The organism is Collinsella sp. AM44-11 (assembly GCF_003467145.1).
GTDB lineage: Bacteria > Actinomycetota > Coriobacteriia > Coriobacteriales > Coriobacteriaceae > Collinsella.
Genome location: NZ_QSFE01000001.1, coordinates 1 through 57,671, shown reverse-complemented (window position 1 = coordinate 57,671; position 57,671 = coordinate 1). Strand labels below are relative to the sequence as shown.

The 57,671-nt window shown below is 59.8% G+C and carries 54 protein-coding genes and 1 tRNA gene (1 of these 55 running past the window's edge); 6 read left to right on the top strand and 49 right to left on the bottom strand.

Translation table 11 applies throughout. The annotated features are described in order from the left end of the window. The 8 genes from DW943_RS00285 to DW943_RS00250 form a co-directional block, all read right to left on the bottom strand. On the bottom strand, positions 1 to 929 hold the 5' portion of the coding sequence (locus tag DW943_RS00285; RefSeq protein WP_117757230.1) for a lysylphosphatidylglycerol synthase transmembrane domain-containing protein. It extends 379 nt beyond the left edge of the window; 929 of the gene's 1,308 nt are visible here — the first part of the coding sequence; its start codon is at positions 927 to 929; its stop codon lies beyond the left edge, outside the window. A 150-nt stretch (positions 930 to 1,079) separates the two neighbouring features. Next, positions 1,080 to 1,156, bottom strand: a tRNA-Glu gene (locus DW943_RS00280). Between the two features lie 128 nt (positions 1,157 to 1,284). Continuing rightward, the gene (locus DW943_RS00275; RefSeq protein WP_117635163.1) at positions 1,285 to 2,679 is read right to left on the bottom strand and encodes a CCA tRNA nucleotidyltransferase; all 1,395 of its coding nucleotides are present in this window, start codon (positions 2,677 to 2,679) and stop codon (positions 1,285 to 1,287) included. A 164-nt stretch (positions 2,680 to 2,843) separates the two neighbouring features. Then, positions 2,844 to 3,776, bottom strand: a complete 933-nt coding sequence (locus DW943_RS00270) for a 1-phosphofructokinase family hexose kinase (protein WP_117861848.1) — start codon at positions 3,774 to 3,776, stop codon at positions 2,844 to 2,846. Between the two features lie 189 nt (positions 3,777 to 3,965). Further along, on the bottom strand, positions 3,966 to 4,898 hold the full coding sequence (locus tag DW943_RS00265; RefSeq protein ID WP_055250439.1) for a 1-phosphofructokinase family hexose kinase: 933 nt from the start codon (positions 4,896 to 4,898) through the stop codon (positions 3,966 to 3,968). A 74-nt stretch (positions 4,899 to 4,972) separates the two neighbouring features. After that, a complete protein-coding gene (gene ptsP / locus DW943_RS00260) occupies positions 4,973 to 6,676 on the bottom strand; it encodes a phosphoenolpyruvate--protein phosphotransferase (RefSeq protein ID WP_055250441.1) in 1,704 nt (567 codons plus the stop codon). Positions 6,677 to 6,809: 133 nt separating this feature from the next. Next, entirely contained in the window at positions 6,810 to 7,073 is a 264-nt protein-coding gene (locus tag DW943_RS00255; protein WP_022094575.1) for an HPr family phosphocarrier protein, read from the bottom strand. A gap of 506 nt (positions 7,074 to 7,579) precedes the next feature. Continuing rightward, on the bottom strand, positions 7,580 to 9,583 hold the full coding sequence (locus tag DW943_RS00250; protein ID WP_117861847.1) for a fructose-specific PTS transporter subunit EIIC: 2,004 nt from the start codon (positions 9,581 to 9,583) through the stop codon (positions 7,580 to 7,582). A 272-nt stretch (positions 9,584 to 9,855) separates the two neighbouring features. Here DW943_RS00250 and DW943_RS00245 point away from each other — a divergent pair, with 272 nt between their 5' ends. After that, complete coding sequence (locus DW943_RS00245) at positions 9,856 to 10,713, top strand: MurR/RpiR family transcriptional regulator (protein ID WP_233543528.1); 858 nt, start codon at positions 9,856 to 9,858, stop codon at positions 10,711 to 10,713. Between the two features lie 59 nt (positions 10,714 to 10,772). Here the strand turns inward: DW943_RS00245 and DW943_RS00240 are convergent, their stop codons facing one another. The 14 genes from DW943_RS00240 to alaS all read right to left on the bottom strand — a co-directional run bounded on the left by DW943_RS00240 (position 10,773) and on the right by alaS (position 23,892). Continuing rightward, entirely contained in the window at positions 10,773 to 12,401 is a 1,629-nt protein-coding gene (locus DW943_RS00240; protein WP_117861845.1) for a DNA repair protein RecN, read from the bottom strand. Beyond that, positions 12,391 to 13,251, bottom strand: coding sequence for an NAD(+)/NADH kinase (locus DW943_RS00235; RefSeq protein WP_117635157.1), 861 nt, complete (start codon positions 13,249 to 13,251; stop codon positions 12,391 to 12,393). The genes DW943_RS00240 and DW943_RS00235 overlap by 11 nt, the downstream gene beginning before the upstream one ends. Then, on the bottom strand, positions 13,248 to 14,051 hold the full coding sequence (locus tag DW943_RS00230; protein ID WP_117861844.1) for a TlyA family RNA methyltransferase: 804 nt from the start codon (positions 14,049 to 14,051) through the stop codon (positions 13,248 to 13,250). Before DW943_RS00230 ends, DW943_RS00235 begins: the two co-directional genes overlap by 4 nt. Positions 14,052 to 14,085: 34 nt before the next feature. Then, complete coding sequence (locus DW943_RS00225) at positions 14,086 to 14,325, bottom strand: exodeoxyribonuclease VII small subunit (protein ID WP_006233978.1); 240 nt, start codon at positions 14,323 to 14,325, stop codon at positions 14,086 to 14,088. A gap of 2 nt (positions 14,326 to 14,327) precedes the next feature. After that, the gene (nusB, locus tag DW943_RS00220) at positions 14,328 to 14,915 is read right to left on the bottom strand and encodes a transcription antitermination factor NusB (protein ID WP_117635156.1); all 588 of its coding nucleotides are present in this window, start codon (positions 14,913 to 14,915) and stop codon (positions 14,328 to 14,330) included. A gap of 3 nt (positions 14,916 to 14,918) precedes the next feature. Beyond that, positions 14,919 to 15,281 carry an Asp23/Gls24 family envelope stress response protein gene (locus DW943_RS00215; protein ID WP_117629319.1) on the bottom strand — a complete coding sequence of 121 codons (363 nt, stop codon included), beginning with the start codon at positions 15,279 to 15,281 and terminating at the stop codon, positions 14,919 to 14,921. A gap of 24 nt (positions 15,282 to 15,305) precedes the next feature. Beyond that, positions 15,306 to 15,869, bottom strand: coding sequence for an elongation factor P (efp, locus tag DW943_RS00210; protein ID WP_117635155.1), 564 nt, complete (start codon positions 15,867 to 15,869; stop codon positions 15,306 to 15,308). Between the two features lie 160 nt (positions 15,870 to 16,029). Then, positions 16,030 to 17,160, bottom strand: a complete 1,131-nt coding sequence (locus tag DW943_RS00205) for a Xaa-Pro peptidase family protein (protein ID WP_117861843.1) — start codon at positions 17,158 to 17,160, stop codon at positions 16,030 to 16,032. Positions 17,161 to 17,292: 132 nt separating this feature from the next. Further along, complete coding sequence (locus DW943_RS00200; RefSeq protein ID WP_117861842.1) at positions 17,293 to 18,402, bottom strand: hypothetical protein; 1,110 nt, start codon at positions 18,400 to 18,402, stop codon at positions 17,293 to 17,295. After that, positions 18,399 to 18,932 (bottom strand): shikimate kinase, encoded by a 534-nt coding sequence (locus DW943_RS00195; protein WP_117861841.1) that lies wholly within the window; start codon positions 18,930 to 18,932, stop codon positions 18,399 to 18,401. The genes DW943_RS00200 and DW943_RS00195 overlap by 4 nt, the downstream gene beginning before the upstream one ends. A gap of 8 nt (positions 18,933 to 18,940) precedes the next feature. Beyond that, positions 18,941 to 19,438 (bottom strand): YqeG family HAD IIIA-type phosphatase, encoded by a 498-nt coding sequence (locus DW943_RS00190; protein WP_117861840.1) that lies wholly within the window; start codon positions 19,436 to 19,438, stop codon positions 18,941 to 18,943. A 2-nt stretch (positions 19,439 to 19,440) separates the two neighbouring features. Next, positions 19,441 to 20,796 (bottom strand): endolytic transglycosylase MltG, encoded by a 1,356-nt coding sequence (gene mltG / locus DW943_RS00185; protein ID WP_233543526.1) that lies wholly within the window; start codon positions 20,794 to 20,796, stop codon positions 19,441 to 19,443. Further along, complete coding sequence (gene ruvX / locus DW943_RS00180; protein WP_089571740.1) at positions 20,789 to 21,217, bottom strand: Holliday junction resolvase RuvX; 429 nt, start codon at positions 21,215 to 21,217, stop codon at positions 20,789 to 20,791. Before ruvX ends, mltG begins: the two co-directional genes overlap by 8 nt. Positions 21,218 to 21,234: 17 nt before the next feature. Further along, complete coding sequence (gene alaS / locus DW943_RS00175; protein WP_117861838.1) at positions 21,235 to 23,892, bottom strand: alanine--tRNA ligase; 2,658 nt, start codon at positions 23,890 to 23,892, stop codon at positions 21,235 to 21,237. A 194-nt stretch (positions 23,893 to 24,086) separates the two neighbouring features. On the opposite strand from alaS, the gene DW943_RS00170 reads away from it, so the two are divergent. Beyond that, positions 24,087 to 24,326, top strand: a complete 240-nt coding sequence (locus tag DW943_RS00170; RefSeq protein ID WP_117861837.1) for a hypothetical protein — start codon at positions 24,087 to 24,089, stop codon at positions 24,324 to 24,326. A 6-nt stretch (positions 24,327 to 24,332) separates the two neighbouring features. Here the strand turns inward: DW943_RS00170 and DW943_RS00165 are convergent, their stop codons facing one another. The 11 genes from DW943_RS00165 to ileS all read right to left on the bottom strand — a co-directional run bounded on the left by DW943_RS00165 (position 24,333) and on the right by ileS (position 36,767). Continuing rightward, entirely contained in the window at positions 24,333 to 25,745 is a 1,413-nt protein-coding gene (locus DW943_RS00165; protein ID WP_117798322.1) for an AI-2E family transporter, read from the bottom strand. Next, positions 25,742 to 26,533, bottom strand: coding sequence for an RNA polymerase sigma factor SigF (locus tag DW943_RS00160; protein WP_117635146.1), 792 nt, complete (start codon positions 26,531 to 26,533; stop codon positions 25,742 to 25,744). The genes DW943_RS00165 and DW943_RS00160 overlap by 4 nt, the downstream gene beginning before the upstream one ends. A 1-nt stretch (position 26,534) precedes the next feature. Further along, on the bottom strand, positions 26,535 to 26,912 hold the full coding sequence (locus DW943_RS00155; RefSeq protein WP_089571730.1) for an ATP-binding protein: 378 nt from the start codon (positions 26,910 to 26,912) through the stop codon (positions 26,535 to 26,537). Further along, a complete protein-coding gene (locus DW943_RS00150; RefSeq protein WP_117861836.1) occupies positions 26,905 to 27,492 on the bottom strand; it encodes a DUF948 domain-containing protein in 588 nt (195 codons plus the stop codon). The genes DW943_RS00155 and DW943_RS00150 overlap by 8 nt, the downstream gene beginning before the upstream one ends. 95 nt (positions 27,493 to 27,587) lie before the next feature. Next, positions 27,588 to 28,937 (bottom strand): replication-associated recombination protein A, encoded by a 1,350-nt coding sequence (locus DW943_RS00145; protein WP_199572701.1) that lies wholly within the window; start codon positions 28,935 to 28,937, stop codon positions 27,588 to 27,590. 60 nt (positions 28,938 to 28,997) lie between these two features. Further along, on the bottom strand, positions 28,998 to 30,245 hold the full coding sequence (locus tag DW943_RS00140; RefSeq protein ID WP_117861834.1) for a deoxyguanosinetriphosphate triphosphohydrolase family protein: 1,248 nt from the start codon (positions 30,243 to 30,245) through the stop codon (positions 28,998 to 29,000). 31 nt (positions 30,246 to 30,276) lie between these two features. Next, positions 30,277 to 30,699, bottom strand: coding sequence for a prepilin peptidase (locus DW943_RS00135; protein WP_117736296.1), 423 nt, complete (start codon positions 30,697 to 30,699; stop codon positions 30,277 to 30,279). 79 nt (positions 30,700 to 30,778) lie between these two features. Continuing rightward, positions 30,779 to 32,074 carry a glycosyltransferase family 2 protein gene (locus DW943_RS00130; protein WP_117635141.1) on the bottom strand — a complete coding sequence of 432 codons (1,296 nt, stop codon included), beginning with the start codon at positions 32,072 to 32,074 and terminating at the stop codon, positions 30,779 to 30,781. A gap of 82 nt (positions 32,075 to 32,156) precedes the next feature. After that, positions 32,157 to 33,170, bottom strand: coding sequence for an RluA family pseudouridine synthase (locus DW943_RS00125; RefSeq protein WP_117757598.1), 1,014 nt, complete (start codon positions 33,168 to 33,170; stop codon positions 32,157 to 32,159). Then, positions 33,170 to 33,751 carry a signal peptidase II gene (lspA, locus tag DW943_RS00120; RefSeq protein ID WP_117861833.1) on the bottom strand — a complete coding sequence of 194 codons (582 nt, stop codon included), beginning with the start codon at positions 33,749 to 33,751 and terminating at the stop codon, positions 33,170 to 33,172. The genes DW943_RS00125 and lspA overlap by 1 nt, the downstream gene beginning before the upstream one ends. 238 nt (positions 33,752 to 33,989) lie before the next feature. Then, on the bottom strand, positions 33,990 to 36,767 hold the full coding sequence (ileS, locus tag DW943_RS00115) for an isoleucine--tRNA ligase (protein ID WP_370448064.1): 2,778 nt from the start codon (positions 36,765 to 36,767) through the stop codon (positions 33,990 to 33,992). 511 nt (positions 36,768 to 37,278) lie between these two features. On the opposite strand from ileS, the gene DW943_RS00110 reads away from it, so the two are divergent. Together DW943_RS00110 and DW943_RS00100 are read left to right on the top strand one after the other, a co-directional pair. Continuing rightward, entirely contained in the window at positions 37,279 to 38,361 is a 1,083-nt protein-coding gene (locus tag DW943_RS00110; protein WP_117861831.1) for an iron-containing alcohol dehydrogenase family protein, read from the top strand. Positions 38,362 to 38,875: 514 nt separating this feature from the next. Further along, positions 38,876 to 39,478, top strand: a complete 603-nt coding sequence (locus tag DW943_RS00100; protein WP_117861829.1) for a Type 1 glutamine amidotransferase-like domain-containing protein — start codon at positions 38,876 to 38,878, stop codon at positions 39,476 to 39,478. Between the two features lie 115 nt (positions 39,479 to 39,593). Here the strand turns inward: DW943_RS00100 and DW943_RS00095 are convergent, their stop codons facing one another. The 3 genes from DW943_RS00095 to ftsH all read right to left on the bottom strand — a co-directional run bounded on the left by DW943_RS00095 (position 39,594) and on the right by ftsH (position 42,459). Then, positions 39,594 to 39,821, bottom strand: a complete 228-nt coding sequence (locus tag DW943_RS00095) for an integrase core domain-containing protein (protein ID WP_255413152.1) — start codon at positions 39,819 to 39,821, stop codon at positions 39,594 to 39,596. 207 nt (positions 39,822 to 40,028) lie between these two features. Next, positions 40,029 to 40,490: a DUF523 domain-containing protein gene (locus DW943_RS00085; RefSeq protein WP_117564140.1), complete on the bottom strand. Its 462-nt coding sequence runs from the start codon at positions 40,488 to 40,490 to the stop codon at positions 40,029 to 40,031. 76 nt (positions 40,491 to 40,566) lie between these two features. After that, positions 40,567 to 42,459, bottom strand: a complete 1,893-nt coding sequence (gene ftsH, locus DW943_RS00080; RefSeq protein ID WP_199572699.1) for an ATP-dependent zinc metalloprotease FtsH — start codon at positions 42,457 to 42,459, stop codon at positions 40,567 to 40,569. Positions 42,460 to 42,551: 92 nt separating this feature from the next. Between ftsH and DW943_RS00075 the strand changes: the two genes are divergently transcribed. Next, positions 42,552 to 43,037 (top strand): cob(I)yrinic acid a,c-diamide adenosyltransferase, encoded by a 486-nt coding sequence (locus tag DW943_RS00075; protein WP_117564141.1) that lies wholly within the window; start codon positions 42,552 to 42,554, stop codon positions 43,035 to 43,037. Between the two features lie 85 nt (positions 43,038 to 43,122). Here the strand turns inward: DW943_RS00075 and DW943_RS00070 are convergent, their stop codons facing one another. The 4 genes from DW943_RS00070 to thyA form a co-directional block, all read right to left on the bottom strand. Further along, entirely contained in the window at positions 43,123 to 44,472 is a 1,350-nt protein-coding gene (locus DW943_RS00070; RefSeq protein ID WP_117861828.1) for an MATE family efflux transporter, read from the bottom strand. Positions 44,473 to 44,597: 125 nt separating this feature from the next. Beyond that, positions 44,598 to 45,512 (bottom strand): RNA methyltransferase, encoded by a 915-nt coding sequence (locus tag DW943_RS00065; protein WP_055286414.1) that lies wholly within the window; start codon positions 45,510 to 45,512, stop codon positions 44,598 to 44,600. A 109-nt stretch (positions 45,513 to 45,621) separates the two neighbouring features. Continuing rightward, positions 45,622 to 46,140 carry a dihydrofolate reductase gene (locus DW943_RS00060; RefSeq protein WP_117758159.1) on the bottom strand — a complete coding sequence of 173 codons (519 nt, stop codon included), beginning with the start codon at positions 46,138 to 46,140 and terminating at the stop codon, positions 45,622 to 45,624. Positions 46,141 to 46,149: 9 nt separating this feature from the next. Then, positions 46,150 to 46,998: a thymidylate synthase gene (thyA, locus tag DW943_RS00055; protein WP_117629294.1), complete on the bottom strand. Its 849-nt coding sequence runs from the start codon at positions 46,996 to 46,998 to the stop codon at positions 46,150 to 46,152. Between the two features lie 218 nt (positions 46,999 to 47,216). On the opposite strand from thyA, the gene DW943_RS00050 reads away from it, so the two are divergent. After that, on the top strand, positions 47,217 to 47,981 hold the full coding sequence (locus DW943_RS00050) for a DUF134 domain-containing protein (protein WP_117861827.1): 765 nt from the start codon (positions 47,217 to 47,219) through the stop codon (positions 47,979 to 47,981). A 120-nt stretch (positions 47,982 to 48,101) separates the two neighbouring features. Here DW943_RS00050 and ffh read toward each other — a convergent pair whose 3' ends face one another. The 9 genes from ffh to DW943_RS00005 form a co-directional block, all read right to left on the bottom strand. After that, the gene (gene ffh, locus DW943_RS00045) at positions 48,102 to 49,577 is read right to left on the bottom strand and encodes a signal recognition particle protein (RefSeq protein WP_117861826.1); all 1,476 of its coding nucleotides are present in this window, start codon (positions 49,575 to 49,577) and stop codon (positions 48,102 to 48,104) included. Between the two features lie 10 nt (positions 49,578 to 49,587). Then, positions 49,588 to 50,505 carry a signal recognition particle-docking protein FtsY gene (gene ftsY, locus DW943_RS00040; RefSeq protein ID WP_117647329.1) on the bottom strand — a complete coding sequence of 306 codons (918 nt, stop codon included), beginning with the start codon at positions 50,503 to 50,505 and terminating at the stop codon, positions 49,588 to 49,590. Beyond that, on the bottom strand, positions 50,505 to 54,041 hold the full coding sequence (gene smc / locus DW943_RS00035; protein ID WP_117861825.1) for a chromosome segregation protein SMC: 3,537 nt from the start codon (positions 54,039 to 54,041) through the stop codon (positions 50,505 to 50,507). The genes ftsY and smc overlap by 1 nt, the downstream gene beginning before the upstream one ends. A 10-nt stretch (positions 54,042 to 54,051) precedes the next feature. After that, positions 54,052 to 54,777 (bottom strand): ribonuclease III, encoded by a 726-nt coding sequence (gene rnc, locus DW943_RS00030; protein WP_089571704.1) that lies wholly within the window; start codon positions 54,775 to 54,777, stop codon positions 54,052 to 54,054. Between the two features lie 3 nt (positions 54,778 to 54,780). Beyond that, positions 54,781 to 55,023: an acyl carrier protein gene (locus tag DW943_RS00025; protein WP_055309519.1), complete on the bottom strand. Its 243-nt coding sequence runs from the start codon at positions 55,021 to 55,023 to the stop codon at positions 54,781 to 54,783. A gap of 124 nt (positions 55,024 to 55,147) precedes the next feature. Then, a complete protein-coding gene (plsX, locus tag DW943_RS00020; RefSeq protein WP_117861824.1) occupies positions 55,148 to 56,167 on the bottom strand; it encodes a phosphate acyltransferase PlsX in 1,020 nt (339 codons plus the stop codon). Positions 56,168 to 56,254: 87 nt separating this feature from the next. Further along, positions 56,255 to 56,434 carry a 50S ribosomal protein L32 gene (rpmF, locus tag DW943_RS00015; protein ID WP_022094017.1) on the bottom strand — a complete coding sequence of 60 codons (180 nt, stop codon included), beginning with the start codon at positions 56,432 to 56,434 and terminating at the stop codon, positions 56,255 to 56,257. Between the two features lie 64 nt (positions 56,435 to 56,498). Further along, the gene (locus DW943_RS00010; protein ID WP_055309521.1) at positions 56,499 to 57,053 is read right to left on the bottom strand and encodes a DUF177 domain-containing protein; all 555 of its coding nucleotides are present in this window, start codon (positions 57,051 to 57,053) and stop codon (positions 56,499 to 56,501) included. Further along, positions 57,053 to 57,550, bottom strand: coding sequence for an ATPase (locus tag DW943_RS00005; RefSeq protein WP_040358176.1), 498 nt, complete (start codon positions 57,548 to 57,550; stop codon positions 57,053 to 57,055). Before DW943_RS00005 ends, DW943_RS00010 begins: the two co-directional genes overlap by 1 nt. Positions 57,551 to 57,671 lie beyond the last annotated feature (121 nt).

Here is a 57,671-nt window from a genome sequence, read left to right as displayed (position 1 = left end):
GCGCCACCAGTTCCACCGGGCAAGGGGACCGCAGAGCTCAACAGCTGGACAAAGGCGCTCGCGGCCATGACCGAGAAAAAGTCGACCTCGTGGTGGCCAAAGGCAAGCATCAGGAAATACGGCACGAGGTAGAAAAACGCGAGCTGCATCATGGTGATGACCACCGTGAGCAGCATGGACGAAAAGTGGCCGGCTGAAAGCTTGAACTTCTCGGAGAAAGAGTAGATTTCGCCGTCGACAAACGTACGCCAGCCCTCAATCTTGGTGGCCGAGACGCCCATTCGCTCGAGCCAATTGATAATGCAGTGCGCGACGCGCGTGACGGTCTTAGGCATGAGCGCGACGGCAAAGATGCCAAGCAGAATGCAGCAGTGACCGCCAAAGCTAAAGACGCACAGCAGCGTCATGTCGCCATAGCGCTCGGCGAAAAACGGCATTCGGGCAAGCAGCAGAATGGCGCCCCAGGCAACGAGGCCAAACTGATACACGATAAAGCGCGTGAACTGCGTGGCACCGGCCTCGCCGACATTTTGGCCTGCCTTGGTCAGGCGGTAAATCTGGGCGGGCGTAGAGCCCATCATCATGGGCGTCAGGTTGCCAAAGAAGATACCGCTCGCCTCGACCGAGATCAGGTCGCGAATGCCGACGGGCGAATAAGGGTCGAGCCAAACGGCGATCGCATAGGCCACAATGCCAAAGAACAGATACATGAACATGCAAAGACACGCGATAACGAGCCATGGCGCCTGGACGCTCGACATAGCGGCCCAGAACTGCCCCATCTGCCCGGTTACCACCAGATAGACGATATAACCCACCAGCACGACGCCGATAAAGATGGCGCCGCGGCGTGCGCTCTTATTGTCATCTCCGCCCGAGGCCTCAACCTCGACCTGGGGCTTAGACGTATGCTGAGAGGACTCCGTCATGAGACTCCTTCTAACAGTCAAAATATCTTGGTTATTGTACCCGTAAGGGCCATAGGCAGAACGCAAAGCTCTGGTTCAAACGGGAATTGCAGACGGTTGTTTGAAAATAAAAAACCCGGCCTTCCATGGGAAGACCGGGTATCAGATGCGTGGTAGCCCGTACCAGATTCGAACTGGTGATCTCCGCCTTGAGAGGGCGGCGTCCTAAACCGCTAGACGAACGGGCCACATGACATCTGCACTGCCGTGCTGCGAGGACATATATTACGGGACAAAAAACATCAGCGCAAGAAGAAATTCCAAATTGCCGAAAAAATTGTCGGCAGGTTATGGAACGCGCAGGTAAACTGGGTAGCTAATTCAAGTTGAGATGGACCAAAAGAGCTTCGCGCTCGTTGGAAATGTTGTCTTCGATCACGGCGTCGAGGGCGGAGTTGAGTAGCTGGCCTAGCTCGGGCCCCGGCTTCACACCGGCGCGGATCAGGTCGCCGCCGTTAATGGCGAGCATCTTGAGCGTATAGGGCTCCCCCGCCTTCAGCAGCTCGTGCGCCATCGCGCGCATCTCCTCAATCGTCTCGACGTAATAGAAGCACGACGGGGCCTTACCAAGTGTGTCAGCACGCTTAAGATCCATGAGCTCGTCCATCAGACGCGGCGTGTCGACGCCCTCGCCCGAAAGCGCGCGCATCATATTGAGCAGGCAGGAGCGCTCGGGGCGCAGCGGCTTGTCATGGTATTTGATGAGCAGGCACACATCGCGCACCAAATCGTGCGAGAGCGCCAGGCGATCCATAATGACGCGCGCCTTCTTGGCGCCGAGCTCGGGATGACCGTAGAAGTGGCCGCTGCCGGCGTGATCGACCGTAAAGCAATCGGGCTTGGAGACGTCATGCAAAAACGCTGCCCACATTAAGCTCGGCGAAGGCGCCACGCCATCGCACAGCGCCAGCTCCCCTGCCACCGTCAGCACGCGGGCGATATGTTCGTAGACGTTAAACGCATGATAGACACTGCGCTGGTCAAACCCACGAGCCGGCGCAAGCTCGGGCACGGCGGCGCAGATGAGCTCGGGGTAGCGCAGCATCGCGTCTCCCCCGTGGCCGGTCGATAGAATGCCCTCGAGCTCAATACCCACGCGCTCGCGCGCCACGGCATCGAGCAGCGGCGCGCACTCGGCAAGGGCACACTTGGTCTCGGGCTCAATCACAAAGTCCAGGCGGCAGGCAAAACGCACCGCACGCAACATGCGCAGGGCATCCTCGTTAAAGCGGCGCTTGGGATCTCCGACGGCACGAATCAGCTTGCGGTCTAGGTCGCCCTGGCCATCGTAGCGGTCGACAAGGCCGCGCTCGGGATGCCACGCCATGGCATTGACGGTAAAGTCGCGGCGCGCCAGATCGTCCTCAAGCGAAGCGGCGCGCTCCACACTCTGAGGATGACGACCGTCGGTATAGAAGCCGTCCAGGCGATAGGTGGTGACCTCAATGCGCTCGCCATCGCAAATAGCCGTAATGCCGCCAAATTTAATGCCCGACTCAACTACCGCAATGCCGGCGGCCTCGAGTGCCGCCTTGGACTCCAGCCACAGGCCGCTGCAGCACATGTCGACATCGTGGCTGGGGCATCCCATCAGCGCATCACGTACCCAACCACCCACGTACCAAGCCTCAAGACCTGCTGCCTCAAGCGCACGCAGGACACGGATAGAGGCATCGGTCGGCTGCGTACCGTTGAGCGAAACATTGCACATGCCTATGGCCTCCTGCGACTATCAAATTGGCTATCGATTGCGTCTGCAAGAAGTCTAGCAAGAAACAGCCTCCACTGCACACGCAAGTCCGATAAACAAAAACGCATCCGTCCTGGTCTAAGACGGATGCGAAATAATTGAACTATTCAGGCAAGGTGCCGGAACTAGCAAACCTGACGGATTGCAATACCCTTCTGATACTCATCGACCTTGGCGAAGTCGCCCAGACCGGGGCACTCGACCACGTTAGCGCCGGTGGCCATCGAGAGACGCAGGGCGTCCTCGACGCGCTCCGGGGCGTCGTGCCACACGGACAGGAAGGCGGCCAGCGAAGAATCGCCGGCGCACACCGTCGACAGCAGCTTAACCTCAAAAGTACGGTTGGCAAACCAGATGTGCTCGCCGTTGGAGAAGTACGCGCCGTCGCCGCCGAGCGTCAGCAGTACATTCTTAGCGCCCTTGGCGTGCAGCTCGGCCATGGCGCCCTTGACGGACTCGTCGTCGCCACCGCTCACCTTAATGCCAAAGATGTCGAGCAGCTCGTCGTCGTTGGGCTTAATGAGCAACGGCTCCATAGCAATGAGGTCGGCCAGCTGATGGCTCGAGATATCGAGCACGAACTCGGCGCCCTTCGCCTTCACGCGACGCAGGACCTCTGCCAGGAAGCCCTCGGAGGTGTTGGGGGGCAGCGAGCCGCTGATAACCAGGCAGGTCATGTCATCGAGCGAATCGATAAGCTCAAACATCTCCTGCTCGTTGGCAGCGTTGATGGCGGCACCGGCATTGACCATGTTGTACTCGGTGTCGGGACCGGCGTTGAGGAACACGTTGACACGCGTGATGCCGTCAGTCCACACGGGCTTGACGGGCACGCCCAGGGCCTCGGCGCCCTTAACGATATACTCACCCGAGAAGCCGGCGAAGAAGCCCAGGATCGTGGTGTCGACGCCGTAGTGGTCGAGCGTAAACGAAACGTTGAGACCCTTGCCGTTGGGGGTGTAGACAGCGTTACGGGTGCGGGTAACGGTGTTGGCGGTCAGGCCATCGCAGGAGATGTTGTAGTCAATAGCGGGATTTGCAGTAAGCGTGTAAATCATGAATGTTCCTTTCACGAAGTAACGTGTTAATGAAAGTATATTCCACGCTTCGGCAAAAGGCTACAACAACTCGGTGAACGGTGTGGAAGCGATGAAGTACGGCAGGACACCTCTCCACCATGGCGGAACAAAAAAGGCGCCCCGGCCGAAACCGGAGCGCCGCATGCGCACGAATATGTCGCGTTTCGCTTACTTGCGATCGAGCTTGCGGACAGCAACGCGCTTGCTGTACTCGTCGACGTGACCAAAGTCGCCGATGCCGACGGACTCAGCAACGTTGGCGCCGGTGGCCATAGCGAGCTTCATGGCCTCCTCGACGTTGTCGCGATCCCTGTACCACTTGTGCAGGAACGCAGCGAGGGTGCAGTCGCCGGCGCAGACGGAAGAGACAAGCTTGATGTTGAACTCACGCTTGGCATACCAGATGTCCTCGCCGTTGGAGAAGTAAGCGTCACCGCGGCTACCACGGGTGAGCAGCACGTTCTGGACGCCGGCCTCGTGAGCCAGCTTCATGGCAACGCGGACCTCGTCGTCGGTGTCGACCGGCACGCCGAAGATAGCCTTCATCTCGTGATGGTTCGGCTTAATGAGCAGCGGCTTCTTGTGAGCGAGCTCCTTGAGCTTGTCGGAGGACAGGTCCAGGACGACGTCGGCGCCACGGGCCTGAGCGTGCTCCATGACCTGAGCCAGGAAGTCGGGCGTAGCTTTGGGAGGCACGGAGCCGGAGACGATCAGGCACTCAAGGTCGCCCGCGGTGTCCAGGATGTTGTAGAGCTCCTCCTGGTGCTGCGGCGTGATCGGAGCACCAGGGTTCAGGATGCCGTACTCGTGCTGGCCATCGTTGACGTAGGTGTTGATGCGCGTGATACCGTCGGTCCAGACCGGGCGGCAGAGGCAACCCAGGTTCATGACCTCCTCGACGATGAACTTGCCCGTGAAGCCGGCGAAGAAACCGAGCGCGACGGTGTCGACGCCCATCTTCTTAAAGGCGAAGGACACGTCGAGGCCCTTGCCGTTAGCCGTGTAGCTGGCCGAGCCGGTGCGGACGTTCTCGTCGGGCTCGAGCGGAGAGCTCGAAACCGTCATGTCGACAGCCGGGTTAGCGGTTAGCGTGTAGAACATTTACAGTACCCCCTGTATATGTGAGGGCCGCGTGGCCGGCCCATTCCAACCACGCGGTTACCTCTGATACCAAATTAGCGAGCTGCGGACTCGAGCAGTGCCTTGACCTCGGCAGCGGTGTTGCAGGCGAGCGCCTTCTCGGCGAGCTCGTCGCACTCGGCCTTGGTCCACTGGCTGATGGTCTTGCGGGCGCGCAGGATGGACGGAGCGCTCATCGAGAACTCCTCCAGGCCCCAGCTGATCAGCAGCGGCTCGAGCAACGGATCGGCAGCGGCCTCGCCGCACATACCGACCATGATGCCGGCCTTCACGCCGCTCTCGATGATGTTCTTGAGCGAGCGGAGCACGGCGGGATAGTAAACCTGGTACAGGTTGGAGATGGTGTCGTTGCCACGGTCGGCGCACATGGTGTAGCCGATCAGGTCGTTGGTGCCGATGGAGAAGAAGTCGGCGACCTCGGCCAGGCGGTCAGCGAGCAGCGAGGCTGCAGGCGTCTCGACCATGATGCCGACCTCGATGTTCTCGTTGAACTTGCGACCCTCTTCGGTCAGCTCGGTCTTGCACTGCTCGACGAGCTCCTTGACAGCCAAGACTTCCTCGACGCAGGTGACGAGCGGGATCATAATCTTGACGTCACCGAAGGCGCTGGCGCGCAGCAGGGCGCGGAGCTGGACCTTGTACTGGTCGGGGTTGGCCAGGCAGTAACGCACGGCGCGGAAGCCCATGAAGGGGTTCTCTTCCTTGACCATGTGCAGGTACGGAATCTCCTTGTCGCCACCCACATCGAGCGTGCGGATGATGACCGGAGCGCCCTTGAGCGCGCTGGCGACCTTACGGTAGGCGTTGAACTGCTCCTCCTCGGAAGGAAGCTCAGCAGAGTCCATGAACAGGAACTCGGAACGGAACAGGCCGATAGCCTCGGCATCGTGATCGAGCGCGTTGGGCACGTCATCGGGGTTGCCGATGTTGCAGGCAATGATCTTCTTGATGCCGTCGGCAGTCACGGACGGCTTGCCGCGGAAGGCCTCGAGAGCCGCCTTCTCGGCAGCGAAAGCCTCGGCCTTGGCAGTGTAAGCGGCGAGCGTCTCCTCATCGGGATCGGCCTCGACGATACCCTTGCCACCGTCGACGACAACGGTCATGCCGTTGCGCAGTGCGGTGCAGCTGTTGGAAACCGAAAGGACAGCCGGGATCTCGAGGGCGCGCGCAATGATTGCAGAGTGCGACGTGCGGCCACCGGTCTCGGTGACGATACCGGCAACGTGGGCCTTATCGATCGTGGCGGTCATGGACGGCGTGAGGTCGTGCACGACAACGACGGTGTTCTCGGGCAGGACGGAAAGGTCGACGACCTCCTTGCCCAGCAGCTCGGCCAGAATACCGGTGCGGATGTCGGCGATGTCGGCCGCGCGCAGACGGAACATCTCATCGTCCATGGACAGGAACATGTTCTCGAACATGGTCGAGGTGTCCATGAGCGCCTGCTCGGCGCAGGTGCCGCCGTCAATGGCGGCGTTGATGGCGTCGGTCATGCCCGGATCCTGAGCCAGGACAATGTGTCCGCTCATGATCTCGGCCTCGGCCTCGCCCACCGTCTCCTTCATGTGGTCGGCCTGAGCCTGGGTCTTCTCGCAGAAGACCGAAAGAGCGGTCTGATAGCGCTCCTTCTCTGCTGCCGAATCAGCAACCTCGTGCGGCTCAAACGTCAAGTCGGGATCGACGGCGACCATGACGGTGCCGATACCGATGCCCTCGGAAGCGTTGACTCCCTGATACATTCCCATTCCTCTCTCCGTGTCATGTGATAAAGCGTTTTGCCATATCCATGACAAAAGAGCGCAGCTACCTTAAGACAGGTCACTGCGCCCCCAAATATGAACTTAGTTGTTCAACATGCGACCCGTTTGAGTTCTACTCGCCAAGACCGCTCTTGATGAGCTCGATGGCAGCAGCCAGAGCCTCGGCCTCGTCGGCGCCGTCGCACTTGACCTCGACCTCGGTGCCGCAGGGGATACCAGCAGCCATGAGGGCCATCGGGGACTTGCCGTTGACCTCCTTCTCGGGGGTGACGACCGTCACGTCACAGGCGTACTTGCCCATGGTGGAGGCGAACAGACCAGCCGGACGCATGTGCAGACCCTGAGGATTAACGAGGGTAGCCTTCTCAGAAACCATAGTTGACTCCTTTTTTGTGTTTAACCCCTGTCATGCATGTGGCAGGAGTCAGATTCACGACGTTGTTTATATTAACTCACATCAAACTGTTTTTCATTGTGTTTCGCACGAATTGTTGGACAGTTGTCTGTCCTGTCCGCTCGCCTGCCGGGCGGGGCGGTTAAGTTTGCTGCTCTACAGTCCTGCGCAAGACGGAAAGCACATTAAGTGCTTTCCTTTGCGTGCGGAACTCGCGACAAACTTAACCGCCCCGTCCGGCAGGCGAGTTGCGGAAACTCGGATGGTCCAGAGCAATATCGTGCGAAAGGAATTCTGGCTGAATTATTGTTCGCGTGGGTGATTCAGTCGATGAGGGCTATTAATGCCCTGTTGGGGACTAAGGAGTGTCCCGGGGTGCCGGCAGGAAAAGGACGTCCCTAAGTGCCGGGTGGCATGAAAAAAGGCGAGGACCCGTAGGGAGTCCTCGCCTTTGTTACAGGGGGCGATGTTATTCGCGTACTGTTGAATTAGACCAGGCGGGCGTTGATCGTCTTGGCGATCTCGGCGGCGTCGGTGGAACCCTTGACGGTGGCACGGAAGTCCTCGTCCATGAGCGCCTCGGCGACCTTGGACAGGATCTTGAGGTGCGTGGTGCCGGCCTGTGCACCAGGGATGAGCAGAGCGATGGCCACGTTGACGGGAGCGCCGTCCATGGTATCCCAACCGGTCACGCCGTCATCGTCCTTAACGACGATGACGGCAGCCTCGGTAATGGCGTCGGACTTGGCATGCGGGATGGCGAAGCCCTCCATCATGCCCGTGGTGCCCTCGGCCTCGCGGGCCAGGAAGGCGTTCATCACGGCGTCGGCGTCGCTGGCGATACCGGCCTTGACAGCCTGGTTGGAAACGAAGCTCAGAGCCTCGTCGCGAGAAGCGAAGTCCTCGGCGACAAAGACATTCTCGACCTTCACGAAGTCGGCAGCATCGGCCTTAGGGGCCTCAACGGCAGCAGCCTTGGAAGCCTCAACCGGCTTGGCTACAGGAGCGGCCTTCTGATTCTTCTCGAAGTCGTACTTCTTGAAGGCCACGAACAGGATGCCACCGATCACAGCGCCGATGAGGATCGCGAGGACCCACAGCGGACCGTTCTCGACAACGGGCAGGACCAGGAAGCCACCGTGAGGCGCCGGATCGTGAACGTTGAACATGATGGTCAGGATCGAGGCGATGGAGGAACCGAGCATCATGATGGGCATGACGGGCCAGATGTTCTTGGTCATGAACGGAATGGCGCCCTCGGTGATGTGGGTGCAACCAAGAATGAGGTTGACGATACCGGCGTCATGATCCTCCTGGCTGAAGTACTTCTTGCCAACGACGACGGCGAAGGTGGTGATCAGCGGCGGAACGATGCAGGCGGCGGAGACGGCAGCCATGAAGTTGGTGCCGAAGTTGTAGGTATCGGTGCCAACGCCAGCAGCCAAGGCCTCGGTGAGCATAGCGGTACCGGTGACGTAAGCAGCCTTGTTGACCGGGCCGCCCATGTCAACGGCGCACATGCAGCCGATGGCAAGGCCCAGGACAATGGCGCCAGAGGCGGACAGACCCTTGAGGAAGTCCATCATGGCGGTGTTGATGGCAGCCATGGGGCCGGAGATGCCGAGCATGACCAGGCCGACGATGGCGGTCGAGAACAGCGGGTACAGGAAGATAGCCTTGAGGCCGTCCAGATTCTTGGGCAGCTTGGAGAAGACCTTCTCGAGCAGCAGGATGACATAGCCAGCGAGGAAGCCGCCGACGATGCCGCCCAGGAAGCCGAAGCCCACGCCGGCGCCGCCGGCGTCGATCATGCCGGTCTCGGCGTTAACGGGCAGGCCCTGGATGGCGATCATACCGGCAACGAAGCCGGGGACGAGCGCCGGGCGCTTGCCGATGGACTCGGCGATATAGGCGGAAAGCACGGGAACCATGAGGTTCATGGCGATACCGCCGATGATCTTAAGCATAGCGGCAAAGCTGTTGTAGTCAGACGCCGTCGAATCGAAGGACGTGATGCCCCACAGGAACGAAACGGCGGTCAGGACACCACCGGCGACGACGAAGACCAGCATGTGGCTGACGCCGTTCATGAGGTGCTTGTAGATGATGTGGCCGATAGATTCCTTCTCCTCGACCTCATCCTCGACATCGGCAGCAGCCGCAACCGAGTCGTCACCCTTGGCGGCGAGCGCGCGGTCGATCAGCTTACCGGCTGCCTCGACGGACAGGGCCTTGGAAACACCAACGGAAACCATGCGCTTGCCGGCGAAACGCTCCGCCTGGACATCCTTATCGGCTGCGACGACGACGGCCTTGGCACCGGCGATCTCACTCTTGGTGAGCTCGTTCTCGACACCGACCTGGCCATGGGTCTCGACCTTAATGGTCAGACCGCGCTCGGCAGCTGCCTTCTCCAGCGCCTCCTTCGCCATGAAGGTGTGCGCGATACCGGTCGGGCAACCGGTGGCGGCGATGATGTCAAACTTAGCCATGTGTCCCTCCTTTTTAAGTTTTGCGCCCGCAGGCGCTCCCCTACACGCGCGTCCTTGCGCGCTTTTCCACAACTGAAAGATACCAACCTACCGTCCGCGTGAGAAGAGACAAGGAGCAATTCTCCGGTGAAAGGTTCTTTCATAACCGTAAACGGTAGGTGAAAGTTTACCATCAACACTTGAAACGGCAAGGTGTATCTTGTAATTGAAAATCCCCCTATACTATGACAGTACAAAACGAGTCCGATTATCATGCCAACCAGGAGCCATCCATGACCGATAGTAGCAAGAGCGCACTTTCCCTCATTAGTACCCATCAGGGATACAGCGAATCCGAGCAGCGCATTGTCGACTATATATTGGAGCACCAGTCCGAGGCGCCACGCCTCACGGCGGCTCAGCTCTCGCGCGCCGCCGCCACGTCCGAGGCGACCGTTTCGCGCTTCTGCCGCAAGCTTGGCTTTGGCAGCTTCCGCAGCTTTCAGTTTTCGTTGGCGAGGGATTTGGAAAGCCAGCGCAACGAGGGCCTGACTGACGAAGTCTCGCTCGACAATATGGAGCAGAGCCTTAAGAACATCCTGGCTGCCAAGGTGAGCGAGCTTAATGCGACCATCGACGGGATCGACCACGATACGTTGGCGGCTGTTGTGCATGCCCTTAAGCATGCAGGGGTTATTGAGTTTGCGGCTGTGGGAAATACGAACGCGGTCGCGCTCGATGCGACGTTTAAGTTTTCGCAGCTGGGCCTGCGCTGCATGGCGAGCACCATTAGCGAGACATCAATCGGCTTTGCGCTCACGTTGCGCCCGGGTGACGTCATCGTGCTCATCTCAAACTCCGGCAAGTCGCGCCGACTGAATCGCATGGCAAAAGCGGCTCGCGACTGCGGTGCCACCGTAGTCGTCATCAGCAGCGACAGCAAGTCTCCACTCACGCGCCTGGCAGACTACACTTTTAATACCGTCAACCACGAGGCGCTGCTGACGACGGGTGACTTTGCGTTCTCCAAGATCAGCGCCACGATGATCATCGAAGTTATCTACAACTTCCTGCTGCCCGAGATTGAAGACGCTCGTGAACATATCAGCTACTACGAGGAGCTCATCCAGCCGGACAAGGTCGTTGAGTAAAACGCGTAGTGGGACAAAAATTTCAGTCTATTTTGTCCCACCAACACCGCTGATACGACCTAGCCTCGAACTTCTTCGAGCATCTGCTTTGCGTGGGCCAAGCTTGCCTCGGACTGATCGCCGCTGAGCATGCGGGCGATCTCGGCAGTACGCGCTTCGCCGGTTACCTCGTCCAAATGCGTCTGGGGAACATCGCCCGGCTCCTTGCTGACAACATAATGCTTGTCGGCCACGACGGCGACTTGCGCCAAGTGGGTTACGACAATCACTTGATGCGTAGCGGCGAGATCTGCCAGCACGCCCGCGAGCGCACGCGCCGTGGAGCCACCGACACCAGCATCGACCTCGTCAAACACCAGTGTATCAACACCGTCCGCGTTACCGAGGACCACCTTGCTCGCCAGCATGACGCGGCTGAGCTCGCCGCCCGAGGCAATGCGGCGCAGGGGACGCGGCGTCAAGCCGGCACCGCTGCGATACAAAAGCTCGTAGCTTGAAGGACCCGCCGGCGTCCACTCGGCGCGCGGAAGATCACGCGACTCCCAAACGAGCTCGGCGCCGCCCATCTCCAAGCGTGCCATCTGGCGGCCAACCTCGTGGCAGAAGCGCGGGGCCGCCGTATTGCGAGCGCGCTTAAGCGCCTTGGCGGCAGCGAACAGCTCGCGCTCGGCGCTCCCGAGTGCCTCACGCGCCTTTTTGATCTGCTCATCGCCATCATCGACCAGGGACAGCAGCTCTTGCGAGCGATCGCGCATGGCAAAAACATCGTCCATGGTGGGACCCCACTGACGCAACAGGCCCTTGAGGTCGGAATACCGCTCACGCATGCGAGCGAGCTCGCGCGGGTCGAAGGCGACGCCATCGCGATAGGCACGAAGCTCGTTCGCGCTATCCTCAAGGGAGATGCAGGCATCCGAAAGCGCATCGGCAATGTCGCCCAGTTTGCGATCGACGGTAGCCATACGGGAAAGCTCGGCCACGGCGCTGTTCACGGCATCGAGCGCTCCACCTTCGGCGGCAAGCGATGCATGGGCATCGTTAGCTGTGGCAACCAGTACCTCGGCATGTTCGGAGCGCGGCAGCAGTTCCTCGAGTTCCTCATACTCGCCCGGCTTGGGGTCGACCTCGCCGATGCGCTCGAGGGCAAAGCGAGCCTCCTCGACGCGACTCCCCTGCGCACGCGACGCCTCCTCTACGCGACGGACCTCCTTGGCAGCCGCACGCGACGCCCTAAAGCAGACACGGTACTTTTCCAGCGCCTCGAGCGCAGAGCGACCAGCCCAGGCATCGACCATGGCAACATGATGCGCCGGATCGAGGAGGCGCTGGTGCTCATGCTGGCCGCACAGATCCATCATCACGCCGACGCGCTCGGAAAGCTCGCGCACGCTGGCGATGCGGCCATCGATCCTGACGCGACTGCGGCCTTCGGCAGAAAGGCTGCGCTGCACGGTGAAACCCTCCGAGTCGTGCGGGCCATCGAACAAGCGCGCCTCGACGCTGGCAAGCTCCTCTCCCTCGCGCACCGTCGACGAATCTGCACGCTCGCCCAATATGAGCTTGAGCGCCGAAAGCAGAGCGGTCTTACCGGCACCAGTCTCGCCGGTTAGGACAGTCAGGCCAGCACTCGGAACCAACGTCGCCTCGCGAATGAGTGCAATGTTGGAAACCTGCAGCTCATCGATCATGACGCACTCCGTAGAACACGCGGCTCACCGAGTTATAGAAGCTCTCGGGGCCGTAATCCAGCAGCAGCACATCGCCGGGACCACGACGCACGGCCACGCTCTCGACCGTGCCATCGCAGGTAATAAACTGCCCGTCGATGGCAATCGCCGGCACGCTCGGGCGATCATCGGACATAAAGATCTCGACGACATCACTCGGCGAGGTCAAAAAAGCGCGAGCCTGAATGGTATGCGGAGCGATGGGCACACAGACCATACCCGTGTAATCGGGGCTGACAATGGGGCCGCCGGCGGAAAGCGCGTAGCCGGTGGAGCCGGTCGCCGTCGAAACAACGACACCGTCGCCGCGAAGGCGGTCGATATGATGGCCGGACACCGTGATGTCAAATTCGACCATATCGGACAGGGGGCCGCGCGTAAGTGCCATATCGTTGAGGGCAAACGTGCGCACGACATCCTTCGCGCCGTCTTCGCGCACGGACACGATATCCGCGGCGATGGTGGCGCGGCGGCTCACGTGGAGCTCGCCGGACAGAGCATCGCTCACAACCTGCAGAATGTCGCGCTCCTCGGGGCTCGCAGCAGTTAAAAAGCCCAGGTGACCATAGGAAAGACCAAGGATAGGAATCTCGCGATGGTTGAGGATGCGGGCAGCGCGCAGCAACGTGCCGTCGCCGCCGAGCGTAATGACCAGATCGGAGCCATCAATATCAGGCGTGCTTTGAATCTTCGATCGCTGGTCGGCAGCCCATGCGACCTCGTAGCCCTGGCGCGAAAGCCAAAGCTCGAGCATCAGGCCGCTCTCGACCGCCTCTTGCTTGTAGTAATTGGGGACCAGAAAGACCTTCATAGCGTTGCAGCTTTCTCGCTCAAAGCCGATACCTGGGATTGAAGCTCATCGTCGGCGCGCTCCCCGGGGACAGACCTTGTGCCGTACAGGAAAAACTCAACGTTGCCCTTGGCACCATGAATGGGTGACACGCACACATCGACCGGGAACAGGCCCTTGGCGGCAAAAAGCTCAATCGCCGCCACGAGTGTATCGCGGCGGACGGCGGAGTCGGTCACGATACCGCCGTCGCCCACCAGCGCAGCCGGCGCCTCAAACTGGGGCTTTACGAGCGTGCAGAACGAACCCGAAGGCTTCAGGCACGCCAGCACGGCGTCGATGATATTCGCGATGCTGGTAAACGAGACATCACATACAGCCAGGTCGATGGCACCGGCATAGCCAAGCTCAGGCAGCTGCGTCACGTTTGTGCGCTCATGCAGCGTCACGCGATCGTCCTGACGCAACGACCAATCAAACTGGGCGCGACCCACGTCCACCGAGACAACGGTCGCAGCTCCGCGCTTGAGCAGACAATCGGTAAAGCCGCCGGTAGAGCAGCCTACGTCCAGGCAGACAAGGCCCGTCGGGTCGATACAAAACGCATCGAGCGCACCCTCGAGCTTAAGGCCGCCGCGCCCAACGTACGGAATGCGCCCCTTCACGTGCAGAGGCAAGCCCGGGGTCACCTTAAGGCCCGGCGAAGTCAAGCGCTCGCCGCCACTCGAGACCAGGCCGGCCATAAGAGTGCGAAGGGCATCCGCGCGATCGGCGCAGATGCCCTGTGAAATCAGTTCGTCATCAAGACGCACGCGTTTCATGAATGCCATCAACCATTCGTATCCGGAGATGCGGCTAACTATCCTGGGATTCGTTTGCCGCATCCTCATCGTATTCCTGTTCGAGCTTATCGGCCTCACGCGGCGTCAGCTCAAACTTGTCGACCATATCGACCGCGCGGGAGCCCAGCTCAATCGCTTCGTCAAACAGATCGAGTGAACGCTCCAAGGACGTATCCTTGGAGCGAACGGTAGCGATGATCTGGTCCAGACGGTCCGAGATCTCGTCAAAGTTACGGACAGAACCCTCTGGCATGGCTACTCCTCGACGGAGTCGGCCTCGACGGCCTCAGCAGCGTCCATATCCTCGGCAAGTACACCGGCGGTAGCCTGAGCGGCAGCGACCTTGGCGGCAGCCTCAGCAGCCTGGGCCTCCTCGCGAGCGCGATCCTCGGCCAGCAGTTCCTGGTACAGGTCCTCACCCGGCAACTCCTCGCTGCGCGCGATCTTGCCCAGCACGCCGTTGACGAACGACGCGGACTGGTCGGTGCCATAGGCCTTGGCAAGTTCGACGGCCTCGTTGATCACGATAGCGTCCGAGACCTCTTCGTCGGTGAGGAAGCGCATCTCGTAGACGGCGATACGCAGCAGGTTGCGGTCGGCGCCGGGCATGCGCATAAGATCCCAGTTCTTGGCGACGGCGCGCAGGGCACAGTCGATGCGATCGATATGCTCGTAGGCACCGCGGCACAGCTCCAGCGCATAGGGGTCGAGGGGGCCCTTCGAGATCAGGAAATCGCCCTCGAGGACGCGCTCGAGCGGGCTGTCCGTGGCCTCGGCCTGGAACAGCAGCTGCAGCGCCTGACTGCGGGCAAGCGTACGCCCGCGATAAACCTTAAGGCTCAAAGGTTACTCCTTGGGGAAAACGAGGCCGTCGATGCAAACGTCAACGCGCTCGACCTCAACGCCCACCTGGGCATCGATGGCAGCGACCACGGCAGCGCGAACGGCCTCGGCGAGTTTCTTGAACGGATAGCCAAAGAACACCACAACGCGCACGGTGAGTGCGAGCTTGTCGCCGACGACCTCGGTCTCGACCGCCGGCTCGGAAGCCGGGGCCTTGGACGAGAGCATCATGGAGACAAGGTTGGTGGCAAGGTCCTTGACGCCAACGGAGGCGATGCCCTCGACATCCGACACGGCGCGCGAGACGATGGCGGTCAGAACATCGGGCGAAATGCCGATGCCGTCAATCTTGATTTCCTGGGGCATGAGTCCTCCTAGAAGAGTTGGTTGCTAGACGCGGGAGACGAACTTGCCGTCGCGGGTGTCAACCTTGATGACCTCGCCCTCGTTGAGGTACATGGGGACCTGGATGACAGCGCCGGTGTCAATCGTGGCCGGCTTGGTGGAACCCTGGACGGTGTCGCCCTTAAAGCCCGGGTCGGTCTGGACGATGGTGGTCTCGATGAACATCGGCGGGGTCACGCCCATGAGCTCATCGTCGGCGAAGAGCAGCTGGCAAATGTCGTTCTCGCGCAGCCACTTGGAGTTCTCGCCCACCATGTCGTCGGGAACGGGAACCTGCTCATAGGACTCGTTGTCCATGAAGATGTAGTCGGTGCCATCGTTGTAGAGGTACTGGAACTCACGGGTGGTGAGCATGACGCTCTCGAACTTGGTGCCGGCGTTGCAGGTGTTCTCGACGACGCGGCCGCTCTTGATGTCGCGGGTCTTGTAGCGCACAAACGCGCCGCCCTTGCCCGGCTTGACATGCTGGAACTCGACGATGGTGTAGACCTTGTCCTTAATGCGGAGACCGAGGCCGTTCTTGAAGTCGGCGGTAGAAATGGTAGGCATAGCGACCTTTCTTGTTATGGGCAGAACGCACAAGCGTCCAAATTACATACGAGCAAAATTATACACTTGCAGACGGCGCCTGCAGCGAGCGCATAAAAAGAGAACGCGGGGCGTCCGAATTGCTCCGGAGGCCCCGCCCCAAACTATCTACCGAAGTAGACTAGCAATCGATGACGTGAAGGTCATGCGGCGTCTTGGTGAAGGGCTCGTAGCCGTTCTCGGTGACCACGCCGTAGTCCTCCAGGCGCACGCCGCCCACGCCGGGCAGGTAGACGCCGGGCTCCATGGTGATAACCGAGCCGACCTCGATGATATTCTTGCTGCGGTTGAAGTTGGGCAGCTCGTGGATGTCGATACCGACGCCGTGGCCCAGACCATGGTTGTAGTAATCGCCATAGCCGGCATCGCCAATGATCTTCTTGGAAAGCTTGAAAATGTCGTTGCCCTCGACGCCCGGATGGATGGCGGCGACGCACTCCTCGTGCGCACGGCGCACGAGCGCGTACAAGTCGAGCTGTTCGGGCGTGGGCTCGCCCATCACGACGGTACGCGTCATATCGGAGCGATAGTCGCAGTAGCCCGCGCCATAATCCATGAGAACGAAGTCGCCCTTCTCGATCACGCGGTCGCTCGGGACGGCATGCGGGTTGGCGGTGTTGGGGCCGCTCGCCACGATGGAGCCGAAGGCCAGGCTGTCGGCGCCGTTGGCGAACATAAAGTTCTCGAGCTCGTTGCGAACCTGCTTCTCGGTCATACCGGGCTTAATATAACCGAGCATGTGCTGGAAGGCGGCGTCGGTGATCGACTGCGCATGGCGCATGAGCTCGATCTCCTCGGCGTCCTTGATGGCGCGCATCTTGCGAATGTCGTCATGTATCAGCGGCAGCATGCAGGCGACGGAACGATCCTCCAAGCCACGCTGGATACCCTGGTAGAAGTTGATCTGCATGTCGTCCTCGACAGCGCAGACGCGGCACTTGTTGGCCGCGATCTTGCCGGCGACCCAACCGGAGATGGTGCCCTCGTCCATGTCATAAACCCAGGGGCTGCCGGCGGGCGTGTTCTCCTCAAAGCTGTTGAGATAGCGCGAGTCGGTATGGAACAGGCACTGGTCGGCCGTAATAAACGCAGCATGCGGGAACTCGAAGGTGTAATCGAAGACGCCCTTGACGCCCGTAAGCCAACGAAGGTTGGCCTCGTCGCGCACCACGATAGCGTCGTAGCCACGATCAACCATCAGGGCACGGACACGCTCGATACGACCGGCGGGACCGGCAGCAAACTCTGACATGCAGATTCCTTTCTTGTTGTCTCTATAAAGACGGAACGGGTCTCAACCGAACGACGGAATCGCGCGCGATTCGCAACCGATTGGAAACCCGCCCCTCAACATGATACGAAAGACGATGTATGTCAATAAATCCTAGAGAAGTTCTTTGCGAGAAGCCAAGTATGCGCGAGCATGGCGGTCGAGAACCTCGTCCTCAACGCTCGTTAGACGAATGGCGCCGAGCGCCGCGGGCAGCGGCAACATGCTGCGGTTCGAGCGGACAAACTGCTGCCTGCGGAACTCCTCGATATATGAGGCAGGCTCCAGATCGAAGGCAAGCTCCTCGATACCAAAGTCCTCCAGGCAGTCATCGACCTCAAAGACGTAATCGATATCGAAGTCACAGGCATCATGTGCTAGGCGCGCCTCAAAGCGCATGCCCTCGGACAGCAGCTGGTAGACAGGGACCTGCGACGCGGCATCGACAAAGCAGGCGCGCAGGGTACGCTCCCCCGTCTTGCCAAAATCGAGCGCATGACGGGCGCTCGGGTTCGTGGCCATCAGTACGTCCTTACGTGCAGTCTGAGACCACTGAACGGCATTGACGAGCGCGACCTCCTCGCCCGCGAGAATCTCGGGGACGGTCTCGGTAAACTGATTCCAGCGGGACTTGCTGCTCGAAAGCATGGTGCCAACAAGTACCGCATAACCGAGCTTAAGGTCCTCGGGGTCCGCCGCGCGAACAAGGTCGAGGTCACACACGACCAAGCCCGGCTCGGGACGAAACGCGATAGCGGGAAGCGCATTCTCCGACGAGGCGACGAGCGGCTTCATGGTCGTCGCGACCGTGAGCATGGCGTCGAACGTCGTCGGCAGCAAGGCGCACTCGGTGCGACCGCACCACTGATTGGCACACCAGCAAACGACTGAGCAGGTCGCCGTGTCGCCGACAGCGACAACGAGATCGTCACAGGTAATGCCATTAGCCGACAGGGCGCCAAAGACGGTATCGGCATCGACCAGCGTAGCACCGGCAGGCGAAACCTCGAGGACGAGCAGCGACACGGCAAAACCGGCGTCGACCAGCGCATGCTCGACGACCTCGCCAAAACGCTCGGATGTGGCGTCGTTCCAAACCACCATCGCGCGCTTAGGCTTGCCCACAACCGAGGCAAACATGCGCGGCAGCTCATCGAACGCGCCCAATCCGACACGGACATCGACGCTGCGGTTTTGGAAATTGATCAGTTGACGGCGAATCATAGCAGTCCACGCTCCAAAAGCATCTCGGCACAAAGGTAGGAAACGTCCTCGAAGGACTTGTTGCGAATATCAAGGGTAATATCGGCGGCCTGGCGATACAGCGGACGGCGATGCTCAAACAGGCGCGCAGCATGCTCGGGCGAGCGGAAATCGGGCCGGGTATCAGAACGGCGAATCTGGCGCAACGAGTCCTCAAAGTCGCCTTCGAGGTACACGCATGTACCCATCTCGTGCATCAGTTCAATGTTCACCGGCGTCTCGACGATGCCACCCCCGCACGACACCAGCAGGCTGCGCTCGCTTTGAAGCGAACGGAGTGCCGAGGTCTCAAGCTCGCGAAAACGATCCTCGCCCTCGGTCTCAAATATCTCGGTCACCGACTTGCCACATCGACGCACAACCAAACGATCGGTATCGATAAAACGCCGCATGAACATAGTGCCGACGTTGCGCGCGAGCGTCGATTTGCCCGCGCCCAAAAAGCCGATAAAGAAAATATGGTCGCAGCCGTGTTTGATGTGCTGAGACATGGCGAAACCTATTCCTCGCAGGGAAGGTCGCGCAGGGCCCGGCGCTCAAAGATACGGAAGATCTGCGTGTACCACAGGTCCTGGGTTGCCTGCGGCTTGACCAGAATAGTGTCAACGCAGGCAAAATTACCGCTCCACACGTCCGTGTACAGCTGATCGCCGATCAGCACCGCCTCGTCTGCCGTGGCGCCGAGGCGCTTAAGACCCGCCTTCAAGGCAAACGGGGCGGGCTTCATGGCGTGGCTAATGGCCTCAAGTCCCAGCTCGCGTGCAGAGCTCATGACCTGGTCGCGATGCCAGTTGTTGGACACCATGCACAGCTTAAAGCCTTTGGCGCGGGCGGCGTCGAGCCAAGCGGAAACCGCAGTGGGAACCTGCTCGGTGTCGCGCGGCACCAGAGTGTTATCGCGATCGAGCAGAATGGCGCGTTTGCCGTCGGCCCACAGGGTATCAAGGTCGATGCGATCGACCGAGGCAACGTATCGTTTGGGGCTAAAAATCCTCATGATCAATTCCAAGACTGTTGGTGCTCTTCGTAGGTCTTCGAGAAATACTCCTCGTCCTGCGTAATGTAGAAATACAGGTCATCGGAGTCGGTCGGCTCAAGGGTGGCCTTGAGCGCCTCGAGCGACGGAGAGCAGATGGGCGTGGGCGGCAGGCCCTCGTGCTTATAGGTGTTATACGGACTATCGCTCTGCAGGTCGTCGGCGGTAACCTCTCCGCCGGTGACATACATCATGGTCGCATCGCTATTGAGGTAACGCAGGCCATCGAGCTTGCCCGCCAGACGGTTATAGAAAACCGATGCCACATGCGCGCGCTGATCGGCGTTGAGGCCCTCGCGCTCGACGATCGAGGCAAGGTTAACGATGTCGTAATCGGACATCTCCACGCCATAGCGCTCCTTGATCATGGCCTCGCAGCTCGCAAAGTCAAGCGACTTGTACTCGGTGTTGAACTGGTCAAGCATGGCGCGAATCACATCATCGGCAGAAGGGTCCTTACCCAACGAATAGGTCTTGGGGAATAGGAAGCCCTCGAGTGAATCGTTTGCAGCGTCTTTAAGGAAAGCGTAATCATTCACATAATTGCTCGCCTTGGCCTGGTTAAGGAAATCTTCCTTAGAAATGCTGTCGTATGCCGCGGCCACACGATCGGCGACCTGGTCGACCGTCAGGCCCTCAGGGATAGTCAGTGCATCGGAGCCCGCATTGGGGCCTTCCATGAGCTGCTGAACAACCTTGGTCGCGTCCATGAGCGTGGTAAACGAGTAGGTGCCAGGCTTAAGCGACATATCGGCATTGAGCTTTTTGACCGCCGCGTAATAATCCTTGGGGTCTTCGACGATATGGTTCTCGGAGAGAATCGAAGCGATGGCATCACCCGAGGCGCCATCGGGAATCGTAATAGTAACTTGCTGGCCAGCAGCGACTTTCGCATCCTCGCCGGCAAAGAAGCCCTTGACGGCCGGCACAACAAAGAAAACGATCGCGACAAGCGCAAGCACGGCGATGACGCCACCGATAATCATAGGCACCGGAGAGCTTTTCTTTTGGACGCCACGGCGGGCATGCGTGTTATAGCTCGAGCGCGTGGCCGGAGCAACGCCGTGCGAGCCATGAGCATGATGTGCGTGGGGGCGTGATTGCCGGGCCTGCCCCTGCGTGCGCTGGGCAGGAGCCTGCTGCTTAAAACGAGCGCCGCCAGCGGGCTGCGCGGGACGAGCTGCGGGCTGTTGAGCGGCACGCTGAGCAGGTTGAGCCGAACGCTGCGTCGGCTGCGCCGGGCGCTGGCCAGGCTGAGCAGGGCGCGGCGCAGGCTGCCGTGTACGATTCTGCTGGCGCGGATCGGAAGCGCTAGGCATGCGAAACCTCCTCGTTTTTACGATCGAGCCATGTCTGCAAGAACAGGCTGGCGGCGATCATGTCAATCTTGCCCCTCATCTGCTTTTCGTTGAGTCCCTGCTCTCGCAGGATTCGCTTGGCCTCCTGCGAGGACAGACGCTCGTCCTCAAACTCCAACGGAAGTTCGAGCTCGTCGGCAATCTTTTGGGCCACTGCGGCGACGCGCTCGGCCTGGGGGCCGGGCTCACCTGCCATGGTCAAGGGACGTCCACTTACCAGGATATCGGGCTCATAGTCCTCGACCAGGTAGCGAAACGTCTTTGCCATACCAGTGACCTCGGCAGCCGGAAGCACCTTGACAGGCATCGCCATCTTGCCATCACGGCTCGAGACGGCAATGCCAATCCTGGTCTCCCCTATGTCCAGTGCGAGCGCGACCACAGCGACTACTTAGGTTCTTAGGCGCCGAGCGCGGTCTTGGCGGCCGCGAGGGCATCGGCGATACCGGCAGCATTCTTGCCACCGGCCTGGGCCATGTTGGGACGACCGCCACCGCGACCATCGACCAGGCCCGCGATCTGCTTGATCACGTTGCCGGCGTGGAAACCGGCCTTCACGGCGTCATCGGAGCCGGCGGCGAGCAGGGCCGGGGTGCCCTTCTCGGTAACGCTGGCAACGACGCAGGCGACGGGGCCGGAGACCTTCTGGTGCACGGTATCCCACACATTGCGCAGGTCAGCAACCTCAAGACCCTGAAGCTCAGCGACGACGAGCTTGTAGCCGTTCAGCTCGACAGCGCCCTCGATGGCGCCAGAGATAGCGTCGGAGGAGCCACCGGTGAGTGCCTTCTTGAGCTTGTTGGACGTCTCGCGCAGCTCGGCCTGCAGGTTCTCCACGCGGGCGGGAACCTCGTCAACACGGCACTTGAGCGCAGCGGCAGCGGCGTCAACGAGCGCCAGGCGGTCGGCCATGTAGTCGAGAGCGCCCTTGGAGGTCACGGCCTCGATACGGCGGACGTTGGAGCCCGTAGAGGACTCGGAAATGATCTTGAACAGGCCGATCTCGGCAGTATTGGCGGCATGCGTACCGCCGCAGAGCTCACGGGAGAACGGCTGATCCTCGGCGCCCACGGAGACGACGCGGACGACGTCGCCGTACTTCTCGCCAAAGAGGGCGACAGCACCGGCGGCCTTGGCCTCGTCGATGCCCATGACGCGGGTCACGACCGGTTTGGAAGCGAAGATCTGCTGGTTGACCAGGTCCTCGACAGCCTTGAGCTGCTCGGAGGACAGGGCCTCGAAGTGCGTGAAGTCAAAGCGCAGGTGCTCGGGCGTCACCAACGAGCCAGCCTGGGAGACATGCTCGCCCAGGACCTGCTTAAGCGCGGCGTCGAGCAGGTGCGTGGCAGTGTGGTTGCGGCGCAGGAAGCCACGGCGCTCGGCGTCGAGCGCGGCTGTCACGGTAGCACCGACGGTCAGTGTGCCCTCGGCAACGTGCGCGACGTGAGCATACAGGCCATTGTGGTTCTTGGTGTCGGCAACAGTCAGCGCAACGCCCTCGGCGGAAAGCTCACCGGCATCGCCCTGCTGGCCACCCATCTCGGCGTAGAACGGGGTGCGGTCGAGCACGACCTCGACGTCCTCACCGACGGAAGCAGACTCGACGGACTCGCCGTTACGAACGATGGCGACAACCTTGGCACCCTCGATCACATCGTTGTCATAGCCGTCGAACTCGGTCGCGGCAACCTTGTCGGAAAGCTCGACCCACACGTCGTTGAAGCTGCCCCAAGCATCGCCCTTGACGTTGGCGCGAGCGCGGGCCTTCTGGTCCTCCATGCAAGCGGTGAAGCCGTCCATATCGACGTCGTGGCCAGCGACGCCGGCAATCTCGACGGTCAGGTCAATGGGGAAACCAAAGGTGTCATGCAGCTTAAAGGCGACGTCGCCCGGAAGGACAGCACCCTCGGCAAGCGCGGCCAGAGCCTCATCCAGGTAGACGCGGCCGTTGTCGAGCGTCGTGGAGAAACGCTCCTCCTCGGAAGCGACGATACCCTTAACGAGCGCGACGTTCTTGAGCAGCTCGGGATAGGCCTCGCCCATCTGGGCGTTGACCTCGTCAATGAACTTGGTCAGGAAGGCGCCCTCGATGCCCAGCAGGCGACCGTGGAACACGGCGCGGCGGAGCAGGCGGCGAAGGACGTACTCGCGACCCTCGTTACCGGGGAGAATGCCGTCCGAGATCATAAAGTCGACGGCACGAGAGTGATCTGCGATGATGCGCAGGGAGCGGCTAGCACCGGAGTAATTGTCGGCGTCATAGGTCTTGCCGCTGATCTTCTCGCCCAGCTTGATGAGGTGCTGCATCAGATCGCCGTCGTAGTTAGCGGTCTTGTGCTGCATGATGGCGGCCATGCGCTCCAGACCCATGCCCGTATCGAGGTTGCGGTGCGGCAGCTCCGGCATGGAGCCATCCTCCTGGCGGTCGTACTGGGTAAAGACGAGATTCCAGAACTCCAGGAAGCGGTCGCAGTCGCAGCCGGGCTTGCAGTCGGGGCTGCCGCAGCCGACCTCCTCGCCCATGTCAAAGTAGATCTCGGAGCACGGGCCGCAGGGGCCGGTGGGGCCAGCGGCCCAGAAGTTGTCGTCCTCGCCCAGGCGGGAGATGTGATCATCGGCAACGCCCAGGGAGCGCCACACGTCATGGGTCTCGTCGTCCTCGGTAAAGACGGTGAAGTACAGGCGATCGAGCGGCAGCTTGAACTCCTTGGTAATGAGCTCAAAGGCCCAAGCGCAGGCCTGCTGCTTGGAGACGCCGCCAAAGGAGAAGTCGCCGAGCATCTCGAAGAAGGACAGGTGACGGCCGTCTTCGCCGATGCAATCGATGTCGTTGGTGCGGACGCACTTCTGGCAGGAGATCGCGCCGATCTCCTTCATGGTCTTCTTGCCCTGGTAGTACTCCTTAAACTGGTTCATACCGGCGTTGGCAAGCAGCAGCGAAGGGTCGTCGGGGACGAGGGACGAAGAAGGATAGAGCTTAAGACCGCGCTCCTCAAAGAAGTTGAGGAACTTAGAGCGGATCTCGGCCGTAGTCATTGACGGGTAGTCAGCACTCATAGAGGGAATCTCCTCGGTTTTACATCGAAACAGTTCAAACGTAACGATATTACCATCCCACCGCGCCTGTGCAAAAAAGAGGGCCGCCAAACAGCGACCCTACAGCGAAAGTGCACGTTATTTAGTACTGTGCGATCCTTTGAAAAAGGGCTGCTGTAGAATTACATATAAGAGTCACCCGGAAGGAGCGATCGATGAAAAGCAAACGATTTTTCCTCAATGCACTTCTGTTAGCGGCACTTTTAACGCTTTTGGCTTTCACCTGCTGGTACGCAAACCAACCAGCATTTGGCTACGTGTTGTATGCAGTAATGTCCGGCGATAAGGCTTATTACACTCTACGTGCAATTGACATTCTCTTTTTCTATGTTGCCGGCCCCTTATCAATCGCTCTGCTCGCGTTTCTTGTCATTTACAACTTCAAGAAACGTTAATAGGACCTATTTAGAATCCGAGTCGTCCATGGAGCCGTCGATGCCGGTTTTGGTATCGTCGTCCGTGTTGGAGTCATCGTCCTTGGCAAAGGGGTTCTTGAAGAAGCCCGTGGCATCGGGCTGCAGACCAGAGAGCTTAATCCAGGGATTATCGAGCTCGGGCTTGGGCATGGCCTGGGCCTCGGGCGCGGTCTCGTTGCCGATGAGTTCGGACTCGTAGATGAACGTATCGTCGCCAAGCGCGTCGTAGGCGGCAACTGGGTTACCCTCGGTATCGCGATACGGAGTGCCCTTAAACACGGCGCCATCGTATGCCACGAGCTGACGCCCGGTCTCGTTCTCAAAGTAGTAGACGAAAATGCCCTTGAGGGCCGCGCACAGCGGAATGGCGATAACCATGCCGATGGGACCCATGAGTGCCGAACCGATAACGAGGGCCGTAAGGCTCATGACGGGATGCACCTGCACCGAGCTCTGCATGACCTTGGGCGAAATGACATTATCGGTGACGTTTTGAGCCACCATGGTCACGACAAGCGTCCATAACGCCAGCATAGGGCTGAACATAAAACCGAGTACCGTGGCGATCGCCGCGCTTACCCAGGGACCGACAACCGGAACCAGGTGCATAATGCCGGTAAAGATAGCCATGAGTGCTGCATACGGATGGCCGATGATCGTAAAACCAATAAAGGCAAGAAAACCGCCACAGATCGATGTGATGACCATGCCACGCATGTAGCCGCCGACCGAACGCGAAAGGATGGCCACCATAAAGCGGTACGAGGTCTCTTTTTCCTGCCCGATGATGGTGCAGACCTCGTGGTGCATGCGGGGATAATCGCAGGCAAGCCAGTAGGCAAGCACCAGACCCAGGAAGATGACGAACAGCTGCGAGGCCGTGTTGGTAATGAGCGGAAACACACCGCGGCCGAGCTCGGCAGCGATTTGCGAGACGTACTTGGACGCTACGGTAACCAACGAAGAAAGATTGTCGTCCAGATACTCCTTGAGCGGCGTGTTGTTGAGCGTCTTAGCGTGCGAGAGCATCTCGTTGAGATCGCCACCCGCAACACGAAGCTGCTCGGGCAGGCGGCTCAGGACTTCCATGATTTGACCGAGCAAAATAGGCGATAGGATGCAGACGACGCCGACGAGCACGGCAACAACCACAATGAGTGCGATGAGCGAACCGAGGCCACGTCCGACGCCGTGATGCTCGAGCCAGTTGGTGATCGGAGACATCACAAAAGCGATGATGGAACCGACAGCGAGAAACTCGATGACCGGTGCCAGGATGCCCATAAGGTTAAAGATGACGGCAGCGATGACAATGCAGCCGACGACGCCCCAAATACGCAGCGTCAGAATGCGGGTATCGCGAAGCGTGCGGTCGATTTGTTGGGGGTGCTCACTCATGAACGAACCATCACTCCGTCGGGGTCAATCTTATCTTGAATCTTCTTAAGCGTGCGGCGCAGCAGACGCGAAACCTGCACCTGCGAGATGCCCAGCTTCTTGGCAATCTCGATCTGGGTCATGCCCTTCACAAAACGCAGCTCGATAACCTCGCGCTCGCGAGGCGAGAAATCGCGGATGGCTTCCTCGATTACCAGACGGTCATCGGTAAAGTCGAGCTCGTTGTCGTCGTCGGCATAGCGATCGAGAATCGAGGGAGCATCGTCGGAGTCGGACGCGCCGGGAGCCTCGATGGGCACCGAGGTATAGGCCGAGGACGATTCCATGGCTTCGAGCACCTCGTCAACGGTCACGCCAAGGTAATCGGCGATTTCCTCAACCTTGGGCGAACGCTGAAGCTCGTTGGTGAGCTTATCGGTGGCCTGGTTAACCTTGGCAGAGAGCTCCTGCAGACGACGCGGCACGCGCACACTCCAGCCCTTGTCGCGGAAGTGGCGCTTAATCTCGCCCAAAATGGTGGGCGTGGCAAACGTCGTGAACTCGAGTCCGCGTTCAGGGTCAAAGCGGTCGATAGCCTTGAGCAAGCCCAAGTACCCGACCTGCAAAAGGTCATCGAGCGGCTCGCCACGGTTCTTAAATTTGTTGGCAAGAAACCTTACCAGATTCATATGGGACATGACGAGCTGCTCGCGGGCATCCGGATCACCGGTCTCCTTATAACGACGAAACAGCTCGCGGGTTTTCTCCTTGTCCCAAGCGGTCTTGCCGCTCCGGGAACGTTCGGTCATATTAGATATCCGCCTTGAGGTCGAGGGAAAGCGTTAGGGGCGCCGCAGTCTTTTCGTAGGAATCGCACACGCTTGCAAGAATGAGCTCGGCATACACAGTAGCCTGGTCATCCTCGTCGACGGTGGCCTGTTCCCCAAAGGTAAAGGTCATGCCGACGTGAGATTCGTCCACATCGAAATTGATCGTGATGTCGTCGCAGTCGACCGCGGTGCACCCAAAGATGAAGGCTTCCTCGGCAGCCATGCGGATATCCTCGATGCGATCGACGGACATAGAGCACAGGGCGCCGACGTTGGCGGCCGTCATGCGCACCAAGCGCGCGAGACGAGGATCACCGGCAACGCTCAGCGTGATGGGGCAGGTCGCTTCACTACTCATCGCAGGACTCCTCGGAGGTCTCGGCAGGCGTATAGGTGTAATACTGAGCAGGCTTGGCTGCGGGCTTCTGAACATCATCGTCATCAGCAGCGGCATGGTCATCGCCAATCAGAACGCGCTCAGTAGGCTGCTCGGCCTCGGCGGCGGCAGCGGCGAGCTTGCGATCGGCGTCGGCTGCAGGAGCCTTCACCTTATTGAAGAGCTTCTGCACGGCGCCAGCAGCAGAATCAGTCACGCTCGATACGGCATTGCTGGCCTCGGCCACGCTGCCCGTGACCTCGGAGATGTCGCGAACGACCGCCTCAACCTCAACGAGGTTAGACGTCAGAGCATCAACGGCAGTCTTGCTCGACTTGAGGAGCGGCTCAACCTGTGCCAGCGCGGGGGTGAGCTCATCGACAGCGCCATCGAGCTTTGCCACCACGGGCTGTGCCTCGGCGAGCGCATTATTGAGGTCGCTCACCGTCTTGTCGAGCGAGTCGACGACGGTGCGGGTCTTGCGCAGCGTGAGTGCGAGCTCGACAACAGCCCACACGCCGGCAACGGCGAGCACTAGCAGGGCGATTTGAATGGGACTCATACAAGCCTCCCGAAGGAATCGAAATACAGACGTTTTTCATGGTACCCCAAAGAAGGGCAAAGATACCCAAAGGGAATGCGCGAGGCGCCAATGGCCTACTTGGGAGCGTTGCCGCTACGGTCGCGCTCGCTTTGCTCCACACGCCACTCTTCCCAACCGCGGCCGGCAGGCTGCCAGAACGCGCCGCGCTCCAGCCCCTCGGGCAAGTAGCGCTGCTCGACCCAGCCTTCGGGATAATCGTGCGGATACTTATACACACCGTATTCGTCGCTGCCAGGACGATGACGATCGCGCAGGTAACTCGGCACCTCGCGAAGACCACTGCTGCGGATATCGGCCAGCGCCGCATCGATCGAGGCCTCACACGCGTTGGACTTAGGCGCCAGGCACACATAGAGCGCAGCCTGAGCCAGGTTGATGCGACACTCGGGATAGCCAATGACCTCGGCAGATTTAAATGCGGCATGTGCCACCAAAAGCGCCTGCGGGTCGGCGTTGCCAACATCCTCGGAAGCCTGAATCATAATGCGGCGAGCGATAAACTTGGGATCCTCCCCTGCATCGATCATGCGCGCGAGCCAATAGATCGTGGCATCGGGGTCGCTGCCGCGCATAGATTTAATAAACGCACTGATAATGTCGTAGTGCATGTCACCGTTTTTGTCATACGAAAACCCACGACGCGGATTGGCGATCTTCACGTCATCCACGGTAATGGGATAGCGTTCCCCCGCCGCCGGCGCTGGCGTTCCCTCAGTATCGGGACGCGTAACGGCAATCTCACTCGCAAGCTCGAGCGTCGTGAGCGCCGAGCGCGCATCACCCGCGGCCAGCGTGCAAATGGTCTTGACTGTATCCTCATCGGCCGAGAACTTACCGTTTAAACCCTGCGGCGCCTCGAGCGCACGCTCAATGAGCATGGCGATATCCTCGTCCTTCAGGTGCTCAAGCTCTACCACACGCCCACGCGAGAGCAATGCCGAGTTGACCTCAAAGTACGGGTTTTCCGTCGTGGCGCCAATCATAATGACGGTGCGGTTCTCAACCGCATGCAGCAGGGCATCTTGCTGCGACTTAGAGAAGCGATGGATCTCATCGATAAACAGAATGGTGCGGCGGTCGTAGGTGTTCAGACGGGTCTTAGCCTCATCGATTACGCGGCGCAGGTCCTTCACAGTGCCCGTCACGGCGCTGACCTCGACAAACTCGCTCTTGGTATGGTTGGCGATAATGTGGGCCAGCGTCGTCTTGCCGGTGCCAGCCGGGCCGTACAGAATCACGCTCGACAGCACGTCATGCTCAATCGCGGCGCGCAGCCACGAGCCCTTACCGACGGCCTTTTGCTGGCCCACATACTCGTCGAGCGAATTGGGGCGCATACGCACCGCAAGCGGCGCATTTTTAAAGGAGCGCTCGCGCGTCGAAGCAGAAAAAAGGTCGTCCATAGCCATCCCGTGCATTAATCAAAATCGTTGTTGACCAACAGTATACCGAAAGGATACGAACTACCGTTCGTTAATATAGGTGCGGTGCGGAAACTTTAGACCTGGGAACAATTTGCTCGTCAGCTCGCAGAAATAACCATCCGTCATGCTTGCGATGTAATCGACGACGGCCTGATCCTTGTCGTCCTGCCAGGCATAGGTGCGATCGTAGTAGGAAAGCTGCTGCTCAATGCGCGAAACATGATGCTTAAAGATGTAAGAGAACTCGTCGCCTTTATTTAGATCCTGCAGGCAACGGTCGTAGAGCTTTTCGAAGGCCTCACGCAACTCTGCCTCAGAATCGCCTTCGATACCGCCCTTGCTATAGATCTTCTCGTAGTTCTCGCGCTTCGCCCGGCGGATCTCCTCAAACAGGTCCTCGCTCATCTCGATACGCGGTTTGCCATAGCTATGCTCAACGATATCGATGGAAGCGTGTGTGAGAATCCAGCTGTTATAGGCGCCGCCCCGACCATCGTCAAAAGCGTCGGGCGACAGCAGGCCCGCCGCAATGGCGTCCTGACGATCACGACCGACGTAGGCGAGGATATCCGAGATACGCACCACACAGCCCTCGAGGGTCATGGGGCGCAGGTGCTCGATCGCGCCATAGCCCGTGGCAATGCAGTCCTCGACGGTACGGTCGAACTGGTCAAACGACGCCATGTCCGAGAGTTCAAAGACACGCTGCTCGTACTCGCCGTTATGGCACAGCACGCCGTCGAGCGTCTGGAGCGACACGTTGCGGCCGTACAGCGCGTCGAGCACGCGGACGGACTGCACGTTATGGAAAAAATAACGACCCGTACGCTCGTGATAGATATCGTTGAGGAAACGCTCGCCGGCATGGCCAAAGGGTGTGTGGCCCAAATCGTGGCCCAGGCCAATCGCCTCGATCAAATCGCAGTTGAGGCCCAGGGCACGGCCGATATCGCGGGCAATGCGCGAGACGAGCTGCACATGAAGGCCGCGCCGCGACAGGTCGTCGTTGCTGCGAAAGCTAAAGACCTGCGTTTTGCCTGCATAACGCGTGTACGCAGGAAGATGAAGAATCTTTTCGGTATCGCGCATAAACGCCGGACGCATAAGCGTGCCTTTGTCGGCGGCGCGATCAATACGACGAACGACCTGGTCGTCGCAGCATCGATAAGGATTAACGACACCCGAGGCGCGGTCGGCGGCGATACGCTCGACCAGCTCGGGCGACAACGCCGCGGGAATGCGGTCCATGCGCGCCTTAATGACGGCCGTTTCTTGATTAGTTGCCATGGCATGCTCCTTAAGAAGGATGCGCAATCGGTTACAAAGTGCAGCCCACAACCTCGATTATGGCAAAAATCGGCACCAAAAACGGGAGCAATGGCAGGGAGCGCGATTTCGTGATGAGGCAGGAGAGGGCCAGGGCCAGGAGCGCGGCGGCAAATGCCACGAAGCCACCCATAGGGTCGAGCGTGCAAAGCGCGAAGAGCGCCTTGGCATCTCCCATGCCGATGCCGGGGGTCTGGCGATGTCGCCGCCAAAGCGACTCAGTCAGCACAAGAGAAAGGTACACGATGACCGCAAGGCCAGCGTGGTCAAGTGCCGTGTTTAAGCCCCCATCCAGCCACACGCCCGCAAACGCCGCCACGGCACACGCAGCAGCAAGCGCGTTGGGAAACCGCCGCTCGCGGATATCAATCGCCGCGCCGGCAAAGGCGCAGATCCAAAATGGGATATAGACCACAGGACACCTCCCGGGACGGCTGTTCTAAAGCAAAAACCACCACAAAGGTGTATCCCCTTTGTGGTGGTTCTGATCGTGGTTATTTTGCGCCCTGCATGACCTCGTCGAGGGTAACGTTAACGGCGTGCTGCGTGGGCACCCAGTCGACCTTCAGGAACAGCGCGGCAACCGTGATGGGGATATAGCTGAACATAAAGATCGGGAAGGTAAACAGGTTGGTCACCAGGCGCCACTTTTGAGCGCAATGAATGTGCTTGTACTCAAAGATGGTCGTGAGCAGCGCCAGGATAAAGAAGGTCTGGTACATCATCACGAACGTCATGATAAGCGAGGCGGCACAAGCCTGCATCTCGACCTCGGTAGCCAAGAAACCATGCGAAAGGCCACCCACGATCAGGAACGTCGCATTGGCGAGCATGGAGATCAGGGACAGCAGCATGCCCGGAGCGATGGTCATAAACATGTCATATGCGGCAAAGCGATGATAGCGGAACGTCGACTTGACCAGATGCTTGCCGTAGGTAAAAAAGACCTGGTAGAAGCCCTTGGTCCAGCGCATGCGCTGTTTCCAGGACGCCTTAAACGTCACCGGCTGCTCGTCAAAGAACTCCGCCGGCGCATAACCGATGCGGATGCCGTGAATGGCGCAGAACGTGGTGAACTGGATGTCCTCGGTCAGTGTATGGAACTGCCAGCCGTGCATGCCCTCGATAACACTAGCGGAGATAAGGTAGCCCGAGCCCGAGACGGCGCAGGACGTCTTGCAGATATTACGCGCGTTGTTGAGGAAGCGGGCCTCACGCAAATACCAGGTGGCGTTGGCAGAGGAAATCCACGAACTGCCGAAGTTCTTGGAGTTACGATAGCTCGTGACCACATGAAAGCCCTGGTCAAAGGCATCATTCATCTTGGAGACGTAATCGCGGGAGATAACATTGTCGGCATCGAAGATAAAGTAGCCCTCAAACGTGTCGGGATACTCGTTGAGAATGCGATCGAAACCAAAGTCCATGACCCAGCTCTTGCCCTTGCGGGCCAGGTCATTGCGCTCGTAAACAATGGCACCGGCCTCGCGCGCGAGCTGCGCCGTGTTGTCGGTGCAAGCATCGGCGACCACGAAGACCTCGATGAGCTCGGACGGATAGTCCTGATCCTTGATAGAGCGTACGAGATTGGCGATCACGGCCTCCTCGTTATGTGCCGCAATGAAGAAGGCATAGCGGTGGAGTTTTTTGGCCTTGGGAGGCGCGACCTCGCCACGAAGAGCGCCAATGACAAAGAAGACCACCTGGTACAGAAAGCAGACCGTGAGCAGCGTAACCACAATCTGGTTGAAGATCACGATGGGTGTGTTGGTTTGTAAAAAGGCGAGCATGCAGGCTCCCGAGAACGCGTTACGTAAACAACCGTATATCTTACCGTAGGCTAACCGAGTTCAAGAAACCACCTAATACTGGTTAGGCTTCGAGCAGACCGAGCTGCGGAACGATTTCGTCGCCGGCGGCAGTGCGGCCGAGCGAGCGCGGGGCTAGGTCATCCAGAACGGCGGCGAGATCCCACGGCAGCTCATCGCGGCACTCAATGTGCTCCCCCGTCACGGGATGATCGAACGCCACACGCCAGGAATGGAGGAATTGCCTGGTCAAACCCTGGTCGGCACGCGCATCGCACTTACCGTAGAGCGGATCGCCCACGCAGGCGTGGTTGATATGGCGCATGTGCACGCGAATCTGATGCGTGCGACCCGTAAACAGGTGGCACTCGACGAGCGTATAGCCATCGTCAAAACGCGTGGAATCGAAGCGCTCGAGGACCCTAAAGGTCGTAATGGCCTGGCGCGCGAAAGGATCGTCCGAAACCGCCATCTTGACACGGTCGCGCGTAGAACGGGCAATGCCAGTGTTAATGGTGCCCTCGTCCATGGCAATGTGGCCGTGGACGAGCGTAATGTAGCGGCGGTCGAGCGTGCGCGTGCGGATGAGATTCTGGAGCGCGCGCTGGGTGTCGTCGTCTTTTGCCGCGAGCATAAGGCCCGAGGTGTCACGATCCAGGCGATGCACGATGCCGGGGCGGTCCTCGCCCTGCACGGTGCCCAGATGGTCAATGCCACAGTGATAGACCAAGGCGTTCGCAAGGGTGCCGCTCTCGTGGCCATGGGCGGGATGGCACACCAGACCGCGCTGCTTGGAGAGCACGATGAGGTAGTCGTCCTCGTAGCGGATATCGAGGGGAATGGCCTCGGGAATCACATCGGTGGGATCGTGCGGCTCGGGCAAATCGACCGAAATACGGTCGCCGGAGCGCACGGCATACTTTTTTGACAGGCATGTCTCGCCGTTGACGGCAACGGCACCGCCCTCGATCAGATGCGCGCAGGCAGAGCGCGTAGGGCAGCCGTCATTAGCGCCCAGATAGGCGTCAAGACGCTGACCAGCGGCATCGTCGGCAACAAGGATATGGATGTCGGCCATTAGCGCTCGCTCCTTTCGCGAATCTTGCGGGCACGCTCCCCACGCTGCTGGGCCTTGCGCTTAGCGCGGGCCTCGTCACGGGCGTTGAGCTCGGCGGTCGCGTCGACCTCACGGGCCGCAGGACTCAAGAACATGTAGCCGATGAGGGCAAGCACCACACCGACCGTAATGCCGACATCGGCCACATTGAAGACGGGGAAGTCGATGAAGATGGTGGCAATAAAATCGGTCACGAATCCAAAAGCGAGGCGGTCGATAGCATTGCCGATAGCACCGCCCGCAACCATCGCCATGCCCACAACCTCAAGATGGGCGAGCTGAGGTGCACGAACGAGGTACACGGCAATAGCGATAATGACCGCCAACGCCAGCACGGCAAACGCAATGCCATGCCCCTCGCCCATGCTAAAGGCAGCACCGATATTGCGGACAAACATAAAGTCGATAACACCGGGGATGACGGTCACATGCAAGGCGTCGCCCACGGCACGAACCGCAAGCTTGGCCAGCTGGTCAACAAGCAGCACAACGAGCGCCACCCCACCAGCAACAACCAACCGCCAACGCAAAGGCGGCGTCATATCCGCACCACGACCCAAAGAAATCCCCTACCCTCAGATAATCAAATTCCGTTTAACGCAAATAACCATCTTATATTGCCACACGCAGAGCGCACGACACATTCGCTAACGTCAGATAAATAACCAGCATAAAAGAAAGCGGCATTCCGGTTAACGGAATGTCGCTTTTCTTCAGCGGAGCAAATGGGCCGAAGGCGCCTAAATTCTCCCTATAACTAAAATGCCGAGTTACCGTGCCTTAAAGGGCATTCGCGCAGCGCTTGCAAATGTGAGCGTGGCCGTTGTACTCGCCGACGGTGGTGCGGTAGTTCCAGCAACGGTCGCAGCACTCGCCCTCGGCAGCATCGATGGCAACGGAAAGCTCCTCGCCCTGGGTCAGTTCAACATCGGAGACGATGTAGAACTCGGCCAGGTCGACGGCCTTATCACCGGTCAGCAGCGCGTACATCTCAGCGGGAACGACCGCCTTGACGCGGACCTGCTGGCTCTTGGTGAAGGTGCCGGCGGAGCGGGCATCCTCAAGAGCCTTGGTCACGGCGCTACGGAGCTCAAGAGAAGCCTCGAGCACGCCCTCAAACTCATTGGCCTCGTCAACCGTGATGGGCGACTTGTACCAATCGAGCAGCGCGGCGTACTTCTGGTGATCGACGCAGCCGGCGGGTGCATAGGCCATGGCCTCGTCGACCGTGTAGGACAGGATCGGCTGCAGGTCGCGCATGAGCATCGAGAAGAGCTCGGCCAGCACGGTCTGGGCGCTGCGACGCTCGAGCGAGCCGGGCTTGTCGCAGTACAGACGGTCCTTCAGGGCGTCGAGGTACACGTTAGAAAGCTCGGTAACCACAAAGTCGTAGAGCGCACGGTAAGCTCGCGGGAACTCGTAGCTGGCGTAGGCGTCGTCGACCTCGGCCTGGACCTGGGTCAGACGGGCAACCATGAGCTTGTCGAGCGGCAGCAGATCGGCAAAAGCGACGCCGTCGGTCTCGGGCTCAAACTGGCCCTCGAGCTCGGAGAGCAGGAAGCGCAGCGTGTTGCGGAAACGACGGTACGCATCGGACGTACGAGCAAGGATCTCGTGGTCGATGGACACGTCGGAGCTGGTATCGACGGATGCAACCCACAAACGGATGATGTCGGCGCCCATCTCGTCGCAGACCTTGTTGGGATCGATGACGTTGCCGAGTGACTTAGACATCTTGCGGCCCTGGCCGTCGAGGGTGAAGCCCTGCGAGACGACCGCCTTGTACGGAGCGTGGCCGTTGGCGCCCACCGAGGTGAGCAGTGAGCTCTGGAACCAACCGCGGTGCTGGTCAGAGCCCTCGAGGTAGACGTCAGCCGGGTACTCCAGCTCGGGACGGTACTCGCAGACGGCCTTCCAAGACACGCCGGAGTCCCACCACACGTCAAGGATGTCCTTATCAGCCTTGAGGTGATGGCCACCGCACTTGGGGCAGACGCAGGCCTCGCCCAGATAGCTCTCAGGAGCGTCGGTGAACCAGGCGTCGGAGCCCTTCTCGTGGAAGAGCTTGATGACGGCGTCGAGCGTGGCGTCGTTCATGACCTTCTCGCCGCAGTCGGCGCAGGTGTAGCTGGGGATAGGCACGCCCCAGTTGCGCTGGCGGCTGATGCACCAGTCGGGACGCTGCTCGACCATGGCACCGATGCGGTTGGCCGCGTGGGCCGGATACCACTTGACGTTCTCACGGACCTCCTTGCCGGCCTGCTCGCGCAAACCGGTCTTGTCCATCGAGACAAACCACTGGTCGGTAGCACGGAAGAGCACCGGGTGCTTGCAGCGCCAGCAGTGCGGATAGCTGTGCGTGATCTTCTTCTCGAGGACCAGGGTGCCGCGCTCGCGCAGGAACTCGATGATGTGCGGGTTGGCCTCGTCGGTATCCATGCCACTGAAGGGGCCACCGGTACCAAACTCCTCGCCGGTGTAGAACTTGCCGTCGTCATCGACCGGCATGCAGATGTCGGTGATGCCCTCCTTGAGGCAGGCAAAGTAGTCATCGACGCCGTGACCGGGCGAGTTGTGGACGATACCGGTACCGTCATCGACACCGACGTAATCGGCCAGCAGCGCCACGCCCTCAACGCCGTCAAAGATCGGCTGCTTGTAGTGGATGTGGTGGAAGGTCTCGGCGGGAACCACATAGGGCTTGCCGTCGACCATGACCGGGGTGTACTCCCAGCCAAACTCCTCGCAGCACTTGGGAGCCAGGTCCTCGAGCATGACCTCGGCACGGCCATCGTGCTCAACGGCGACGTAGGCGGCGCCAGGCTTGAGGGAAACTGCCTGGTCGGAAGGGATGGTCCACGGGGTGGTCGTCCAGATGATGAAGTCGACCGGGCCGTCGAAGTTCTCGAGGCCGGCGGGCTTGGAGGTCATCTCAAAGCGCACGAAGATGGACGGGCTCGTCTCGTCGGAGTACTCGATCTCGGCCTCGGCCAGCGCAGTGTGGCAGTGCTTGCACCAGTGAACCGGCTTGTGGCCGCGATAGATCATGCCCTTATCGAACATCGCCTTGAAAACCTCGATGTCGGCGGCGTCATGCTGGTGATAGAGCGTCAGGTAGGGGTTGTCCCAGTCGCCGAGCACGCCCAAGCGACGGAAACCGGCCTTCTGCAGCTCGATGTTCTCGACAGCGAACTCGTTGCAGAGCTCACGAATCTTGGCCGTGGGGGTCTGGTTGAACTTCTCGGTGCCAAGCTTCTCCTCGACCTTGTGCTCGATCGGCTGGCCGTGGCAGTCCCAACCGGGGACGTAGGGAACCTCATAGCCCTGCATCATCCAGTAGCGGTTGATCATGTCCTTGGAAATCTTGTTCATGGCGTGGCCGATGTGGATCGGACCGTTGGCGTACGGAGGGCCGTCGTGCAGCACGAACTTCTTGTGACCCTCGTTCTTCTTCAGAACCTGCTCGTAGACCTTGTTGTCCTGCCAGTCCTTGAGTCGCTTGGGCTCGGACTTGGAAAGACCGGCACGCATGGGAAAACCGGTCTTGGGCAGATTCATCGTCTGCTTGTACTCGTTTGCCACGGTACCCCTTTCTTGTCATGGGCGCGCACGCCCTCTGGGCACCAAAAAAAGCGCCCGTCCCTGCAAGCTGGGACGAAGCGCCACAAAACGGGCCGTCTGCCCGCAAAAGCTCTTCGCTTAACCACCCAGCTTAGATGCCCTCACCCGCATTACAGCGCGCTCGCATCCGTTACTCGGCTGGCCTGTATCGACGACCATCTCGGCGATGTCTACTAAGACGTGCCTGTACGGCGCGTCCGTTGGGACCGCAGCTCCGGGGTGATTTTCATCGGTCGCATGCACGGGTTCTCAGCGCTCCCCGTTCTCTGTAGCACACGGACGGCCGACTACTCGTCCCCATCAACGCTTATGCGCTGTATGGTAGCACGGTCAACGCCGGCGAAAAACCCTCAACATCGGTTTCATACTTTAGTAATTTCTCGCGGTCGCAAGCACTCACTTGGAGCAAAATACCTGAAAGCACTTTATCTAACGAAAGAAGGCTGCTATGCGCACGATTGGAATGAGCGACTACACCGTCGGCGAGGACTGCTTTGACGAGCTGCCCGGCGCGCTGGACGAGTACGGAGCGGCCAAGGTCGCGATTATCGGTGGTAAACGAGCACTGGCCGCGGCGCTTCCCAGTATCGAAGCGGCACTGGAGGGCACCGACATCGAGATTCTGGAGACACGCGTCTACGGTACCAACAGTACACGCGCCAATATCGCCAAGGTCGTAAACTCCCCCGCCTGCCAGGAAGCCGACGTGCTCATTGCCTGCGGCGGCGGCAAGGCGCTCGATACCGTCAAGACGGCGGCCATCGAGCTCAAGAAGATCGTCTTTACGGTACCGACGATCTGCTCCAACTGCTCGGCCGCGACCGCCATTGCCGTTGTCTACAACGACGACGGCTCACTCGAGGGCTATTCGTACCCCAACCGCCCCGCGCACATCTTCATCAACCCCAAGATCATCGCCGAGGCTCCGGCGGAGTACTTCTGGGCGGGCGTGGGCGATGCCCTGTCCAAGCAGCCCGAGGTCGAGTACGCCACGAGCGCCGGCAACCTGGAGCACACCGCAGGTCTTGGCCTGGCGCTCGCACACACCTGCTCCGAGCCGCTGTTTACCTATGGCGTGCAGGGTCTAGAGGACGTGCGCCAGGACCTGTCGACCGAAGCCGTCAAGCAGATCGCGCTCGATATCGTGGTCAACACGGGCTACGTCTCCAACCTGACCAACCAAAACGATTACTACTACAACTCGAGCGTGGCGCATGCGTTCTACAACGCCACGTGCAGCATTCCGCGCGAGGGCACCTACCTGCACGGCGAGGTCGTGAGCCTGGGTGTGCTCGTGCTTTTTGCCTACACGGGCGACACCGAGAACCTTGAGCGCTACGCCGCCTTTAACAAGCAGATGGGGCTGCCCGTAACGCTTGAGCAGGTCGGGCTTTCCGTGGCCGATATCCCCGCCCTGTGTGAATACGCGCACGCCACCAACGAATGGAAGCAGGGAAACCCCGAGCCCTTCACCGACGAAAAGTTCGCCGCCGCCATCAAGGCCGCCAACGCCTACGGCCACACGCTCTAGGACTGGCCCAAAACCACCACAAAGGGGACAGGCACCTTTCTGGTGGTTTTTTATTGCTCCAGCATTCAGTTCGTACTCGAACCCGATTCTTTACGAGAAAGGGTTCGAGTACGTTATTTGTTTATCGGAAATTCTGCGGAAGGACTACTCGGAACGGTAAACAGGAACGAACAGAGGCAGGGTATCATCATGGTGATGGTATCCTGCCTTTTGTTTTGCGGGATCAAGGTCGCTTTATGCGAACTTGATCGCCACTTATATGGCGCATTGATGGCAATTGCTTCGTACGTGCATACCGGGAGCCTGTACACCTCTGGCAAGGCGTAACACACTAGACTTTGTTCCAAAGTCCGTGTGCTAAGGGGGCAGGCCCCTTAGAATTCCTGTGGAGTGTGTACGCACGTACGCAGGAAAACGGCAAAATTTCGCTATATCAGGGCGTTCTTTCATTGGAGAGTATGGTATACACGGCTTAGTTCAACAAATAAGAATTTATATATAAAGGAGAATATTGATGAAACTGTTTTTATGTTCTCACTTTTCAAGTGTAGGAAGTCTGATAAAGGAAGAAATTGAAAATAAAAAAGTCGCATTTATTCCAACAGCTTCGCTGCGTGAAGGCTACACCGGTTATGTCGGCTCGGCTCGAAAATTATTCAAAAAGTTGGGAGCAACCGTAACTGAAATTGATATTTCAACGGAGGCTTATTCAACGATACAGTCTCTTTTTGAAGATGCGGATGTGATCTATTTTACCGGCGGAAATTCTTTTTTCCTTATAGACCAGCTCCGTAAAACGGGAACGGATGAGCTGTTGAAGAAAGAATTGGCAAAGGGAAAACTGATGATTGGTGAATCGGCAGGTGCGATTGTATGCGCTCCAAGCATCCAATATATCGAGCAAATGGATGAAAAGCCGGAGGACTACTCACAAGAAGATGATGCAGGGCTTAATTTGATTGATTTCTATGTTCTTCCGCATTATCTTACAGCACCATTTAAGAAAGTTACCGAGAAGATAATGACTGAGTTTTCGGATTTGAATCTATGCCCAATTAACAACCGTCAGGGAATTGTAATTGATGGTGAATGTTCAAAGGTAATTTGCAAAGACTAATTTGAATATTTCAGTTTGCTGTACTCATTCCTAGCAGGGTTTGGGGCGGGCACGCCCCAACAAGAAGCTGTCCCAAAGGGGCAAGAATGGGGACTGCGGACGATTTCTTGGACCGCTACGCGGCCCTTCCCAGCGCGGCGCGGAACTCGGCCGGCGTGCGGCCGCCGAGCGCATCGCTGCGCCTCTCCGTATTGTAGCGGCCGATCCAGGCCCCGAGCTCCTCGATGAAGCGGGCGGGGGCCCAGCCCGACCAGTCCCTGCCGTGCCAGAACTCCCTCTTGAGCAGGCCGAAGAAGCCCTCCATCGCGGCGTTGTCCGGGCTGCAGCCCTTGGCGGACTGGATTGGCTACACTGATGTGGACAGTTCCGGGAGGGGCGCAAGAGACGGGAAGGCCGTGTGCGCGTTCCTGCGTGAGGGCCGCGGGGAGGGGCTGCCTGGGTACGGCGCCTGTCAACTCGGTCTACGTCTTTGATGACCGGGTCGTACTCAATATCAACTTCACGGATGATGCCAAAACGGTCACCCGTGAGGAAGTGTTGGGTTCGAGTGCTATGGACAATGTTCCAGCATGCTGGGATCGAATTCGCTTGCCGGGATCACGCGGTAGCCGTGGCGCAGGAGCAGGTCAACGAAGACACCGTTACCCGTTGTGAGCGTGCCGCTGAAGGATCCGTCGTAGATATGGCCCACGCCGCACGACGGACTGCGATCCTGCAAAATGCACGCAACAATCTCGGACGGGCCGCCCGCCTGCTCGCACATATCGAGCGCACGTTGAGCACCCTGGCGAAACTCGCGATCAACCGACACGCCCTCGCAGGTACGAACCTCTCCGTTCACAATCTCGGACGGCTTGCGCGGTGTAGGCAAGCCACCAAAAACCTCAGGGCATACCAACAGGACCTCGGTCCCCGTACGCTCGCAAGCCTCGACCAGCTCGCGATGGTAGTTGTCGAGCCCGTTATACTTGCAGCTCTCGCCCATCAAACAGGCACTTACCACGATCTTCATATACAACTCTCCCCACGCAAAACGCCCCATTTGAGATGGACACTCAAATGGGGCGATTGACACTGTGCAACTAGTATTACTGCTGCTTTGGCATCAGCGGGTTCTCGCGCGTGAGGAGATTCATAAACTCCTCACCCGTGATCGTCTCCTTCTTGTACAGATAACGAGCCAGCTCGTGGAGCTTAAACTTGTTCTCCTTGAGAATCTGCAGGGCGCGGTCATGCGCATCCTCGATCAGCTTGGCGACAATCGCGTCCACGCGCTCGGCCGTACCGGGGGCGCAGGTGAGCGACGTATCCTGGTTGAGGTACGCATTCTGAACGGTACCGAGTGCCATCATGCCAAACTCATCGGACATACCAAAGCGCGTCACCATGTTACGGGCGAGCTTGGTGGCCTGCTCGATATCGTTGGCTGCGCCGGTCGTCATCTCACCAAAGATGAGCTCCTCGGCTGCACGGCCACCGCAATAGACGGCGAGCTTGTCCAGGACCTCCTGGCGTGTGGTCAGGAAGCGCTCATCCTCCTCGACCTGCATGGTGTAGCCCAGAGCACCGCTCGTGCGCGGTACGATGGTAATCTTCGTGACCGGCGCAGAGCCCTTCTGGCGAGCGGCAACGATGGCATGGCCGATTTCGTGGTAAGAAACGACCTGCTTCTCGTGATCGGACAGCACCGTGGACTTGCGCTGCTGACCGGCGATGACGACCTCCACCGACTCCTCAAAATCGTCCTGCGTGGCGCGCTTGCGACCCTCGCGGACGGCACGCAGGGCGCCCTCGTTGATGATATTGGCCAGGTCGGCGCCCGAGGCACCGGGCGTGGCGCGGGCAATCGCGGTCAGGTCGATCGGCGGCTGAGTCTTCACGCTCTTGGCATGCAGCTCAAGGATGTTCTTACGGCCGGTCAGGTCGGGCAGCTCAACGGGGATGCGGCGGTCAAAACGACCGGGGCGCAACAGGGCCGGGTCAAGGCTGTCGGGTCGGTTGGTAGCAGCGAGAACGACAATACCCTTGTGGTTATCGAAGCCGTCCATCTCGGTCAGCAGCTGGTTGAGCGTCTGCTCGCGCTCGTCGTTGCCACTAAAGCCGCCGCCATCGCGCTTCTTGCCGATGGTATCGATCTCATCGATAAAAACGATGCACGGGGCCTTTTCCTTGGCCTGCTTAAACAGGTCACGCACCTTAGCAGCGCCGCGACCGACAAACATCTCAACAAACTCCGAGCCCGAAATGCTAAAGAACGGAACACCGGCCTCGCCGGCCACAGCCTTGGCAAGCAGGGTCTTACCGGTACCCGGAGGGCCGACAAGAAGAGCACCGCGCGGCAGCTTGGCGCCGATCTCCTCGTAGCGCTGCGGCTTCTCCAGAAAGTCGACGACCTCCTTAAGGGATTCCTTGGCCTCTTCCTGGCCAGCAACGTCCTTAAAGGTCACGCCCACATCCTTGGAAGCGATAACGCGAGCACCGGACTTGCCCAGTCCGCCGCCGCCAAAACCACCGCCGCCAAAGTTCATCGACGGGCCGTCATCGCCCATGGCCTTCTTCATGCGACGATTGAGCCACCAGCCAATCAGGAAGAAAATCGCCATAGGAAGAATGAGCGTGATCAGGTAGTAGGTCATCAGGCCCGAGCTCTTGTCGGGAACGACCGACTCCAGCGAAGCGCCAGACTCAAGCACGCGATCGGTAAAGCCCACGTCATTCGGCACACCGGTCGTCTTGTAGGCGATGTTCTCGTCCTCGCCCTTTTTAGTGTAATAAATCGTGTAATCGTCAGTGTTGTACTCGACCTTGTCGACGCTCTTCTTATCAAGCGCTTTGACAAACGTCGAGTAATCGGTCTTCGTAATCTGCTGCGTGTGACCGATGTTGGGGAACAGAACGGTCGAGAGCACGAGGTAGACGACGAAGGCGATGAGCACGTAGAGGATCATATTCCGTCTACGTTTGTTGTCATCCATCTCCATCTGCTTGAACTCCATCTACTGGGGTTGATAATGCTTTCTAGAATACCCAACCCGAGCGACGATAAACCGACGCCGGGCACGAAAGGACAGAGATGGCATCACTGGAAGTCGGCAAGGTTCAGATCTACACGGGCGACGGCAAGGGCAAGACGACGGCTGCGCTGGGGCTTGCACTGCGCGCCACGGGCTATGGACTTAACGTGCTTATGCTGCAGTTTGCCAAGAAGCTGCACTGCGCCGAGCATGATGCGGCGCCCCGTTTAGGTCTGCGCATCGTACAAGCCGACCGCGACACGCCCGAAGCCTGTGCCGCACAGATCATGGAGCTGGCGCGCGAGCAGATTAGCCAAGTCGACGTTCTGATTCTGGACGAACTTGGCGAGGCCATGCGCCGTGGATTTGTGACGCGCGTGGATGTCGAAGCGCTGATCGCGACAAAGCCCGCCACCACGGAGCTCGTGCTCACCGGCCGCGGTCTGCTGCCCCTCGCCGATCTGGCAGACCTGGTCACCGAAATGCGCCCCGTCAAACATTACTTCGACGAAGGCCTCCTAGCCCGCCAAGGCATCGAATACTAAATGATCCGAAGGGGACGGAGGAAAACGGATCATTTTGCCTTATCGCCAGGTCAATGATCCGTTTTCCTCCGTCCCCTACGGATCATTAGGCGGTGGCGCGGCCGAGCCAGTTGCCGCTGTGGTGGTAGATGGTAAACATCGTGGCCGTGATGAGCCAGGTTACGGGGTAAACCAGCAGCAGGTGCTCAAGCGACGGATCGAACGGCATAATCGCAAACACCCAGATCACCCTGAGCACGACGGTGCCAAAAATCGTGAGCATCATAGGCTGGAAGCTCACGCCAGCGCCGCGGATGGAGCCGGACGCGTTTTCAATAATCGAGAAGATCGCGTAGAACGGCGCGATGGAATGAAGAATCGTCGTGGTGTAGGCCGAAATCGAAGCATCGTCGACAAACAGACGCGACAACGGACCCGAGAACACCAGTAGCACGGCAGACAGGCCACCAATGAGCATAAACGACAGCACAAGCGACGTATGGTAGCCCTTGCGCATGCGCTCGTAGTTGCGCGCGCCAAAGTTCTGTGCCGAGAACGTGGTGATCGAAACGCCAAGCGCCTCGGTAACCATCCAGACAATGCCATCCAAACGGCCCGAAAGACCCCACGCCGTGGTGACATCGGCACCAAACGAGTTGACCGACACCTGAATCAAAACGTTGGAAATCGAATACGCAGCAGACTGAAAGCCAAGCGGCAGACAACACGAGATCATGCTCTTACAAATGCCAGGATCAATGCAGAGTTTGGACAGTGAAAGCCGCCACGCACCCGGAGCGTGCATCATACGAATCACGATCATCGTGGCGTTGGAGCAAATGGTCAGCGCCACCGCGATGCCGCAGCCCAGAGCCTCCATATGAAGCACGGCAACGAAGATGACATCCAGCACCGCATTAACAAGGCAGCCGGAAGCAATGATCACAGCAGGACCGCGTGTGTCGCCCACGGCGCGCAGCAGCGCCGTTCCCATATTGAGCAGCAGCGCCGCAACCATGGCGGCAAAATAGCAACGAGCATAGGCCACGCCCTCGGCCAATAGTTCATGCGGCGTGTTCATAAGTACCAGCATGGGCTCAACGAACACTATGCCAAGAATCGAGAAAACGATACCGCCCACCAGCGCGAGCGTCATGGCCGTATGGACCGAACGACTCAATCGCTCATCATCGTGCTGACCAAAATACTGACCGGTAATGACCGCGCAGCCAGCGCCAACGCCAACGCAAAAGCCGATGCAGAGCTCGGTGAGCACCATCGTGGCCTGAATGCCACCCAGCGCGAGCTTGCCGCCAAACTGACCGACGATATAGGTACCGATAAGCGTGTAAGCCTGCTGAAAAAACGAGCTAAAGAAGATAGGGACGCACAGCGAAAGCAGTTGCTGCCAAATGACACCCTGCGTCACATCGATAGCCGTAGATTTCTTAGCCACACGCCCTCCCCAACAGCGTACATCAAACAACAAAACGGCAATTTAAGACCAAAGCCAATACCAGCTTAGCACCGACCGGTATCGGCCGAAACGCCCCGAACCAGAGCCCAGTGCGAAATAATTGCCTAGTGATACAGCCCCGGCTGGTAGTGGTACTCGTTGCTCACATGCGGGCACAGCTGCCAAAAGGCGACAGCACTTGCCGCGGCCACGTTAAGCGAATCGACCCCGTGCGCCATCGGAATACGCACGGCGCGGTCGCAGCCCGCAATGGTCTTGGCGCCCAAGCCAGCACCCTCGGTGCCCATAAAGATTGCCAGGCGGTCAATCTCCTGCAGCGCGGGATCGTCCAGCGACACCGAATCATCCGTCAACGCCATAGCGGCACACGAAAAGCCGGCATCGTGTAGCGCCGCCAGCCCATCATGCGGCCATACGCGCGCTTCGCTGCCAATGCGTGTCCAGGGCACCTGGAACACCGTGCCCATGCTCACGCGGGCAGAACGACGATACAGCGGATCACAACACGTAGGACTGACCAAAATGCCGTCGACGTTGAGCGCGGCCGCCGAGCGGAATATTGCGCCCACATTGGTATGGTCGACAATGCCCTCGAGCACGCACACGCGCACCGGGCGCTCCCCCGCCGCCTCGACGACGCCGCCCAAGAACTCATCAACCGGAATCTGTCGCGGGCGACGAAATGCCGCGAGCGCACCGCGCGTCACGTTAAAACCCGTCAGCCGCTCCATAAGCTCCATCGAGGCAACGAACACGGGAACCGGACCCGCGCCCTCGCGTACCGCCAGGCGCTCAAACAGCGGCATCATCTGGTCGAGCCAGCGCTCGCCCAAAAGAAAGCTCACCGGCTCGTATCCGGCGCGAACCGCACGTTCGATGACCTTGGCACTCTCGGCGATAAAAATGCCCTTCTGCGGCTCCAGCACGCAGCGCAGCTCACGCTCGGTCAGTCGCACGTAGGCATCAAGCCGCTCGTCCTCGAGCGAATCGATTCGCAGCACCTCAACGGCATCAGTCATAGCAGCCAGCCCGCACCTTTCTTTACAGCGCATCTATACCAAACGAGGCGACGCTAAGCGCCGCCCCATGCATTCAAACAATCCGATGATACCGTTCACGCCGGACGATTTACGCCTCAACGCGACGATACGTTACGAACTCATAATCGACACCCTCGTCGTCCTCGCCCGAGGCAATCGTGGCAACACCGCCACGCCGCGCAATCTCCCACGCGGGATCGGCATCCAGATCGGGAAAATACGTATCCACGTCATGCACGCAATGGTTATGCGTAACCTCGGCCTCGGCGCAATACGGCAAAAACTGCCGATACACCTCGCCGCCACCGATCACCCACGCAACGGGCTCATCGGCTACCGCGGCGAGCGCTTCGTCGATGCTATGCACCACGTCGACGCCCATGGGAGCAAAGTCCCCATCGCGCGTGAGCACGATATTGCGTCGATTCTTAAGCGGGCGCCCGCCGGGAAAACTCAGCAGCGTCTTGCGTCCCATAATGACCGGACAGCCTTTGGTGCACGCCACAAAATGGCGCATATCGGAGCGATTGGACACCACCATGTCGCCCTCGCAACCAATGCCCCAGTCGTCACACACGGCGACAATGGCAGAAAGCTTACACGTCATGCGCGTCACCTACACCGCAATGGGGATGTTCTTGACCTGAGGGCCGTGCTCATAGCCCTCGACGATCAGATCATCGGTCGTAAACGCATAGAAGTCATGCACATCGGGGTTGAGCGTTACCTTGGGCGCAGCAAACTGCGGACGCTCAATAAGCTCGCGAACGATATCGACATGACGGTCGTAAATGTGGGCATCGGCAATCACATGCAGCAGCTCGCCGGGAATCATATCGACCGACTGCGCGACCATCATCAGCAAAATGGCGTACTGGCACACATTCCAGTTGTTCGCAGCCAAAATATCCTGGCTGCGCTGGTTGAGAATCATGTTGAGCGTCGGTTTATCATCCTGCGGACGCTGCGTCACGTTATACGTCACGCTGTAGGCACACGGATACAGGTGCATCTCGGACAGGTCGCTAAACACATAGGTGTTCGTCATAATGCGGCGGCTGTACGGCGTGTTCTTAAGGTCGTACAGAACGCGGTCCATCTGGTCGAAATCGCCCTCGGCATAATGGCTCTTCTGCCCAATCTGATACCCGTAGGCCTTGCCGATGGAGCCGGTCTCGTCGGCCCACTCATCCCAAATATGGCTGTTGAGGTCATGCACGTTATTGGACTTCTTTTGATAGATCCATAGGATCTCATCCATGGCAGATTTGAGGGCCGTACGACGCAGGGTAAGCGCCGGAAACTCCTCACGTAGGTCATAGCGTGCCGTGACACCAAAGTTTTTAATGGTATAGGCAGGAGTGCCATCCTCCCACACCGGGCGGACCTTTTGGCCCTCGGTGGTGGTGCCATGGTCCAGAATATCGCGGCACATGGTTACAAACTGTTGATCAGCCTTGCTCATTGACCCTCCTGTCAGTCGCCTATAGGCTATTTTTTATTCTAGCCCAGGCGCACGAGTGTCGGATTGGACACTTGGGCCGGCACACGCAATGCACGGCAGCACCGCACCGCCTACGCCAACGAAACACCTTTGCTTTTTCTGACATATGCCAATAGTTCCTTGCTCTGCGGCGCACACGCGTTATTCTATTGTTGGCATATGTCAGATAAGGAGCATGTATGGCGGGAAGACGTGAGAAATTGCGCCGTGTTGGGATTATCCCCGAATACCGCGGCTTTACCCCTGACGGCCTAGCCAGCGGAGACGCCATCGACATGACGGTCGACGAACTCGAAGTCCTGCGGCTGTGCGACCTGGAAGGCCTTAACCAAGAGGCAGCCGCACAGCAGATGGGCATCGCGCGCGCCACGGTGGCGGCTATTTGCAGCCGAGCGCATCGCAAGGTGGCAAACGCGTTGGTCAATGGACGGGCAATCGTCATCGAAGGCGGCAATATCGCGTACTCCCCCATTACCACGGCAACGGCCGTATGGCCAGCAAAGGAGATCGACACCATGAGGGTGGCAACCACGTACGACAACGGCAACATCTTTATGCACTTTGGCCGCAGCGAGCAGTTCAAGATCTACGACATTCAGGATGGCAAGGTACTCAACGAGCAGGTCGTGGGCACCGACGGCACCGGCCACGGTGCCCTTGCGGGCCTGCTCGCCAACGGTGGCGTGGACACGCTCATCTGCGGCGGCATCGGCGGTGGCGCCATCAACGCGCTTGCCCAAGCCGGCATCACGGTGTACGCAGGAGCTCAGGGCAGCTGCGACGCTTGTGTCGAGGCCCTTATCGCCGGAACGCTCGCACAGAACGGCGAGGCCACGTGCAGCTGCCACGGCCATGACCACGACCACGCCCACGAACATGGCGAGTCCTGCAGCTGCCACGGCCATCACGAGCACGAGGGCCACGAGGGCTGCGGCTGCCACTAACGGCACGGCACCGCGAGCTCGGGGCGCGACGCTGAACGCAGCCCAACTATCAAAGCCAACAACAAAGGCCACCCGGTAGCTTCCGAGTGGCCTTTGCCATATCAAGCTGGAATTACAGCCCTATTTCTTATTGCGCATCTGCGCATCCATCTGGCGCAGCAGCTCCATATCGGACTTGGGACCGCCCGTACCCAGGCCGCCCATGCCGCCCAGACCCATAGCGTCCAGCCCAGGGATATTGGGCATGCGCATCTTCTTGCCCTTCTTGCCCTTTTTGCCCTTCTTGCCGCCGGCCTGTGCCTGATTGGCCATCGTGCGCATGCGGCCCATCATCTTGTTCATCTCGCCCCACTGCTTCATAAGGCTATTGACCTCGGTGGGGGTCACACCGGCGCCCTTGGCGATACGCGCGCGACGCTGGCCGTTAATGATGGAGGGACGCAGACGCTCCTCCTTGGTCATCGACATGATGATGGCCTCGTTCTTGTCGAAGATGCCCTCGTCCAGGTTACCGCCCATCTGGTTGAGCGCGCGCTGGCCACCGGGGAGCATGCCCAGGATACCCTTCATGCCGCCCATCTTTTTGACGGCTTTCATCTGGTCGAGCATGTCGTTCATGGTAAAGCCCTCGCGCAGCATGCGCTCGGCAGCCTCGAGCTGTTCGGCATCGGCGGCCTCCTGGGCCTTCTCGATGATGCCGACAACGTCGCCCATGCCCAAGATTCGCTTGGCCATGCGATCGGGATAGAACGGCTCAAGCGAATCGGGTTTCTCGCCCATGCTCACAAACTTGATGGGCTTGCCGGTCACCTGACGCACCGAAAGCGCGCCACCGCCACGGGCGTCACCGTCGAGCTTGGAGATAATCACACCATCAAAGTCGGTGCGCTCGGCAAACGTCGAGACCACGTTGACGATATCCTGGCCGGTCATGGCGTCGACGACCATCAGCACCTGGTCGGGCTTGACGGCCTTCTTGATGTCGACGGCCTCCTGCATCATCTGCTCGTCGATCTGAAGACGACCGGCGGTATCGACGATGACCACGTCACGCAGGTGGTCGACGGCCTCCTGGATGGCGCCCTTGGCGATATCGACCGGGTGCTCACCGTCACCGCGGAAGACCGGAACGCCGATCTCGCCACCGAGCGTGGCCAGCTGGTCGGCAGCTGCGGGACGGTAGACGTCGCACGCGGCGAGCAGCGGCGAGCGGCCCTGCTTCTTGAGCAGGTAAGCCAGCTTCACGGCCGCCGTGGTCTTACCGGAGCCCTGCAGGCCCACGAGCATGATGACATTGGGAATGCGGTTGCTAAAGACGAGCTTGCTCTCGGTAGAGCCGAGCATCTCGGTGAGCTCGTCGAGCACGATCTTGACGACGTTTTGCGCCGGCGACAGTGACTCCATGACCTCGGCGGTCATGCAGCGCTCCTTGGTCTTGGCGACAAACTCCTTGACGACCTTGAAGTTGACGTCGGCCTCGAGCAGCGCCATGCGGATGTCGCGCATGGCCGAAGTAATATCGGCCTCGGTCAGCTTACCCTTGCCGCGTAGGCGGTCAAATGTGTCGTTGAGGCGATCGCTCAGGGAATCAAACACTGGTTACTCCTTAGTTGGACTCGCCCACCAGGGCGCGGCAGAAATCTTTGGCGTTAAACTCCTGCAGGTCATCGACCTGCTCGCCCACGCCGATGCGAAGGATCGGGAGCTTGAGCTTCTCGGCCACGGCCATGGCGATACCGCCCTTAGCCGTGCCGTCCAGCTTAGTCATGATAATACCGTCCAGGCCCAGCGCCTCATTAAACTCGAGCGCCTGGTTCAGACCGTTCTGACCAGTGGCGGCATCGATCACAAGCACGACCGAGACCGGCATGGGACCGGCGGCCATATTGGCGGCGCGCTTACGCGTCACGTTGACCACCTTGGCGAGCTCGCGCATGAGCTCGGGGCTCGTATGCAGACGACCGGCGGTGTCGATAAGCACCAGGTCGCTGCCGCGCCTGTCGGCCTCGTCGAGCACGTCGTAACAAACGCTCGCCGGGTCGGAGCCGCGGTCGCGCTTGATGACGGGAACACCGGCGCGCTGGCCCCACACATCGAGCTGCTCGATGGCGGCGGCGCGGAAGGTATCGGCCGAACCGATCACGACATTCTTGCCGCGGGAAGCCATGGCGCTCGCAATCTTGCCGACCGTCGTGGTCTTGCCGGCACCGTTGATGCCCACAAACAGCACGCAGCTCGGCGTATCGGAGAACGGATCGCGCTCGATGGGCACAAAGTGCTGCTCAAGCTGCTTGGCCAGAGCGCGACGAAGCTGCGGTGCGGTCTTGAGGTTCTTCTTGGCTGCGGCATCGCGCAGGTCATCGGAGACCTGAATGGCGACCTCGGCACCCATGTCACCCATAACGAGGGTGTCCTCAAGGTCCTCCCAAAAGTCCTCGTCGACCTCGCCGCCAAAGTAGAAGACCTCGTTGAGGGCCTCGCGGCTGCGCTCAAGTCCGCGCGAGAGAGCGTCAAAGAATCCCATTATGCATTCACGACCTTTCCGGTTTCGCGATCGAGTTTTTGCGAGACGACGCGGCTGACGCCGTCGGCTTGCATCGAGACGCCATAGAGAACGTCAGCGTCCTCCATAGTACGGCGCTGATGCGAAATGACCAAGAGCTGTGTATCGGAACGCAGCACATCGAGGGCTCCGATGAGCTTGGACAGGTTGGCGTCATCAAGCGCCGCCTCGACCTCGTCCAGCACATAGAACGGCACCGTGCGCGTGCGGTACACGGCAAAGAGCAGGGCGAGCGCCGTCAGACTCTTCTCGCCACCCGACATGAGCATCATCTTGGTAATGCGCTTGCCGCGCGGCTGCGCCACAACCTCAATGCCCGTCTCGGCAGGATGCTCGGGATCGGTCATCTCAAGATGAGCCTGGCCACCCGGGAACAGCATGGCGAAGATCTCACGGAAGTTCGCATCGACCTTCTCAAACGTCACCAGAAACGCCTTGCGCATCTTGCGATCAATGGCCACTGTGATCTTGGTGAGCGCCTTGCGCGCGCTCTCCAGATCGGCCAGCTGCTCCTCGATGTAATCGGCGCGGCGCTTGAGCTGCTCGTACTCCTCCATGGCAACCTGGTTCACAGGGCCCAGGTTGTTAATCTGGCGCACGAGCTGGTTGAGCTCGCGCTCGGCGGCGTCGCGGTCGGTGGGAGCAGGAAGCATGAGCGCTTCCTCGAGCACCGTAGTGCCATCGGCGGTAATGGCCTTGATGGCCGCCTCCACCTGCACCTCGAGCTTGCCGCGGGAAACCTTGAACTCGTTTTGCGTCGCCGTGGCGGCATCGACCCGCTCCTTGGCGCGGGAGACCTCGGCCTTGGCGTCTTCAATGGTCTTCTTGAGCGAGGCCGAGTCCGCCTCCTCGAGCGAAGCCTGATCACGCAGACGCGCGGCCCAATCCGATGCGCGATCCAGCAGGGCCGAATAGCGCTCGTGCATGGGGTCGACACGCAGGCGCAGCAGCTCGAGCGAGCGCGAAGCCTGGCGTGTTCCGCGGATACGACGGTCGATGCCCTCAAGACGATGCTCAAGGTCGGGCACGCGGCCCTTCAGCGAACGCAGGCGCTCGCTCGTCTGGGCCAGGCGCACCTTGACATCGGCGAGCTTACCGGCGGCCTCGGAATCGTCACGGCGAACGCGATCGAGCTCATCGTTGGCCTCGGCAATCTGGAGACCCAGGTCGCTTGCCTGTGCACGCGCCTCGTCACGCGAACGGGTGAGTTCGTCAACGCGCGGGCGCGCAGCGCGAACGGCCTCGGCGGCCTGCTCGCGGCGCTTGGAGATGCGCACGTGCTCGACCTCGGCGTTGTTGGCGCTTTGCTCCAGGCGGCCAATCTCGGAGAGCAGCGAGCGGCGCTCGCCCTCAAGACGGGCGATCTCGCCGGCGGCATCGCCCTCGGCGGCACGCGCCTCCTCAACGGCCGCATTGGCCTCGACGACCTGATCCGACACATGCTCAAACACAGCAGCCAGATCGGGTTCCAGGCCCTCGAGCTCACGGATGCGGCGCTTGCGCTCCAAAGCACCCGAAGCCTCGCCGGCGTCGAGCCCCACACGCACCAGGCCGCCGCAGGCGACGCGGGCGCCATCGGGGGTCACGTAAGTCACGCCGTCAACGACAGGCGCGGCCAGCGCAGCCGCCAAGTCGTCGACAACGTAATAGCCGCCGAGCAGCGCCTCGACAACTGGGCCATAGCCGGCGCGTACGGACAGGCGATCGACCAGGCGGGAACCGGCAGCGCCCTTAGCGGCAGCAGAGGCGCTCACACCGCGCGCGACCAGCAGCGCCTCGCCCGAGGCCTTCTTCTGGTCCAGAGCGGCACGACCGGCACGCTCAAGCGCGGACGCATCGTCGAACAGCAGCGCATCGATATCGCCGGCGAGCAATTGCTCAACCAGGCCCTCAAGCTCACGCGGGGCCTCGAGCACGTCGCCCAGACGACCCGAGACATCGTCGCCCAGCGCACCCATCAGACGGCTCACCAGCGGCGAGCTGTCAGCCATGCGGGCATCGAGCTTCTTTTGGCTGGCAAGCTCCGAGCGCACCTCGGACAGCTTGTTGCGCGCCTCACTCTCACGATTACGCAAGTCCTTCAGGGCTGCACGGGCGACCTCGGAGGCCTCACGCGCATCGGCCTGGGCCTGGCGCGCTTCCTCAAGAGCACCCTCAAGCTCCTCTGCGCGGTCGCGACGGCTCTCGAGCGAGGCCGTGACCTCCTCGAGCTGCTCGTCGATCTGCTCCAGGCGTGAGGCGTACATGTTGTCCTCGACCTCGGCGTTGCTCAGCGAGTCCTTCACCTTGGCGAGTTCGAGCGCCGCGTTATCGGCCACACGCTGCACATCGCGTTGCTCACGCGTAAGCTGCGAAATCTGATTGTCGAGCGCCACGCGCCGCTCGTGGAGCTCAGCGGCGGCAGGACCAGCGGCGTCAACGTCCTCCTGGGCCTGCATGTGCGCGCCGGTCACTTCCTCAAGCTGCGCACGTGCATCCTCGAGCTCCTCGACAACGCGACGACGCTGATGCTCGGAGCTCGAGATCTGACCGCGCATGTCGGACAGGCGCGACACCATATTGTGGCCCTTTTCCTCGAGCAGGCGCATATCGGAGTTAATGCGACCGACCACGTCTTGCATATGGCGGCGCTGCTCGCCCAGATCGCCCACAAACAGGCCCTTTTCCTCGAGCATGACCTGGAGCTTCTCGAGCTCGCGTCCCTTTTCGCCCAAGCGGTACTGCGCAAGCTCCAGCTCGGCGGCACCTTCCTTGGAGCGGCTCTCCAAGTCGTTCCACTGCGACTGCAGCGAACGCAGCTCGTCGACGGCTAGCATCTGCGTAAGCTCGTTCGCGCGCGAGGACAGCTCTTTGTACTTGCGCGCACGATCGACCTGACGCTCCAGCGGTCGCAGCTGACGGGCGATTTCCTTATTGATGTCGCGGGCACGCGTCAGGTGCTCGTCCATCGACTTAATCTTTTTGAGCGCACGCTCCTTGCGGCGTTTGTGCTTGGAAATGCCGGCGGCCTCCTCGATGAGGGCGCGGCGCTCCTCGGGGCGGCTCTGCAAAATGGCGTCGAGCTTGCCCTGGCTGATGATGGAATGCGTATCCTTGCCCAAGCCCGAATCGTGCAGGATGTCCTGAATGTCCATCAGGCGGCACGGACTCGAGTTGATGAGGTACTCGCTTTCGCCCGAGCGATACATACGACGGGTGATGGCGACCTCGTCAAAGTCGACGGGCAGCATATGGTCCGAGTTATCGAGCACCAGCGTGACCTCGGCGACACCCACCGGCTTGCGCGCTGACGAGCCCGAGAAGATGACATCCTCCATGGCCTGGCCGCGCAGCTGCTTGGCGCTCTGCTCGCCCAGGACCCACAGAATCGAGTCAGAGATGTTCGATTTTCCCGAGCCGTTGGGACCGACGATGACGGTCAGGCCCGGCTCAAACGTCATATGGGCGCGGTCGGCAAACGACTTGAACCCTTTGAGCGTGAGGGACTTGAGATACACGGTTCCTCGCTTAAACAGGCTTCTTGTTGAGAATCACGCCGTTGGTGGTGTAGCCCATGCGGTCAAGTGCCTCGAGTGCAGCGGCTCCCTCGGCTTCCTTCTTTGAGGAGCCGGAGCCGCGACCCTGGCGAATACCATCGATCAACACCACGGCGGTAAAGGTGGGCGCATGCGCAGGGCCCTCGGAGCCGACCAGCTTGTACGCGGGAGGCTCGTGGCCGTCGGCCTGCACGCACTCCTGCAAATACGACTTGGGGTTCGCAGGGTGCTCGGCACGCTCGGATGCCAAATGTGGCTTAAGCGTACGGTGGATAAACTCCGCCGCGGCATCCCAGCCGGCGTCCAGATACAGCGCGCCCACGAGCGACTCGTAGACGTTCTCGAGCGCCGAGTGCAGGCCGCGCGCGCCGGTACCGGTCTCGGAGGCACCAAAGATGATGATGTCATCGATACCCAGCTCGTGCGACACCTCGGACAGCGTGGCGCCCGAGACAAGGGACACCTTCAGGCGCGTGAGCTTGCCCTCGTCAAACTCCGGATAGGACACAAACAGGGAGCGTGCGACAACGGCGCCCAAGATGGAATCACCCAAGAACTCAAGGCGCTCGTAGCTTGCCGAGACTGGCTGGCCTTCGACGGCCGAAGGATGCGTAAGGGCCGCGCGCAGCAGCACCTTGTCATTGAACTCGTGGCCCAGAATCTCCTGGGCGCGCGTAAGTCGTTCGGATAAAGCCAAGACCTAAGCCTCCCTGGCGTTTTCGATCGCGTCGACGGCGTCGGCGACAGAGTTGAGCGAGAGCAGGGTCTCGTCATCGATCTCGAGATTGAACTCGTCCTCGATAGCCGTAACCAGTTGCAGGCGCTCGAGCGAGTTGGCATCGAGGTCGTCAAAGGTGGTCTCATCGCTAATTTCGGCAACATCGACGCCCAGAACGTCAGCAGCGACCTCGGCGATCTTGTCGAAGATTTCGGAGCGGTCCATAGCGCTTCCTCTCATAGTGCATGAATACCAAAAGAATGGTACCGCCCGGGCGGTACCAAGACACGGTTCTGATTCTACCCCACGAAGCAGGCCGCGAGGCACATAACAGCGCTCTAACTCGCTCTTACAAAACGATGCCGTCCATGGAGTTGGCGACGTTCTCGACCAGCCCCGCGCGCACGGCTTCGGCCGCCGCAAGCGTACCGTTTTTAACAGCCTCGACCGAGGTGGCGCCATGGCCGATCAGGACCACGCCACGCAGGCCCAAAAGAATCGCGCCGCCCTTGGCATCACCAGAGAGCTTGGCCTTAATCTCGCGCATCTGCTTTTTGATGAGCAGCGCGGCGATCTTGGTGCCGAGCGAGGCCATAAAGGCGCCCTTGAGCTCCTGCAGCAAAAACTTGGCAGCGCCCTCGGTAGCCTTGAGAGCGATATTGCCCGACATGCCGTCGGCAACAACGACATCGAAATTGCCCGAGGTGAGGTCGGTGCCTTCGCAGTTGCCCACAAAGCCCGGAACTGCGGCCTTCATAGCAGGGAAGCAGGCCTTGGTAAAGTTAGAACCCTTCTCGTCCTCGGTGCCGTTACCAAGCAGGCCCACGCGAGGATGTTCGATGCCCAGGACGACGCGGGCATAGGCGCTACCCATCTGGGCAAAACGCACCATGTCATAGACCTCGACATCGGGGTTGGCGCCCATATCGCACAGCACCGTCAGACCGCCGGCGCGATTGGGCAACGCATTGGTCAGACAGGGGCGCACCGGCTGCTTCTTGCCTTCGGCCTGATACCTAAACGGCGTCACGTATGCGGTAGCAGCGGCGGTCATGGCGCCGGTGGAGCCGGCGGAGAAGAACGCGTCCGCGTTGCCCTTTTTGATGGCGCGGCAGGCAAGCACGATCGAGGACTTGCGCTTGGTCATCACGGCGCGAATAGGATCGTCATCCATGGCGATGACGTCAGGGGCTTCCAGAGCCTCCACACGTGCATGGGCCGCGGCAAAGGGATTGACGATTTCGGCGGGGCCAACTGCCAAGACCTCGATATCGGGATCGGCGGCAAGTGCGGCCTCGATACCATCGAGAACAACCTGAGGCTTCTCGTCTCCGCCCACAACGTCTACACAAACGCGAACGTTACTCATATACATGCTCCTTATACAAAAATGGCCGACTCATTGAGCCGGCCATTGTGGTTCCATTTGGAACGGCATCGCATCCAGAGTATACCGTTACTCGGTAACGATAACCTCGCGGTCCTTGTAGAAACCGCAGCTGGGGCACACGTGGTGCGGAAGCTTGACAGCGCCGCAACGGGGGCACGTGGACTGAGCCGCAGCCGAGATCTTCATGTTGGCGGAACGACGGGTGTGAGTGCGGATACGACCCTGCTTTTGTTTAGGTACGGGCATAGTGACCTTCCTTATGAACTATCCAGTGTGGCGATTACGCGCAAGTAGCGATACTACCACAGTTTTACTCATCGAGCTTGAGATTCTTCAATGCTGCAAATGGATTTTCCGTGGCAGCGGCCCATTCCGCCTCTGCCTGGGCGGCGCAATCGCATTGCTCGACGTTGAGATTGCAACCGCAAGTGGGGCACAGACCGCGGCAATCGGGCTTGCACAGAACGACAAACGGCGTGTCCATAACGACCGCGTCGTTGATGGGCTCACCCAGATCGACGATGCGGTCCTCACCCAGGAGCTCGTAGCCGTCCTCGTAGGCCTCGGGATCCTCGGGCTCCTCAAAGAGGTAGAACTCCTCGATCTCGCCGGCGATATCAAACGAAGCGGGCTCCAGGCAACGGTCGCACTCGCCGGTGGCGTGCGCGCGGACCATGCCCGTGAGCAAGACACCGGTACCGGCATTGGTAAAGACAACGTCGTAGTCGATGCCGTCCTGTAGCTGGTACTCCTTCTCGCCCACCGTGTAGGTGGCGACATCGACCTTGCCGGTCAGCGGATACGAATCTCCGGGAAACTCAAGCTGCTCGGAAAGATCGACGGTAACGCTCGGGAACTCAGCCATTACCACTGACCATTCTGTTGGGCGGCACCCTCGTTGAGCTGCTGACGGCAACGGGTAACGGTGCCGGTCAGGCTCTTGAGGTTCTCCTCCAGGTGCGTAAAGACCTGCTCTGCGTAGTCCTCGGCAGCATAACGCGTCTCGCGCTCGTACTGCTGGGCACGATCGCGGATGTCGTCGGCCTGCTGCTGGGCTAAGCGGACGATCTCCTGCTCACCGGCAATGGTGAGGGCCTGCTGCTGAGCGTCGGCGATGATGGAATCGGCCTGGGCGGCGGCGGAAGCCATAAGCTCCTCGCGCTCCTTAAGGATACGGCGGGACTTCTGCCACTCCTCGGGATAGCTCATGCGGATCTCGTCGAGGATGTTGAAGAACACGTCGGCGTCGATGACCTTGAACTGAGCGTTCTTGCCGAAAGGCGGCTTGGCTTCCTCGATCAGCCCTTCGAGCTCATCGACCAAGCTGACGATCCTATCGCCAGGAAAATTCTCGCCCGGCATCCGGTCTCCTTTCATAGGTAACATATCATCGTGCTAGTTTACCACATGCCACCAGGCAATAAAAAACGTCACGAAAAGCGACCTTGATTATCGACTTTATCCGAACACCTCCCACATTCAT

Bases quoted from the DNA above. Each gene is read 5' to 3' on its own strand.
- thyA (WP_117629294.1), bottom strand. From the start codon at position 46,998: ATGAGCAAGGCTGATCAACAGTTTGTAACCATGTGCCGCGATATTCTG.
- DW943_RS00010 (WP_055309521.1), bottom strand. From the start codon at position 57,053: ATGGCTGAGTTCCCGAGCGTTACCGTCGATCTTTCCGAGCAGCTTGAG.
- DW943_RS00075 (WP_117564141.1), top strand. From the start codon at position 42,552: ATGGCATCACTGGAAGTCGGCAAGGTTCAGATCTACACGGGCGACGGC.
- DW943_RS00100 (WP_117861829.1), top strand. From the start codon at position 38,876: ATGAAACTGTTTTTATGTTCTCACTTTTCAAGTGTAGGAAGTCTGATA.
- alaS (WP_117861838.1), bottom strand. From the start codon at position 23,892: ATGAGTGCTGACTACCCGTCAATGACTACGGCCGAGATCCGCTCTAAG.
- plsX (WP_117861824.1), bottom strand. From the start codon at position 56,167: ATGAGTAACGTTCGCGTTTGTGTAGACGTTGTGGGCGGAGACGAGAAG.
- DW943_RS00150 (WP_117861836.1), bottom strand. From the start codon at position 27,492: ATGAGTCCCATTCAAATCGCCCTGCTAGTGCTCGCCGTTGCCGGCGTG.
- DW943_RS00265 (WP_055250439.1), bottom strand. From the start codon at position 4,898: ATGTTCTACACGCTAACCGCTAACCCGGCTGTCGACATGACGGTTTCG.
- DW943_RS00110 (WP_117861831.1), top strand. From the start codon at position 37,279: ATGCGCACGATTGGAATGAGCGACTACACCGTCGGCGAGGACTGCTTT.
- mltG (WP_233543526.1), bottom strand. From the start codon at position 20,796: ATGCCTAGCGCTTCCGATCCGCGCCAGCAGAATCGTACACGGCAGCCT.
- DW943_RS00190 (WP_117861840.1), bottom strand. From the start codon at position 19,438: ATGAGGATTTTTAGCCCCAAACGATACGTTGCCTCGGTCGATCGCATC.
- DW943_RS00160 (WP_117635146.1), bottom strand. From the start codon at position 26,533: ATGACCGAACGTTCCCGGAGCGGCAAGACCGCTTGGGACAAGGAGAAA.
- DW943_RS00230 (WP_117861844.1), bottom strand. From the start codon at position 14,051: ATGAAACGCGTGCGTCTTGATGACGAACTGATTTCACAGGGCATCTGC.
- ftsH (WP_199572699.1), bottom strand. From the start codon at position 42,459: ATGGAGATGGATGACAACAAACGTAGACGGAATATGATCCTCTACGTG.
- DW943_RS00060 (WP_117758159.1), bottom strand. From the start codon at position 46,140: ATGACGTGTAAGCTTTCTGCCATTGTCGCCGTGTGTGACGACTGGGGC.
- DW943_RS00005 (WP_040358176.1), bottom strand. From the start codon at position 57,550: ATGCCGGGCGAGAATTTTCCTGGCGATAGGATCGTCAGCTTGGTCGAT.
- ftsY (WP_117647329.1), bottom strand. From the start codon at position 50,505: ATGGGATTCTTTGACGCTCTCTCGCGCGGACTTGAGCGCAGCCGCGAG.
- efp (WP_117635155.1), bottom strand. From the start codon at position 15,869: ATGCCTACCATTTCTACCGCCGACTTCAAGAACGGCCTCGGTCTCCGC.
- DW943_RS00225 (WP_006233978.1), bottom strand. From the start codon at position 14,325: ATGCCAGAGGGTTCTGTCCGTAACTTTGACGAGATCTCGGACCGTCTG.
- DW943_RS00130 (WP_117635141.1), bottom strand. From the start codon at position 32,074: ATGCTCGCCTTTTTACAAACCAACACACCCATCGTGATCTTCAACCAG.
- DW943_RS00245 (WP_233543528.1), top strand. From the start codon at position 9,856: ATGACCGATAGTAGCAAGAGCGCACTTTCCCTCATTAGTACCCATCAG.
- ileS (WP_370448064.1), bottom strand. From the start codon at position 36,767: ATGAATCTGCCCAAGACCGGTTTTCCCATGCGTGCCGGTCTTTCCAAG.
- DW943_RS00145 (WP_199572701.1), bottom strand. From the start codon at position 28,937: ATGGACGACCTTTTTTCTGCTTCGACGCGCGAGCGCTCCTTTAAAAAT.
- DW943_RS00125 (WP_117757598.1), bottom strand. From the start codon at position 33,170: ATGGCCGACATCCATATCCTTGTTGCCGACGATGCCGCTGGTCAGCGT.
- DW943_RS00065 (WP_055286414.1), bottom strand. From the start codon at position 45,512: ATGACTGATGCCGTTGAGGTGCTGCGAATCGATTCGCTCGAGGACGAG.
- DW943_RS00155 (WP_089571730.1), bottom strand. From the start codon at position 26,912: ATGAGTAGTGAAGCGACCTGCCCCATCACGCTGAGCGTTGCCGGTGAT.
- lspA (WP_117861833.1), bottom strand. From the start codon at position 33,751: ATGACGCCGCCTTTGCGTTGGCGGTTGGTTGTTGCTGGTGGGGTGGCG.
- DW943_RS00250 (WP_117861847.1), bottom strand. From the start codon at position 9,583: ATGGCTAAGTTTGACATCATCGCCGCCACCGGTTGCCCGACCGGTATC.
- ptsP (WP_055250441.1), bottom strand. From the start codon at position 6,676: ATGTATCAGGGAGTCAACGCTTCCGAGGGCATCGGTATCGGCACCGTC.
- DW943_RS00195 (WP_117861841.1), bottom strand. From the start codon at position 18,932: ATGTCTCAGCACATCAAACACGGCTGCGACCATATTTTCTTTATCGGC.
- DW943_RS00205 (WP_117861843.1), bottom strand. From the start codon at position 17,160: ATGTCAGAGTTTGCTGCCGGTCCCGCCGGTCGTATCGAGCGTGTCCGT.
- DW943_RS00050 (WP_117861827.1), top strand. From the start codon at position 47,217: ATGGCGGGAAGACGTGAGAAATTGCGCCGTGTTGGGATTATCCCCGAA.
- DW943_RS00085 (WP_117564140.1), bottom strand. From the start codon at position 40,490: ATGAAGATCGTGGTAAGTGCCTGTTTGATGGGCGAGAGCTGCAAGTAT.
- DW943_RS00025 (WP_055309519.1), bottom strand. From the start codon at position 55,023: ATGGACCGCTCCGAAATCTTCGACAAGATCGCCGAGGTCGCTGCTGAC.
- DW943_RS00255 (WP_022094575.1), bottom strand. From the start codon at position 7,073: ATGGTTTCTGAGAAGGCTACCCTCGTTAATCCTCAGGGTCTGCACATG.
- DW943_RS00215 (WP_117629319.1), bottom strand. From the start codon at position 15,281: ATGCCCCAGGAAATCAAGATTGACGGCATCGGCATTTCGCCCGATGTT.
- DW943_RS00140 (WP_117861834.1), bottom strand. From the start codon at position 30,245: ATGGCAACTAATCAAGAAACGGCCGTCATTAAGGCGCGCATGGACCGC.
- DW943_RS00275 (WP_117635163.1), bottom strand. From the start codon at position 2,679: ATGTGCAATGTTTCGCTCAACGGTACGCAGCCGACCGATGCCTCTATC.
- rpmF (WP_022094017.1), bottom strand. From the start codon at position 56,434: ATGCCCGTACCTAAACAAAAGCAGGGTCGTATCCGCACTCACACCCGT.
- DW943_RS00240 (WP_117861845.1), bottom strand. From the start codon at position 12,401: ATGATCGATGAGCTGCAGGTTTCCAACATTGCACTCATTCGCGAGGCG.
- DW943_RS00200 (WP_117861842.1), bottom strand. From the start codon at position 18,402: ATGATTCGCCGTCAACTGATCAATTTCCAAAACCGCAGCGTCGATGTC.
- DW943_RS00270 (WP_117861848.1), bottom strand. From the start codon at position 3,776: ATGATTTACACGCTTACTGCAAATCCCGCTATTGACTACAACATCTCC.
- DW943_RS00165 (WP_117798322.1), bottom strand. From the start codon at position 25,745: ATGAGTGAGCACCCCCAACAAATCGACCGCACGCTTCGCGATACCCGC.
- DW943_RS00170 (WP_117861837.1), top strand. From the start codon at position 24,087: ATGAAAAGCAAACGATTTTTCCTCAATGCACTTCTGTTAGCGGCACTT.
- DW943_RS00235 (WP_117635157.1), bottom strand. From the start codon at position 13,251: ATGAAGGTCTTTCTGGTCCCCAATTACTACAAGCAAGAGGCGGTCGAG.